A 57,671-nucleotide genomic window follows, 5' to 3' on the forward strand; every position below is an offset into this window, starting at 1 on the left:
GAAGATGGGCCGCAAGGTCGTCGATTCCAACGAGCTGTTCTTCGAGGATTTCGAGATCCCCATGGAAGACCGGATCGGCGAAGAAGGCAAAGGCTTCCAGTACATCCTCGAAGGCATGAACCCGGAGCGCATCCTGATCGCAGCGGAAGCAGTCGGCCTCGGCAAGCTCGCACTGTCGCGCGCGACCGAATACGCCAAGACCCGCGTGGTGTTCAACCGGCCCATCGGTAAGAACCAGGGCATTCAGCTTCCGCTGGCCGTAAACTGGGTCGAGCTCGAGGCGGCCTGGTTGATGGTGATGTCGGCGGCTTGGCAATACGACAAGGGCATGCCTTGTGGCGGCGCCGCCAATGCGGCGAAATACATTGCGGGTGAGGCCGGCTATCATGCCTGCGAGCAGGCGGTGATGACCCATGGCGGCTTCGGCTATGCCAAGGAATTCCATGTCGAGCGTTACTTGCGCGAAGTTCTGATCCCGCGCATCGCGCCGGTCAGCCCGCAGCTTGCGCTCAGCTTCATTGCGGAAAAGGTGCTTGGACTGGCCAAGTCATACTAGCTAACGCGCGACCTTTTGGCCTAGACGAGTTCGCGCGCTGGCCCAGTGGCCGTGCTTATTCAGCAGCGATCCGCTCCATCGCCATGGCCCGAAGCCGGGCGCGCTGGATCTTGACGCCATTCGCGCTGTCGGTGACGGGGAAGGCCTCCACGACATAGATCCGCGCCGGGACCTTGTAGCCGGCGAGCCGCTCGCGCAAGCGCGTGATCAACGCGTCCTGCCGCGGCGGCTCGTGGTGGGGGTCCTGGATGGGGATCACGAAGGCAACGCAGCGGGCGTTTCCCTTCAGATCGACCGCGACGACCTGGGCGTCGGCCACGCCAGCGCACGATTTGAGCTCGTCCTCGATCTCGCCGGGCGCAACCAGGAAGCCGCCGAGCCGCATGGCATCGCCCGCGCGGGTTTCGTAGACGAAGGAGCCGTCGCCGCGCAGCCGGCCGATATCCCCGGTGCGGAAGAAGCCGTCCGCGGTGATGGCGTCGCGCGTCGCGTCGGGATTGTTGTAGTAGCCGAGGAAGCGTGACGGCGCACGGATCTCGATCTCGCCGGAGACACCTGGAGCGGCGAGTTCGCCGGTCTCGGTGTCGCGCACACGGACCTTGGCCTCCGGCGACATCGGCCAGCCGCCGCCCTCGATGCGATCGGTGAAGGCGTCACTCGCGCGTGCGATCGAGAACAGCGCCTGCACCTCGCTCGAACCGTAGAGGCCGAACAGGGGCATGCCGCGCGCCTCGGCCTCCGCGGCGAGTTCGCGCCAGCCGGGCTGGAACGCGGCAAAGCCGCAGATTTCGAGCTGCGGAAACGGATGCAGCGCGTCGGCGAGGGTGAGGATGCGGCGGAACATCTCGTCCGAGCCAAAGGCGTGGGTGATCCCGTACTCGCGGAGAATCTTCAGCGCCGGCGCGCCCTCGAAGGCGTCGAGCGCATGGACGGTCGCGCCCGCTGCGATGAAGCCGAGCAGGCTCGTCATGCCGAAGGTGCCGCAGAACGGCAGCATGGCCAGCAGCGCATGGCGCTGCGGCGAGAGTTTTAGCGCCTTGGCAACGGAGGCGGCGTGCGTGGCCAGCGTGCGCTGCGAATGCGCGACAAGCTTCGGTCCCTTGGTGGTGCCCGATGTCGTGTAGAGCAGCAAAGGCAGATCGACGTCCTCATCCGCTGGGGGAGCCGGCGGATAGGGCTTGTCGAAGGCATCGAAGCGCACGCACGGCCAATGTGCGGGGATCGCATCCCCGCCAACTACCGCGAGTTCTCGCAGCGCAGGCACCTCGTCCTTGGCGACGTCAGCGAGAATAGCGGCAAAGTCGATCGAGCGGAACGCGGCTTCGATCACCATCAGCCTGGCGTCGGACAGCTTCAGGAGATGAGCGACCTCCGCGCTGCGGTAGCGTGTATTGACGGCGGCGACGATTGCCCCGAGCCGGGCGGCGGCGAACAGCAGCGCGATCCATTCGATCCGGTTGACCAGCCAGACCGCGACGACGTCGCCCTTGCCGATACCGCGCGCGGCAAGCCAGGCGGCGGCCTGCTCGATCTTTTCCGAGAATTCCGCGCGCGAGACCGGCGTGCCGTCGAACACAAAGGCCGGATCGGCGGCTTCGGTCCTGATCAGCGATTGCAGCGAAAATTCATTGGCGCTCATGGCAACCGGACTAACCCGACCGCGCGAACCTGTCTACTTGGTGCCGAACATCCGGTCGCCGGCGTCGCCCAGCCCCGGCACGATGTAGCCGTGGTCGTTCAGCCGCTCATCGATCGCGGCGGTCCAGACCGGCACGTCGGGATGTTCGCTCTGGAACTGCGCGACGCCTTCAGGCGCGGCCAGAAGGCAGACGAAGCGGATGTCGCGGGCGCCGCGCGCCTTCAGCAGCGAGGCGCCGGCGCAGGCCGAGTTGCCGGTCGCCAGCATCGGGTCCATCAGGATCACGGTGCGGTCCGACAGGTCCTGCGGCGCCTTGAAGTAATATTCCACGGCCTGCAACGTCTGGGGATCGCGGTAGAGTCCGATATGGGCGATGCGCGCCGAGGGCATCAGCGCCAGCATGCCGTCGAGGAAGCCGACGCCGGCGCGCAGGATCGGCGCCAGCGTGAGCTTCTTGCCGGCGATCTTGGGCGCCCGCATCGGCGCAATCGGCGTCTCGATCTCGACCAGCTCCAGCGGCAGGTCGCGCGTCACCTCGTAGCCGAGCAGCATCCCGATCTCGTTCAGGATCTCGCGAAAGCTCTTGGTCGAGCGGTCCTTCTCCCGCATCAGGGAGAGCTTGTGCTGGACCAGGGGATGGGCGACGACGTTGACGTTGCTGGTGCTCATGAACCCGATCTACACGGTTCCGCGAAATTTCGCCAGATCGGCCGGGTGTTTTTGGCCACGCCCTCTCCGAGGGGATACGCACCCTCAACCGGGCATCGTGACCGCGCTGCGGAGCCGGTTGCTCGCCTCCTAGGCAGCCATGGTCAATTCGCGGTCGATGGCGTGAGGGCTTATGCTCCGAGCCCGCGCGCCACGAGTGTGATGACGAGCGTCAGGACCGCGCCCCACTAGCCGAAATTCTCGCAGCCGACCGGCTCATAGAGCGGGTCAGGCGCGGAACGAACAGTGGGAACGCTCGGACGCGAGACGGCCAGGATCGATGCCTCGACCTCGACGAAGGCCGACAGCAGCGCGAGCGCGAGATCGGCGTGGTGGGCTTCGACCGCGGCGTCGAGCCAGTCCGGCAATTCGCGCTCGCGCGAGAGAGCACAGTGCCATTCGCCCTCGTCATAGGCGATGCGGCGGACCTGCCAGAGTGGCAGCTCCAGCTCCATCAGTGCCAGCGCGGCATCGGCCCAGGCCTCGACATCGACCAGGCGCATGATGCGTGCGGTGCGTTCGCTTTGTCCAAGCGAAGGGAAGCGACGGCAGGCGTGCGCGATGATGTCGAGCATCAAGGGCCGCGTCATCGCCTGCGTGCTGCGCAAGCGGTCGCTGAGTGACGGCGGTTCGTGGTGTCGGCGGGCGGCGGTCATGTCAGGCCTCCTGGGATTGGCGTCGGTCAGTCGGCCGGCCTCTCCAAGATGGCCAAAACGGCATTTGAAAACGAGATGGGGACGGGGCGGGAGATATAGCGATTTCATAAGTGTGGGCATCGGACCGCCGCCGGCCTTTATGAGATTCCTATAACTTCGCCACGGCCCTCGTCTCGAAAACCTATCCCCGCGGTGGCACTTCAGCCCGGTCAAAAGTCCCGGTAGGCCCCGTGGAAATGCACCGGCATTTCCTTTCACGCGCCGACCGGGTCTCCCAAGAAAACGGTTGCACCGAAATCAAGGGCGCAACGAGGAGTATCTCCATGATGGACATTCTGATGCTGGCGCTGGGCTTCGGCTTCTTCGCGCTCGCGATCGGTTACACCTACGCCTGCGAACGGCTTTGAGGGAGCGGACCATGATCTTCGATTATTCGCTCGCCGGTGCCGTCTCGCTCGGTCTCCTGTTCTACCTCACTTACGCGCTGCTGCGGCCCGAGCGGTTCTGATCGTGCTTACGAAGCCTGAAGGGTTAATTCCATGACTGTGATCGGTTGGCTCCAGATCATTCTTTTCTGCGTCATTATCGTTGCGCTGACAAAACCGCTCGGCTGGTACATGACGCGCGTGTTCAACGGCGAGCGGACCTTCCTGTCGCCGGTGCTGCGTCCGATCGAGGCCGGTATCTACTGGTTCTCCGGCGTCGACGAGAAGCGCGAGCAGCATTGGCTGACCTATACGGTCGCCATGCTTTTGTTCCACGTCGGCGGCTTCCTCATCATCTATGGCGTGATGCGGCTGCAGGATGTACTGCCGTTCAATCCGGCCGGGCAGTCGGCGGTCGCCGCGGATTTGTCCTTCAACACCGCGATCTCCTTTATCACCAACACCAATTGGCAGAACTACGGCGGCGAGAGCACGATCTCCTATCTCGTGCAGATGCTTGGCCTGACGCACCAGAACTTCCTGTCGGCGGCGACCGGCATCGCCCTCGCGGTGGCGCTGATCCGCGGCTTCTCGCGCGCCTCAATGCGCACGATCGGAAATTTCTGGGTCGACGTCACGCGCTGTACGCTCTACGTACTGCTGCCGATCTGTATCGTCTACACGCTATTCCTGGTCTGGCAGGGCATGCCACAGACGCTTGGTGACTATGTCGAGGCCACCACGCTCGAAGGCGCCAAGCAGACCATTGCGGTCGGGCCGGTCGCCTCGCAGGTCGCGATCAAGATGCTTGGCACCAATGGCGGCGGCTTCTTCAATGCCAACGCGGCGCACCCGTTCGAGAACCCGACCGCGCTGTCCAACTTCATTCAGATGCTGTCGATCTTCACGCTTGGCGCCGCGCTCACAAACGTGTTCGGTCGTATGGTCGGCAACCAGCGCCAGGGCTGGGCAATCCTGTCCGTGATGGGCGTGCTGTTCCTCGCTGGGGTCGCCATCACCTATTGGGCGGAGGCCAACGGTACTTCGACCATGCACGCGCTCGGCCTGACCGGCGGCAACATGGAAGGCAAGGAGGTTCGCTTCGGCATCGTGGCGTCCTCCCTGTTCGCCGTGATCACGACGGCCGCCTCCTGCGGCGCTGTCAACGCCATGCATGACAGCTTCACCGCACTCGGCGGCATGATTCCGCTGATCAACATCAAGCTCGGCGAGATCGTCGTCGGCGGCGTCGGCGCCGGCATGTACGGCATGCTGCTGTTCGTCATCCTCGCGATCTTCGTGGCGGGCCTGATGGTCGGTCGCACGCCGGAATATGTCGGCAAGAAGATCGAGGCGCGCGAGGTCAAGATGGCAATGCTGGCCATCCTGGTGCTGCCGCTGATGATCCTCGGCTGGACCGCGGTCGGCGTGGTCTATCCGGCGGCGGTCGCCTCGATGGCGAATGCCGGCCCGCATGGCTTTACCGAGGTGCTCTATGCCTTCACCTCGGCGACCGGCAACAACGGCTCGGCCTTCGCAGGCCTCACCGGCAACACCTTCTTCTACAACCTCACGCTGGCAAGCGCGATGTTCGTCGGCCGCTTCTTCATGATCATCCCGGCGATGGCGATTGCGGGCTCGCTGGCCGCCAAGAAATCCATCCCGCCGTCCGCGGGTACCCTCCCGACCACCGGCGGGCTGTTCGTTGGCCTCGTCGTCGGCGTGATCCTGATCATCGGCGGCCTGACCTTCTTCCCTGCCCTCGCTCTCGGTCCCATCGTCGAGCATCTCGCGATGAACGCCGGCCAAATCTTCTGAACAACAAGTGTTCTGAACAGCAAATCTTCTGAACAGCAAGTGTTCTGATCGACAGCCTTCTGATTGTTTTGGAGTGACCTCCATGGATACCATGAAACTGCAAAAACGCGCGTCCGTCTCGGCGATGCCCGATCCCAAGATCGTCGTGCCTGCGATCCGCGCGTCCTTCACCAAGCTCGATCCGCGCTTGATGATCAAGAACCCCGTGATGTTTGTGGTCGAGATCGTGGCCGCGCTCACCACTGTGATCTTCCTGCGCGATCTCGTCACGGGCGGCGCGAATCTCGGCTTTACCTTCCAGATCATCGTCTGGCTCTGGTTCACGGTGCTGTTTGCCAATCTTGCCGAGGCCGTGGCCGAAGGCCGCGGCAAGGCGCAGGCGGAATCGCTGCGCAAGACCCGCACCGAGAGCCAGGCCAAGCTGCTGGCCGGCGCCGGCCAGGCCTTCAATCTCGTGCCGGGCACCAGCCTCAAGGTGGGGGACGTTGTGCTGGTCGAGGCCGGCGATACCATTCCCTCCGATGGCGAGGTGATCGAGGGCGTCGCGTCCGTCAACGAGGCCGCCATCACCGGCGAGTCCGCACCCGTGATCCGCGAATCCGGCGGTGACCGTTCGGCAGTGACCGGCGGCACCCAGGTGCTGTCCGACTGGATCCGCGTGCGGATCACCGCAGCACAGGGCTCGACCTTCATCGACCGCATGATCAAGCTGGTCGAGGGCGCCGAGCGGGCGAAGACCCCGAACGAGATCGCACTCAACATCCTGCTGGCCGGCCTCACCATCATCTTCGTGTTCGCCACCGTCACCATCCCGAGCTACGCGGCCTATGCCGGCGGCTCGATCTCGGTGGTCGTGCTGGTCGCGCTGTTCGTCACGCTGATCCCGACCACGATCGGCGCGCTGCTGTCGGCGATCGGCATCGCCGGCATGGACCGCCTGGTCCGCTTCAACGTGCTGGCGATGTCCGGCCGTGCCGTCGAGGCCGCCGGAGACGTCGACACGCTGCTGCTCGACAAGACCGGAACGATTACACTCGGCAACCGCCAGGCGACCTCCTTCCGCCCGGTGCGCGGCGTCACCGAGCAGGAGCTCGCGGACGCGGCCCAGCTCGCCTCGCTCGCCGACGAGACCCCGGAGGGCCGCTCGATCGTGGTGCTGGCCAAGGAGAAATACGGCATCCGCGGCCGCGACATGGCCGAGTTGGGAGCCACCTTCATCCCATTCACGGCGCAGACTCGCATGAGCGGTGTCGCTGCCGGCGGCTCGTCGGTGCGCAAGGGCGCGGTCGATGCGATCCTCAACTATGTCGGTGGCGGTGCACCGCTGGCGGTCGCCTCAGGCAACACGGCTCGTTCCATCCAGCCCGCCGGGTTCTCGGACATCGGCCGCGAGATCCAGACCATCGCCGACGACATATCGAAGGCCGGCGGTACGCCGCTGGCGGTCGCCAGGGACGGCAAGCTGCTCGGCGTCATCCAGCTCAAGGACATCGTCAAGGGCGGCATCCGCGAGCGCTTTGCCGAGCTGCGACGCATGGGTATCCGCACCGTCATGATTACCGGTGACAATCCGATGACGGCCGCCGCGATCGCAGCGGAAGCCGGCGTCGACGACTTCCTGGCGCAAGCGACCCCCGAGGACAAGCTCAAGCTGATCCGCGACGAGCAGGCCAAGGGCAAGCTGGTGGCGATGTGCGGCGACGGCACCAACGACGCGCCGGCGCTCGCGCAGGCGGACGTCGGTGTCGCCATGAACACGGGCACGCAGGCGGCTCGCGAGGCCGGCAACATGGTCGACCTCGACTCCAATCCGACCAAGCTGATCGAGGTGGTCGAGATCGGCAAGCAGCTGCTGATGACGCGCGGCGCGCTGACCACGTTCTCGATCGCCAACGACGTCGCGAAGTATTTCGCGATCATCCCGGCGATGTTCCTGGCGTTCTACCCCCAGCTCAACGTGCTCAACGTCATGAACCTGTCGAGCCCGCAGAGCGCCATCCTGTCGGCGATCATCTTCAACGCGCTGATCATTATCGCCCTGATCCCGCTGGCGCTGAAGGGCGTCGTCTATCGTGCGGTCGGCGCGGGCGCACTGCTCCGGCGCAATCTGCTGATCTACGGCCTCGGCGGCATCGTCATTCCCTTCATCGGTATCAAGGCGATCGATCTCGTCGTCGTTGCCTTGCACCTGGCTTAACGTCATTGCGAGGAGCGAATCTCTCTGTCATTCCGGGGCGCCTCGGAGAGGCGAACCCGGAATCTCGAGGTTCCGGGTTCGATGCTTCGCATCGCCCCGGAACGACGGCAGGGATGCTCCGCTCGAGATGGCGAAATAACTGGAGACCTAACATGCTCAGAGAAATCCGCCCCGCCATTGTCCTGCTGCTGGTGCTCACCGCCATCACTGGCTTGGCCTATCCGCTCGCGATGACCGCTATTGCCGGCGCAATCTTCCCGGTGCAGGCGCAGGGCAGCCTGATCGAGAAGGACGGCAAGGTGATCGGCTCCGCCCTGATCGGGCAGGAGTTCAAGGACGACAAATATTTCCACGGCCGCCTCTCGGCGACGGTAGCCCCTGATCCGAGCGATTCGACCAAGACCGTGCTGGCGCCCTACAACGCCGCCAATTCGGGCGGCTCCAATCTCGGCCCGACCAGCAAGGCGCTGGCCGACCGGCTGAAGGATGATGTGGACAAGCTCAAGGGCGAGAATCCGAATGCCGCCGTGCCGGTCGACCTCGTGACGACCTCAGCCAGTGGCCTCGATCCGGATATCTCGCCGGAAGCGGCGCAATTCCAGGTGCTGCGGGTAGCAAAGGCGCGAAACGTGCCGGAGGATCAGGTCAGGCAAATGGTGGCTTCCAACATCCAAGGCCGTCTGCTCGGCCTGATCGGCGAGCCCCGCGTCAACGTGCTGGCTCTGAATCTCGCGCTCGATCGTGCCACGAAGTAGTCTAGGCTAGGCCCGCGCGGATGTTATATTGACTTGATGGTCCGAGAGCGCCGCGATCCCGAACAACGTCCTTCGCCCGAGGCGCTGCTGGAAGCTGCGCGCCGGGAGGAAGGCGTGAGCGGCAAGCTGAAGATCTTCGTCGGCGCCGCTCCCGGCGTCGGCAAGACCTACGAGATGCTGCAAAGCGCCCACGCCAAGCGCAAGGCCGGCATCGACGTCGTGGTCGGCTTCGTCGAGACCCATGGCCGGGCCGAGACCGAGGCGCTGGTGCGCGGGCTGGAAGTGATCCCGCGCAAGAAGCTCGATTACCGCGGCCAGATTGTCGAGGAACTGGATCTCGACGCCGTGATCGCGCGCCGGCCGAAAATCGCGCTGGTCGACGAACTCGCTCACACCAATGCCGCCGGCAGCCGCCATCCAAAGCGTTATCTCGATGTCGAAGAACTGCTGTCCCACGGCATCGACGTCTACACCGCCGTCAATATCCAGCACATCGAGAGCCTGAACGACGTCGTCGCCCAGATCACCCATGTGCGGGTACGCGAGACCGTGCCGGATTCGGTGTTCGACCGCGCAGACGCCATCGAGCTGATCGACCTCACGCCTGACGACCTGATCCAGCGGCTGAAAGAGGGCAAGGTCTATGTCCCCAGGCAGGCCGAGCGGGCGCTGGAGCATTATTTCTCGCCCGGCAACCTGACCGCGCTGCGCGAACTCGCGCTGCGGCGCACGGCCGAACGGGTCGACGAGCAGCTGCTCACTCACATGCAGGCGAACGCGATCGCCGGTCCTTGGGCCGCGGGCGAGCGCATCCTCGTCTGCATCAGCGAAGATCCGCGCGCGGCCAGCCTCGTTCGCTACACCAAGCGGCTGGCCGACCGGCTGCACGCGCCGTTCATTGCGGTGTCGATCGAGACGCGGCGCTCCCTGCAAATGTCCGATGAGGAGCGCGACCGGCTGGCCGATACGCTGCGGCTCGCAGAATCGCTCGGCGGCGAGGCGCTGACGATTCCGGGCGTCGGCCGCCGCATCGCCGACGACGTCGTCAACTTCGCGCAAGGCAACAACGTCACCCAGATCGTGATCGGCAAGTCGACGCGCTCGCTCTGGTTCGAGATGACGCGCGGCTCCGTCGTGCACGATCTGGTGCGCCGCGCCGGGAATATCAGCGTACATGTCATTCCTGGCGACGAACTCACGAGCGAGCCGGCGCCGAAGACGGCGGTGCAGACCGCAACGCGATCGGACCCGTTCGATGCGCGACCCTACCTGAAGGCACTCGGGATCACCGCGCTTGGCCTCGCTGCCGCCGTGGCCATCAAGCCCTATTTCGGCATTGAGAACGTCGACCTGATGTTTCTGACCGCCGTGGTGACGGTTGCCGTGCGCTACGGATTGTGGCCGTCGTTGCTTGCGAGTGTCGCAGCGTCGCTCGCCTACAATTTCTTCTTTCTGCCGCCGGTCTATACCTTCACCATCACCGATCCGACCAACGTCGCGGCATTCTTTTTCTTCATGCTGATTGCGTTCGTGGTGTCGAATGTTGCGGGGCGGGTCCGCACCCAGGCCGATGCTGCGATCGGCCGCATCCGGACCACCGAGCAGCTCTATGCTTTCAGCCGCAAGCTCGCCGGCACCGGCACGCTCGACGACGTGCTGTGGGCGACCGCCTACCAGATCGCGCTGATGCTGAAAGTCCGCGTGGTGCTGCTGTTGCCGGACGAAGGCCTGCTCACGGTGAAGTCGGGCTATCCGCCCGAGGACGATCTCGATCAGGCCGACCTTGCCGCTGCCAACTGGGCCTGGAGCAACGATCGGCCTGCAGGCCGCGGGTCGGACACGCTGCCGGGCGCAAAGCGGCTGTTCCTGCCGATGCGCACCGGGCGCGGACCGATCGGCGTGATCGGCATTGACGACGATCGCACCGGTCCCTTGCTGACGCCGGACCAGCGCCGGCTGCTCGACGCGCTGGTCGACCAGGGCGCGCTGGCGATCGAGCGCGTGCTGCTGGTCGAGGACGTCGATCGCGTCAAGCGCTCCGTCGAATCCGAGCGGCTGCGTTCCGCATTGCTCACCTCGATTTCACACGACCTGAAGACGCCGCTCGCATCCGTGCTGGGTGCGGCCTCGACCATGCGCGATCTCGCCAGCGCGCTCTCCGACACTGAGAAGCGCGACCTGCTCGCGACCGTGATCGACGAATCCGAACGGCTCAACCGCTTCATCGCCAATCTGCTCGACATGACCAAGCTCGAATCCGGCGCCATCGTGCCCAACGCTGCGTTGCACGATCTCGGAGAGATCGTCGGCAGCGCGCTCCGGCGTGCAGCCAAGATCCTCGCCGCTCACAAGGTGGAGTTGGAGTTGGCCGCAGACCTTCCTATGCTCCAGCTCGATGCGGTGCTGTTCGAGCAGGTGCTGTTCAACCTGCTCGACAACGCCGCCAAATATTCGCCGCCCCACGCGACCGTCTCTATTCGCAGCCGGCGCGACAGCGATCATGTGGTGCTCCAGATTGCCGACGAGGGCGACGGCATTCCGTCCGAGGAGCTCGAGAGCGTGTTCGACAAGTTTTATCGCGTGCAGAAGGGTGACCATGTCCGGCCCGGCACCGGGCTCGGGCTCGCCATTTCCCGCGGCTTCGTCGAGGCGATGCATGGCACGATCTCGGCCGCGAATCGCGGCGACCGGAGCGGTGCGGTTCTGACCATCCGTCTGCCCATTCCGGCCCGGACCCGCGCATTGGATACCGCCGCATGAGCGCTGCCCCGATCAAAGTGCTGGTCATCGACGACGAGCCGCCGATCCGCAAATTGCTGCGGATGGGGCTCTCGACGCAGGGCTATGAGATCCTGGAGGCGTCGAGCGGCAAGACCGCGCTGGAGAAGCTCAGCGAGGATCCGGCGCTGATCATCCTCGATCTCGGCCTGCCCGACATCCAGGGCCACGACTTGTTGCGTACCATCCGCGCCCGCAATGAAGCTGTGCCGATCGTGGTGTTGTCGAGCCGTGGCGACGAGGGCGGCAAGGTGCAGGCGCTCGATCTCGGTGCCGACGATTACCTGACAAAGCCGTTCGGCATGGACGAACTGCTGGCGCGCCTGCGCGCCGCGCTGAGGCACCAGCTTCAGATCCAGGGCGAGCGCCCGGTGTTTCGTGCCGGCGGTCTCTCGGTCGATCTGGTGCGCCGGATCGTCAAGGTCGGCGAGCGCGACGTCAAACTGTCGCCGAAGGAATATGACCTCCTGCGTGTGCTGGTGCAGCACGCCGGCAAGGTGCTTACCCACCGCTTCCTGCTGAGGGAGCTCTGGGATGAACTGACGGATGCGCAATATCTGCGCGTCTATGTCCGCCAACTCCGGCAGAAGATCGAAGCCGATCCGGAACGGCCGCAATTTGTGCTGACGGAGACGGGGATTGGGTATCGGCTGAGGGCGGGGGATTAGGCTGCCCACGTGCGACGATCCGTCATGGCCGGGCTTGTCCCAGCCATCCACGTCCTGACGCGGCATCGAGAACGTGGATGCCCGGGACAAGCCCGGGCATGACGACCGAAATGGCGGCGCAAGCCTGCATCAACATCGTCATTGCGAGCGCAGCGAAGCAATCCAGAATCCCTCCGCGGAAAGATACTGGATTGCTTCGCTGCGCTCGCAATGACGGAGCAGGTCAGCTCGCCTTCCTCTGCCGCGCCGTCGATCGATGCGTCTTCTTCGCGGCGCGCGTTCGCCCCGACGCCCGGCGCGCATGGGACTTGGCCGCGGTCTTCTTCCCGCCGCGGCCCTTCAGGCTCTGCTTCAGCGCATCCATCAGGCTGACGACATTGCTCGGCTTCTCCTCGGGCTCCGGCAGTTCGATCGTCTTGCCGCTGGCCTTGCGCTTCACCAGGGCCTTCAGCGCGTTCTCGTAGTCGTCCTTGAACTTGCTGGGATCGAAATGGGAAGCCTTGGTCTGGAGGATGTGGCCCGCGAGCTCGACCATGTCCTTGGTGATCTTCGGGCTCTTGATATCGTCGAAGAACTGGTCTTCGTCGCGCAGTTCGTAGGGGAAGCGCAGCGTGGTGCCGAGCAGACCTTTGCCGAGCGGCTCGATCGCGATGATGTGCTCGCGATTGGTGAGCACGATCTTGGCGAGCGCGACGCGATCCTGGTCCTTCATGGCGTCGCGGATCACGGCAAAGGCATCGACTGCGGCCTTGCCGTCGGGCGCGATGTAGTAGGGATGGTTGAGATAGCGCTGGTCGATCTCGTCGCTCGGCACAAAACTCTCGATGTCGATGGTGTGGTTGCTCTCGATCTGGACCGCTTCGAGCTCCTCCGGCTCGATCTCGACGTATTTACCCTTGCGCAGCTCGTAGCCGCGTCCCTTCTGGTCGCTTTCGACGACGTCGCCGGTCTCGGCGTCGATCATCTGCTGCTTCAATCGGTTGCCGGTCTCGCGGTTGATCATGTGAAACCGCGTCTTCTCGGCCGCGGTGGTCGCCGGATAAAGCACAACGGGGCAACTGACCAGCGAGAGCTTCAACGTTCCCTTCCAATAGGCGCGCGGTGCCATTCCGTTCTCCAGCGTCTTCGAGTTAGTTTGGAACCCCAACCGTCCCGCGGGGTTTTGGTTCCGGGTGGGGTGCGGGGCGTGATAGGCTTCCACGCCGAAAGAGAATCCGGGACCAGTCGTGCTGCAAAAGCTCTCCAAGTATCGACAGAAACGTGATTTCGAGAAGACGCCGGAGCCGTCGGGAAAGACCGCGGTGGCGCAATCGAAGCAGCGGCGCTTCGTGATCCAGAAACATGACGCCTCGCGGCTGCACTACGATCTGCGGCTCGAGTTCGACGGCGTCTTCAAGTCCTGGGCGGTGACGAAAGGGCCCTCGCTCGATCCGCACGACAAGCGGCTGGCCGTCGAGGTCGAGGACCACCCGCTCGACTATGGCGACTTCGAGGGTACGATTCCGGAGGGCCAATACGGCGGCGGCACGGTCATGCTGTGGGACCGCGGCACCTGGGAATCCGAAGATCCCGAACGCGGTTTCAAGAAGGGCGATTTGAAATTCACCCTGCATGGCGAGAAGCTGCACGGTAGCTGGGTCCTGGTGCGCATGCGCAACGACCGCACCGGCGGCAAGCGGACCAATTGGCTCTTGATCAAGCATCGCGACGAACATGTCCGCGAGGGCGCAGACAACGACATTCTCGAGGAGGACAAGTCGGTCGCCTCCGGCCGTGCGATGGAGCAGATCGCCGGAGGCAAAGGCCGGGCGCCAAAACCGTTCATGCTGGCGAAGGGCACCAAGGCCAAGGCCGACGCGGTCTGGCAGTCCAACCGGGCGGACGAGGCGAAAGAGCGCACGGTCAAGCCGGCACCCCGCGCGGCGTTGAAGACCGGCAAGACGGCAAAGAAGAAAGCCACAACCGCGACGACCGCGAAGAAGGCGGAGATGCCGGATTTCGTCGCGCCGCAGCTCTGCACCTCGGTCGAGCGCCCGCCGGGTGGCGATGGCTGGTGCCACGAGATCAAGTTCGACGGCTACCGCGTGCAGCTGCGGGTCGAGGGCGGCAAGGCGACGTTGAAGACGCGCAAAGGCCTCGACTGGACCGAAAAATTCGCAAGCATCGCGAAGGAAGCGGGCGCGTTGCCGGATTTGATGATCGACGGCGAGATCGTCGCGCTCGACCACAATGGGGCACCGAACTTTTCGTCGCTTCAGGCCGCGCTCTCGGACGGCAAGACCGACGAGCTCATCTTCTTCGCTTTCGACCTCCTGTTCGTCGAACGCCTCGATTTGCGGCGGCTGCCGCTCGGGGAGCGCAAGGACCGCCTCAAGGAGCTCCTGGAGGCACGCAAGAAAAAATCGAGCCAGATTCGCTATGTCGAGCATTTCGAAAGCGGCGGCGACGCCGTGCTGCAATCGGCCTGTAAGCTCGAGCTCGAGGGCGTGGTGTCGAAGAAGCTGGACGCACCTTATCGTTCGGGGCGGACAGAAAGCTGGACCAAGGCCAAATGCCGTGCCGGCCATGAGGTCGTGATCGGCGGCTACAAGACCACCAATGGTAAATTCCGTTCGCTGATGGCCGGCGTGCACCGCGGCGATCATCTCGCCTTCGTCGGGATGGTCGGAACCGGCTTCGGCGCCGACAAGGTCAAGCGCATCATGCCGTCCTTGAAGGCTATGGAGGCCAAGCAAAGCCCCTTTGGCGGCAAGAACGCACCGAAAAAAGCGCGCGAGGTGCACTGGCTGAAGCCGGAGCTTGTGGCGGAGATCGAGTTCGCCGGCTTCACTGCCGACGGCAACATCCGCCAGGCCGCCTTCAAGGGTCTGCGGCAGGACAAGCCGGCGGAGGAGGTCGAGGCCGAGACACCGGTCGATACCGAGCTTGCCGAGCCCTCGACCAAGCGGCGTGCCAAGCCGCGCGCGCAAGCGAAGACCGGCGCACGAACGGCGCAAGGTGGCAGTGCCGAAGTGATGGGTGTCGTCATCTCCAAGCCGGACAAGGAGCTCTGGCCGGACGACGGCAATGGCGATCCCGTCACCAAGCTGGATCTCGCGCGCTATCTCGAAGCCGTCGGCGAGTGGATGATCGTGCACCTGAAGGGCCGGCCATGTTCGCTGATCCGCGCCCCTGACGGCATCAAGGGCGAATGCTTCTTCCAGCGCCACGCCATGCAGGGCACGTCGAACCTCCTGGAGCTCGCGCGGGTCTCCGGCGACCGCAAGCCTTATTTGCAGATCGATCGCATCGAGGGGCTCGCGGCCGTGGCGCAGATCGGCGGCGTCGAGTTGCATCCCTGGAATTGCGCGCCTTACGCCTACGATACTCCGGGCCGGCTGGTGTTCGATCTCGATCCCGCGCCCGACGTCGTCTTCGCCGACGTCGTCGAGGCCGCCAAGGAGATGCGGCAGCGGCTGACCGACATCGGCATGGAGAGCTTCTGCAAGACCACCGGCGGCAAGGGCCTGCACGTCGTGGTACCGCTGCGACATGGCGCGCGCGACCAGGTGAGCTGGAAAGAAGCCAAGGCCTTCGCGCAAGGTGTCTGCCAGTGGATGGCGGACGACAATCCCGAGCGCTATCTGCTCAACATGTCGAAGAAGCTGCGAATGGGAAAGATCTTCCTGGACTATTTGCGCAACGATCGCATGTCGACGGCGGTGGCCCCGCTGTCGCCGCGTGCGCGCGCCGGTGCCACTGTGTCGATGCCGCTCACCTGGGCGCAGGTGAAGACCGATCTCGATCCGAAGCGCTACACGCTGCGTAGCGTGCCCGGCCTGCTGTCGCGGTCGAAGGCGTGGGATGGTTATGACGATGCAGCCGTGTCGATCAAGGCAGCGATCAAGAAGCTGGCGGATAAAAAGAAGTAGGGTGGGTTAGCGAAGCGTAACCCACCACTTTTGTCGACGCGGAAAGAAAGAGGTGGGTTACGCCTTGCGGCTAACCCACCCTACCGAACCCGGCTAGATCCGTCCCAGCAGCAGCAGGATCAGCAGGATCACGATGACGAGCCCGAGACCGCCGCCGCCGTAATAGCCGGTGCCGTAGAACGGGCCGCCGCCGATGCCGCTGAAGCCGCCGAGCAGCGCGATGACCAAAATGATCAGAATGATCGTACCGATAGACATGCGAAATCTCCTCCAGCCCTTCGTTGGAAGGGTCGTTGCAACCTGTCCCGTTGTGCGAGGGCAACTTGCCGCAGGTTTTAAAGTTCCCCATATGAAACACCGGTTGCACGCTCCACTTGCATGGAACCTTTGTGGCACTGGGGGGCATGATTATGTGAGGTTCAATCACTAACCGGGCAGAGCCATGTCAGCACCGCTTGTCGTCTCCATTCCCCACCGTCTCGGCCGCGAGGAGGCGGTGCGCCGTCTCAAGACCGGGCTCGGCCGCGCTGCCGCCAGCATTCCGGTGGTGCAGGTCGAGGAGGAGCGCTGGAACGGCGACAGCATGAACTTCCGCATCCGCGCGCTCGGGCAGATAGCAACGGGGCAGGTCGACGTCGGCGACGACCATGTCAAGGTACAGGTGGTGCTGCCTTGGCTGCTGCAGCGCTTTGCGGAGATGGCTCAGGCCACGATCCGCAAGCGCGGCCAGTTGCTGTTGGGCAAAGACGCGAAAAGCTAGCGTTCAAGCGCGGGTGCGCTGTCGCACCGGCTTCGCCGCATCCGCGGGGCGCGCCGGGATGACCGAAGCTGGAAAGCCGCGAAGCGCCTGCGCGAGCGGCAGATCGTTGCCTGCAAAACCCGGCACGCTATAGCCCGTGACGTCGATGGTGGCGTCGACCCCATCGAACGCCGGCCATTCGCGTCCCGCTTGCGTGAAAGGAGCGAAGTGGCGCCCGACAACGACGATCGCAGCAGTGCGGCCGTGGCGGCGGGCAAAGGCCACGACATGGTCGGCATGTGCGCCCCGCACCTGAAGCGGCTGGTAGTCGCCTCGCGCGAAAACGTCGGGCAGCTCATTGCGCAGCTTGAGCAGGTGCCGCGTCCAGGCCAGCTTGAGCTGGCCGTCCGGCCAGCTCTTGATCAGATCATTCCAATCCGGATTGTCCAGCGTGCCCAGCGCCGCGTGTCGCGCGGAAAAATCCACCGGGCGCCGGTTGTCGGGATCGACCAGCGACAGATCCCAGAATTCGGTGCCCTGGTAGAAGTCGGGGACGCCCGGCAGTGTCGCCTTGAGCGTGAGCTGGCTCAGCGCGTTCAGCGCCCCGAGCAGCGCGACGCGGCGTGCCAGGGTTTGCAGCGCCTCCAGGAGTTCGCCTGAGAGCGCGGGATCGAGGATCTTCGCGATAAAGCTCTTGACGCCGTTCTCATAAGCCTCGTGCGGGTTGAGCCAGCTAGTCTCCTCCTTGCCCTCGCGCGCGGCCTTGAGCGCGTAGGCCTGGATACGCTCGACGAAACCGGCATCGGCCGGCGCCGGGAGGGACCAGGCGCCGAGCAGCGTCTGGTAGAGCATGTATTCGAACGTTGCCGACGGAGCGCGCAGATTGCCGTCGAGCGCGAGGTGCGGCGCGTTCAGGACTTTCCAGCGCGCCACGGCGCTGGTCCATTCGCCGGGAATTTCACTTAAGGCCGCGATCCGCGCGCGGGCGTCCTCGCCACGTTTGGTGTCGTGCGTGGCGGTCGCCGTCATCCCTTGCGGCCATTCCCTGGCGCGGGTCTGCATGATCTCGTGGAAAGCGGGAATGGTGAGGCCCTTGCTCGCGGGATCGCCACCGACTTCGTTCAGGGCGAGCAGCCGGTGGAATTGATAGAAAGCGGTGTCCTCCAGCGACTTCGCCATCATCGGCCCGGTGAATTGCTGCACCTTCAGCGCAAACCGACGCACGCGCGGGGCGCTGTGCGGGGGACGGCCAGGCTTGAGCAAATCCATGGTGAGCGCATCGCGCAGGAAGTCGAAAATGCCTTCGTCCGCGGCGAACCATTCCCGGCGAGCGGCATCGATGGTGTCGTCGATCAGCTTGCGATCGTTCGCCGTTGGCGCGCTTGTCGTCAGGTAGGTCCGGTACACCGGGAAATGCAGCACGTAGAGTTCGAGCGCCTGCCGCAGGCTGTCGGCTGAAAAGTCGCGGGTCGAATAGTGCCCGTTGGCGATGCGCGCAAGCAGGCGCGTCAGAACCGTGAATTCGCTGGTCAGCAACGTCTCCAGCACGCGCCGTTTGGCGTCCTTGACGTAAGGCGCGAGCCGTGGCGACCGGTTGCTGATCTGCCGCCAGGTCTCGTCCAGAGCCTCCAGCCCCTTGGCATCGACCAGAACGTGAGTGATGGCATTCATCCACTCATAGCCGGTGGTGCCCTGGACACCGGCGAAATGCGGCAGGCGCTCGTGCTCGCAGAGGATTTTCTCGATCACCGTATAGAACGGCTTTGTGGTGCCCTGCGCGTCGCGCACCAGACGGCGCAGCCGCTGGCAATATTGCGCGGGATCGCGCAGGCCGTCGATATGATCGAGCCGGATGCCTTGCAGTTTGCCGTCGGCAATGAGTTGCTTCACCAACCGGTGCGTGGCGGCGAACGTGCCGGGATCCTCGACGCGCATGCCGGCGAGCCCGTTGACGTCGAAGAAGCGGCGATAGTTGATGTCGCTGGAGGCAAGCCGCCAGTGGCCGAGCTTGTAGTGCTGGCGCTCCAGCAAGTGATGCAGCGCCAGCGTCTGCGCGGGACGGTCCTTGGCGGCGCGATAGGCGCCGAGGCCGCGCGCGATGATATCGGCACTGCCTGCGATCTCCCTAAGCTCCGCCTTGAAGCCGGGCGCTTCCTTGCGGTTTGGACGGCGCAGTCCCGTGTAGCGGGCCGCGAGCGACAGCAGGCGCTTGCCGGCCTCGGTCTCGGCCGCGTCGGCTTCCTTCACGATCATCCGCAGCATCTCGCCATAGCGCTCCGGCGCGATCGGCAATCGATGCTCGAAATACCAGGCGGAAAAACTACCTTCGTTGGCATCGTAGCGCAGCTCGATGTCGCCGCTCTCGAGCGCTTCGCCATAGGACGCGCCGAGGATGGGCAGCAGCACGCCGCCACGGGCGCGGAAAGCCAGTTGATCCCAGTCGATATCGAAGGAGACGGCGTGCGGCGAGGCCTGGCCCCATTCGAGCACGTCCAGCCACCAGGGATTGTCGGCAAAGTGGACGCCGACGTGGTTCGGTACGAAATCGATGATGAGGCCGAGGTCGTGTCGCGTCAGCGCCTCGCTCAGCCGCGCGAATCCGGCCTCGCCGCCGAGCTCCGGATTGAACTGGCTGTGATCGACGGTGTCATAGCCGTGGGTCGAGCCCTTCCGGGCCTTCATCACCGGCGAGGTGTAGAGATGCGTGATCCCCAGCGCCTTCAGATACGGCACCACCGCGGCGGCGTTGTCGAAGTCGAACTCCGCGGTGAGCTGAAGCCGGTAGGTTGCGAGAGGAATGGCTGAAGGCATGTCAAGCTCCGAGGCGCCAGACCACCGACCAGGGCGCAAGCCGGTCGCCGGTCGTGCCTCCCCAGATCAGGGTCCCCACACCGCTGTCGGAATCCGCGACGTCCTTGTCGGAGAGATTGGCCACGAGGCGCAGCGTCGTGCCATCTCCCATGTGCCAATGTGCGGTGAGCAGGCCGTTATCGGCCACGGCGCCATCGCCGAACCGCGCGCCTTTCAGTCGTGGCGCGATCTCTTTGTGGCGGAGTGCGAGCAGCTCGCGCACCAGCGCGAGACGTGCATCCTGCTCCGGCGTGTGGCCGGTCCAGTCGAGCACGGCCGATTGCAGCGTTGCCGGATCGAGCGGGTCGGGCACCTCCTCGCCGTACGTCTCATAGGCCCAGGCGTATTCGTGCCTGCGCCCCTTGCGGACGGCATCAGCCAGTCCGCCCTGGAAGTCGCAGAAGAACGGGAAGGGCGCGGTCGAGCCCCATTCCTCGCCCTGAAATAGCATCGGTATCATCGGCGCCAGCAGGGTCACCGCAAGCGCGGCTTCGATCTGCTTGGGCGACGCCAGGCTTTCGAGCCGGTCACCGAGCGGCCGGTTGCCGATCTGGTCGTGGTTTTGCAGGAAGTTGACGAAGGTTGCCGGCGGCAGCTCATCGCTTTTCTCGCCGCGCGGCTTCTTGCCCCAGAATTCCGAGATCTCGCCCTGATAGACAAAGCCGGAGGCGAGCGCGCGTGCGAGATCGAGCCGCGGCGTTTGATAGTCCGCGTAATAGCCGGCGAGCTCGCCAGTCAGCATCACGTGCCAGACGTGATGGTAGTCGTCGTTCCACTGTCCGCGATATTTGCCGTTCGGAGGCTCCTGCGCGGCGTCGAGCATGCTCGCGCGGTTGTCGCCGTTCTCCAGCACGAGATGGATATGCCGCCCCGTCGCCTTGGCAAGCTCGCCGGCGGCGACGCTAAGATCTTGCAGCATCGATTGCTCGCCGGGGATCGCCATGATGTGATTGGCGGCATCAAGCCTCAGGCCGTCGAAGCGATAGTCGCTGAGCCACGACAGCGCGTTCTCGACAGCAAAAGCGCGAACCTGCGGCACGCGATAATCGATCGCACTGCCCCATGGCGTGTGCGCGTCGGTGAAGAAGGCCTGCGCGTAGCGGCCAAGGTAATTTCCCTCGGGGCCGAAATGATTGTAGACGACGTCGAGGAACACCATCAGCCCGCGCAGATGGGCTTCGTCGATCAGCGTCTTCAAATCCTCGGGACGACCATAGGCGCTGTCGGGCGCGTACCACAGCACGCCATCATAACCCCAGCCGCGGCGACCGGCGAAGTCAGCCAGCGGCATCAACTCGACCGCGGTGATGCCGGTCGCGACGAGATGATCGAGCTTGTCGATCATGGCGCGATAGGTGCCTTCCGCAGTGAAGGTGCCGACATGCGTCTCGATCAGCACCGTCTCTTCCCAGGGACGGCCGCGCCAATCGGATGCGCGCCAGGCGAAGGCGTCATGATCGATCACCTCGCTCGGGCCGAACACGTCGTCGGGTTGGAATGCAGACGCCGGATCGGGCACGTCGATCTCGTCGTCGATCCTGAATTTGTAGTTGCTGCCGACCGGCAGATTGGCAATGTCGGCGACATACCAGCCATCCTGCCGGCGCTGCATGGCGTGTCGTCGGTCGAGCAGGAGATCGACACGGCGCGCGGCAGGCGCCCACAGCCTAAACGACACGCCGTCCTTCGTCGGCCTCGCCCCGAAGGATGGCCTCATAGCGCCCCCGCGAAAGCGAGCACGGAGCGCGGCGGCGCCTTGCTGTCGCTTCCGGGCAGGAAGTCGACCGTGTTCAGCTTGGCGTCGGTCGTGTTCAGGATTTGCTGCCAGCTCTTGTATTCGGTCAATTTTGGCAATTTGAATGCGATCTCTTCGGGGGCTGCGTTGAGTACGATAAAGATCGCAGCGCTGCCCGGTTCCATCGGCCCCATCACATAGGAGAGGAACCGCCCTTCCGGGAATTTCCAGTCGCTTTCCGTCATTTCGTCGCCCGCCGGCGTCAGCCACAGCGCGCCATAGGAGATGCCGTCCTTGGGGCGGCCGTCGAGCCAGCGATGGCTGCGAAGCTGCGAGAACCGGCGGCGGATATCGGCGAGCTCGGCGACGAAATCGACCATGTCGTCGCCGTCCTTGCCGAGATTGTCCCAGCCGACCCAGCCAACCTCGTTGTCCTGGCAATAGGCGTTGTTGTTGCCCGATTGCGAATTCCCGACCTCGTCACCGGCGAGGATCAGCGGGATGCCCTGCGCCAGCATGAGGCAGGCCAGCACGTTCTTGCGAAGCTGCCGGCGCAAGCTGACGATTTGGGGATCGTCGGTCGGGCCCTCGACACCGCAATTGTTGCTGTGGTTGTCGTTGGAGCCGTCGCGATTGTCCTCGCCATTGGCCTCGTTGTGCTTCTCGTTGTAGCTGAAGAGATCGGCGAGAGTGAAACCGTCATGCACGGTGATGTGGTTGACGCTGGCGCGCGGCCGCCGTCCATCGTGGTTGAACAGGTCGGAGGACGCCGTCATGCGGCTGGAGATGTCGCCGATCAGGCTGCCTTCGCCGCTCCAGTAGCGGCGCATGGCGCTGCGGTAACGGTCATTCCATTCCGACCATTGCGAGGGAAATGCGCCGACCTGGTAGCCGCCGAGCCCGAGGTCCCAGGGTTCGGCGACGAGCTTGACGCTCGCCAGCACAGGGTCCTGGCGGATCGCGGTCAGGAACGAGCTGCCGCGATCATACCCGTTCGGCCCGCGCGCCAGCGTGGTGGCGAGGTCGAAACGGAAGCCGTCGACATGGCAGACCTCGACCCAGTAGCGCAGGGAATCCATCACCATCTGCAGCACGCGCGGGTGGGTGAGGTTCACCGACGAGCCGCAGCCGGTGAAGTCGTCGTAATAGCGCGGGTTCTCGCGGTTCAGCCAGTAATAGGAGGCGTTGTCGATGCCGCGGTAGCACAGCGTCGGGCCGAGGTGATTGCCCTCGGCGGTGTGGTTGTAGACGACGTCGAGCATCACCTCGATGCCGGCATCGTGCAGGCGTGCGACCGTGGTGCGGAAGGAATCGAGGGCGTTGTCCTGGGCGTAGCGCTGCTCGGGCGCGAAGAAGGACAAAGTGTTGTAGCCCCAGTAATTGGCGAGCTTCTTCTCGACCAAGATGCGGTCATCGACAAAGCTGTGCACCGGCAGAAGCTCCACCGTGGTGACGCCGAGCTTCCTCAGGTGCTCGATCATCGCGGGCGAGGACAGGCCGCCATAGGTGCCGCGCAAATTCGGCGGCACGTCGTCGCGCTTCTGTGTCAGTCCCTTGACGTGAGCCTCGTAGATGATGGTGTCTTCCCAGGGAATGTTGGGCCGGATCTCGCGGCGGCCCCAGTTGAAAGTCTCGTCGACGACGACGGCCTTGGGCATGCCGCGCGCGTTGTCGCGCCGGTCGAACGACAGATCCTCGCGCGGACTTCCGGTGCGATAGGCGAAATGCGCGTCACTCCAGACCAACCGCCCGGAAAGCCGCTTGGCATAGGGGTCGAGCAGCAGCTTGTTGGCGTTGAAGCGGTGGCCCTGTTCGGGCTCGTAGGGGCCATGCACGCGGTAGCCGTAGAGCTGGCCGGGCGAGACGTCGTTGAGATAGCCGTGCCAGACATCCTCGGTGCGCTCCGGCAGCTCGACGCGCTCGAGTTCGCGGCGGCCCTGCATGTCGAACAGGCACAGCTCGACCTTCTGCGCGTTGGCGGAGAACAGCGCGAAATTGGTGCCGCGTCCGTCCCAGCTTGCGCCGAGGCGTGCGGGCGATCCAGCAGTCAGGCGCATCGTTCAGCTTTCCGGAACGAGGAAGATCGCGGCGAGCGGCGGAATGGTGAGCCGTAGCTCGCCATTGACGGCGTGGACTTCGCCGATGTTGCCGACATTGCTGCCGCCGTAATGGGCGGAGTCCGAGTTGAACACTTCCTTCCACTTGCCACCGAAGGGCGCCCGAACGCGGTAGTTGCGATAGACGTTGGGTGAGAAGTTGACGATCACCATGCACCGAGCGTGCTCGTCAAACCCCTTGCGCAGCCAGGCGAACACGTTGCGGTTGGCGTCGTCGGTGATCAGCCATTCGAAGCCGGCCGGCTCGCAGTCCATCTGGTGCAGGGCGGGCACCGCGCGATAGAGCCGGTTGAGATCGCGGATCAGCGCCTGGATGCCTGAATGGGGCTTGTACTCGAGCAAGTGCCAGTCGAGCGACTGGTCGTGATTCCATTCGCGGCTTTGCGCGATCTCGGCGCCCATGAACAGCAGCTTCTTGCCGGGATGGCCGAACATGAAGCTGTAATAGGCGCGCAAATTCGCGAAACGCTGCCATTCGTCGCCGGGCATGCGCCCCAGGATCGAGCGCTTGCCGTGCACGACCTCGTCATGCGACAGCGGCAGGACGAAGTTTTCCGAAAAGGCGTAGTGCAGGCCGAACAGGATGTCGCCGTGATGATGCTTGCGGTGGATCGGGTCCTTGCTGATGTAGTTCAGCGTGTCATGCATCCAGCCCATGTTCCACTTGTAGCCGAAGCCGAGCCCGCCGAATTCGACCGGACGCGAGACCTGCGGCCAGGCGGTGGACTCTTCGGCGGCCGTGGTCGCCTGTGGGAAACGCGCGAACAGCTCGGTGTTGAAGCGGCGCAGGAACGCGATCGCCTCGATGTTCTCCCGGCCGCCATGCTGGTTCGGAATCCACGCGCCGGGCGGACGGCTGTAGTCGAGGTAGAGCATGGACGCGACCGCATCGACGCGCAGTCCGTCGATCGCGTAGCGCTCGAGCCAGAACAGCGCGTTCGACACCAGGAAGTTCGTCACTTCGGTGCGGCCGTAATTGTAGATCAACGTGCCCCAATCGAGATGGCGGCCCTGGAGCGGATTGGCGTGTTCGTACAGCGCTGTGCCGTCGAAGCTGCCGAGCCCGTGCGGGTCGTCCGGGAAGTGGCCGGGCACCCAGTCGAGCAGCACGCCGACGCCCTCGCGGTGGCAGGCATCGACCAGCGCGGCAAAATCCTCCGGCGTGCCGAAGCGGCTGGTTGGCGCATACAGGCCGGTCGGCTGATAGCCCCATGAGCCGTCGAAGGGATGCTCGCTGACGGGGAGGAATTCGAGATGGGTGAAGCCCATGTCGCGGGCGTAGGCCGGCAGCTGCTCTGCCAGCTCGCGATAGGTCAGCCATTCATCGCCGTTCTTGCGCCGCCACGAGCCGAGATGCACCTCGTAGATCGACATCGGTGCGGACAGCGCGTTGATGCCGTCGGGCGCCGGTCGCGGCCGCGGCAGATGCGCTTCGTCGAACACGATGGAAGCGGTCTTCGGCCGCACCTCACTCGCAAACGCCATCGGATCGGACTTCAGCGGAAGCAGATGGCCATGCGGTCCGATGATTTCGAACTTGTAGTGGTCGCCGGCCTTGGCGTGCGGGATGAACAATTCCCAATAGCCCGCGCCGCGCACCCGCATCGGATGGCGCCGCCCGTCCCAGAAGTTGAAGTCGCCGACCACGGAGACACGTCGGGCGTTAGGCGCCAGCACCACGAAGCCGATGCCATCGATGCCTTCGAGCCGCATCGGATGTGCGCCGAGCTTGTCGTAAAGGCGTTGGTGGGTGCCTTCGCCGAGCAGATAGAGGTCGAAATCGGTCAGGATCGGCGGAAAGCGATAAGTGTCCTCGAATTCGATGACGTTGTCGCCGAACTTCGCGCGGAGCTGGTAGTGCTTCGCGCCGTTCGGCAGAGCGCCGATGAACAGGCCGGAATCATGGACGCGATCGAGCTTCGCCACCTCGCCGTGCTCGCCCACCGCTTCGACGTTGGAAGCATCGGGAAGAAACGCGCGCACCACGCTCTTGTCGCCCTCGGGATGCAGCCCGAGATAGTGGAAGGGATCGGAGTGGCGACCCTCGATGATCGCATAGGCCTCGGCAGGGAGTTTAGGCATGGGCTTCGCTCTCGATACTGGACAGAATGCGAAGCAGTCCGGACAGCGGCGCATGGAGCCCCTCAGGCCGGTTGGACAGCTCGTACTCTACTTCCTCGAATGCATGATCAAGCAGGAAAAAGCTTAACAGGCCTGCCGCGGATTGCGGATCTTCCGGCCACAGCCGCCGATCGGTCATAGCGTCGCGGTAGGCGGTGAGGAACGTCGCGGTGGTGCGCTCGCGCCATTCGTCGAGCGCAGCCGTAAGCCGGCCCTGTTCGTCGGAGGCGCCCGTGAGCGCGCGATGGAGCGCCGCGTTAACCGAAAGATCAATCGAGCGGATCAGGCCGGCAACGTCGCGCGCCGCAGGCAGCTTGCGCCGCTTGTCGGCCTGCGGCAAACGCGGATCTCCGTCGAAGTCGATGATGAAGATATCGTCCTTCACGATCAGAGTTTGCCCGAGGCGGAAGTCGCCATGATGACGGATGTTCAACCCGCCGATCTCGGAAGGTAATAGCGCGTTGAGCCGGCCGGACAGGGACGCGCGCTCCGCGACGAGCTGATTGATCAGCGGTCGATCCGCCTCCCGCAGGCCGTCGGTGCTGGCGGCCAGCCGCTCGAAGACCCGTTCGGCCCGTGCCTTGAGCTCGGATGACCAGCGCTTGATTTGTACGGAGCCAATCGGCTCCGGCGCGAGATCGCCAGGCTTTGCGGCGGCCAGAGCCACATGCAGCTCGGCGAGCCGCCGGCCGATCTGCGTAATGAAGTGCAGATAGGGCGCTTGCTCCTGGGTCTCGCGGGGCATCTCGCCCGGAGGCAGCACCCGCTGCTCGTCGATATAGCGGTCGAGATAGCCCGCGGTGACGCCCCAGCCGTCGCCCTGGTTCTCGACATAGGCGTGCAGCACGCCGACCGCGCTGCGGCGGTCGTCTTCGACCAGCTCGACGCTGCCGAGCAGTGCCGGCGTATTGGCAAAGCGGGCGATTTCGGTGAGATAGGAGCCGATCTCGATCTCGGGATGGATACCGGCTTCGAGCTGGCGATAGATCTTGGCGACATACTGGTTGTCGACCAGCGCGGTGCTGTTCGACTGTTCGATCGCGCGGATGCGTTCGGGCTCCTTGATGGTGTACTCGGCAAACCGGCTGGTCGCCTTGAACTCCAGCCGCAGATTGTTTTCCTCCACCACTAGGTTCTGCGACAGATTGCGCAGGAACAGGCCAATGAAGATCTGCTCGGTTGCCACATCCAGCAGCGTGCCTTCGCGGGCACCCTGGCGTACGGCGGCGAGCGCCCTGGGATTGAAGCGTTCGCGGTCGAAGCGAACCCATTCGATCTGCATCGGCAGCACGTAGCGCGTGGTGACGTCGCCCTGCGCCGCCTCGAAGAACGCGATCCAGGGCCTGTTGTCGCCGATGTCGCAGAACGGCACCGCCGAGGTCAGCGTCGGTTTGATGTGCTTGGGATTGTGCTCCGGATACCAGCGTGTGCGCGACAGGAAGCCCGGCAGCACCTCATGCTCGAACACGCCGCGCTCGCGCGCCAGCGACACCCAGGTCGAGTTCACCGGCACCACCAGCGTCTCGAATTCCGGCACAGCGCGCGGTGTCACCGGCTCGGACTTGTCGCGCTCGGCGAGCTGGAACCAGTAGAAGCCATAGGGCCCCAGCGTGACCATGTAGGGCAGTTCGCCGATCGCCGGAAAACGCGTGCGGCCGAGCATCTCCTGCGGGATGCGGTCCTTCCAGGGCGACAGATCGAGCTCGGTCGCCTGGGCTGCGCGCGACAGATTGGCGACGCAGAGGATTACCTCGTCGCGGTACTGCCGGACATAGGCCAGCACGGCGCGGTTGGCCGGACGGATGAAGGTCATGGTGCCGCGGCCGAAGGCGAGCGTCGATTTGCGCACCGAGATCAGGCGCTTGGTGGCGCTGAGCAGCGAGGACAGGCTGCGCGACTGCGCCTCCACGTTCACTGATTCATAGCCGTAGACGGGATCCATGATCAGCGGCGCATAGAGGCGGGCAGGGTCGCAGCGCGAGAAGCCGCCGTTGCGGTCCGGGCTCCACTGCATCGGCGTGCGCACGCCGTTGCGGTCGCCGAGATAGATGTTGTCGCCCATGCCGATCTCGTCGCCGTAATAGATGATCGGCGTTCCCGGGAAGGACAGCAGCAGCGAGTTCATCAGCTCGATCTTGCGCCGGTCGTTGTCCATCAGCGGCGCGAGGCGCCGGCGGATGCCGACATTGATGCGGGCGCGCGGATCGTTGGCGTAGGTGGTCCACAGATAGTCGCGCTCGACGTCGGTCACCATCTCCAGCGTCAGCTCGTCATGGTTGCGCAGGAACAGCGCCCATTGGCAGCTCGCCGGAATGTCCGGCGTCTGGCGCAGGATGTCGGTGATCGGAAAGCGGTCCTCCTGGGCGATCGCCATGTAAATGCGCGGCATCAGCGGGAAGTGATAGGCCATGTGGCACTCGTCGCCGCGGCCGAAATATTCCTGCACGTCCTCGGGCCATTGATTGGCCTCGGCCAGCAGCAGCTTGCCCTTGGAGTAGGAATCGAGCTCATGGCGGAGCCGCTTGATGATGGCGTGCGTCTCCGGGAGGTTCTCGTTCGAGGTGCCTTCGCGCTCGCAGAGATAGGGAATCGCGTCCAGACGGAAGCCGTCGACGCCGGCGTCCAGCCAGCGCTTCATCACCTGGATGAGGGCGCTGACGACGCGGGGATTGTCGAAATTGAGATCCGGCTGGTGCGAGAAGAAGCGGTGCCAATAGAACGCGCCGGCCTCGTGGTCCCAGGTCCAGTTCGACTTCTCGGTGTCGGTGAAGATGATGCGGGTGCCTTGGTATTTCTGGTCGGTGTCGCTCCAGACATACCAGTTGCGGGCGCTCGAGCCCGGAGGGCTGCGGCGCGCGCGCTTGAACCAATTGTGCTGGTCCGAGGTGTGGTTGACGACGAGCTCGGTGATGACGCGCAAGCTGCGCTTCTGCGCCTCCTGGATGAAGCGCTTGAAATCCTTCATCGTCCCGAAATCGGGATTGACCGCGCCGTAGTCGGCGATGTCGTAGCCATCGTCGCGGCCGGGCGAAGGATAGAACGGCAGCAGCCACAGCGCGGTGACGCCGAGCTCCTGCAGATAAGGCAGCTTCTCGGTCAGGCCTGCGAAGTCGCCGATACCGTCCTGATTGCTATCGGCAAACGCCTTGACGTGGAGCTGATAGATAATGGCGTCCTTGTACCAGAGCTCATCCACGATCTCGGCAGCCTCGGCTTTCTTGGTGTCGACGGAAGACAATACGTTCATGGCGTGCGCCCTTACGCCAGGCAACGGAACAGCAGCGCCGGATCGCGCTCGGGATCGATACGCAACCTGATCCCGCCCCATTCGATGCGGGCCTGTTCGCCGGTGAGGAGGTTTTCGAGTGCCGACACATGGTGTCGCTGCCCGCCGGCGTCAACCGTGACGTCGCCGAGCGGCAACCAGAATTCGCGCGCGTGGCGCGAGAGCGCAACAACGGCCACGACGATGTTGGCCGGGCCGGTCGCTTCCTTGACGAAGGCGATCGTCTCGCCGTCTTCGATGCCGAGGAAGCGCAGGTTCGCCGTCTGCTGAAGCGCAGCATTCTCATTGCGGATGCGATTGAGCTCCGTGATGTAGGCCTTGATGTTGCCGGGCTTGTTCCAGTCGCGCTGCTTGATCTGGTATTTCTCGGAGTCGAGATATTCCTCGCGGCCGGGGACCGCGTCGTGCTCCAGCAACTCGAATCCGCTGTAGACGCCGTAACTGCCGGACAAGGTCGCCGCCAGCGCGACGCGGGATTTGAACGCCCATGTCTCGCCGCCCTGGAGATGATAGGGCAAAAGATCGGGCGTGTTCACGAACAGGTTCGGCCGATAGAATTCACGTTCGGGGTAGCGCGTCAGCTCGCCGAGATATTGCTCCAGCTCCCACTTTGCCGTGCGCCAGGGGAAATAGCTGAACGATTGTGCAAAGCCGAGCTTGGCGAGCCCCTTCATCAGCTTCGGGCGCGCGAACGTCTTGGAGAACAGGATCACCTCGGGATGCCGGCGGCGGATGTCACGGATCAGCCACTCCCAGAAAGCGAGCGGCGCGGTGTCGTGATTGTCGATGGCGAAGATGGTGACGCCGTGGTCGATCCAGAACAGCATGGCGTCGCGAAACGCATTCCACAGTCCAGCCCGGTCGAGGGACGTGAAATCGGGGATGACGATATCGGAATAGGGGCCGTCAGCCGTCCGCACCGAGCGGTCCGGCCGCCATTTGAACCATTCCGGATGCTGCGTCAGCCACGGGTGGTCCGGCGAGCATTGCACGGCGAAGTCGAGCGCGAGTTCGAGGCCGTATTCCAGGCAGGTCGCGACCAGCGCGCGAAAATCCTCGATCGTGCCGAGTTCGGGGTGCAGCGCATCGTGCCCGCCCTCGATGGCGCCGATCGCATAAGGCGAGCCGGAATCGCCGTCGCCCGCTACCGGAGCATTATTGCGGCCCTTGCGCCGGCTGCGGCCAATGGGATGGATCGGCGTGAAGTAGAGCACGTCAAAGCCCATCGCGGCGATGTCGGGCACGCGCGCTATGCAGTCGCGGAGTGTGCCGTGCTGTCCCGGCACCGCGCTCTGGCTGCGCGGCATCATCTGATACCAGGCGCCGAAGCGTGCCTTGTCGCGGTCGACGAACAGTGGGAATAGCGCCGAGCGCGTGAGGTCGGGCCGCAACTGGCTCTCCGCCATGGCTGCGCCGAGCTCGGTTGCCAGCAGCGGGGCAACGTCGCCGGTCTGAAGATAGTCCTCGCATTGCCTGACGATGAGAGCGGCGGCGTCCTGCTGCGCGCCATGCGCCTTGGTCAGGAGGCCGGCGCCCTCGATCGCATCGAGCGTGACGTCGGCGCCGGAGCGCTGCTTGCGCGCGACCGCGTGCGACCACGTCGCGAACTCGTCGGTCCAGGCTTCGATCGCATAGACATATTTGCCGGGCTCGACGGGTGTGAACGCGCCGGACCAGCGGTCATTGCCGTGAGGGATCATCGGCTCGCTCTGCCATTCGCGGTCCTGCTCCTGTCGCCAGATCAGCGCTGCGCCGATCACGGCGTCGCCGTCGCGGTAGATGTCGGCCCAGACCTCGACCGGTTCGCGCGCAATCCGCTTCACGGGGAAGCGCCCGCCGTCGATCAGGGGATAGACGTCTTCGATGAGGAAAGTGCTGCCCGCTGCGGCACTCTCGACAGTTTGAATTGTCTTGTTCACGGTGATGCCATTGACAAGAAAGCAGGAGCCCGTTTCCCTTGCCGGGAACCTACGCTTGATACCACTATAGAAAGCCGCTTGTGTGTCATTGGTTCCGTTGGGAACGGCAGGCGCGGCTCGCGAGTTAACCCTGAATAACCTCTTCCGCGACCTCGTTAAAATCGATGCCCCCGGCCAAAAAATGGCCTGCAAGCTGCGTGCCGAATGGATCTTTTAGCTCAAGCCCGGATCAAGGGCGTTCAATCCGAATTCGTCGATGCCCTCGGAAAGCTGCGGGTCACCGATCCCGTGGCCCTCAAATCCATCCTCGACGCCCTGCCGGAGAAGCGGGTTTACCGCTTCGTCAGCGGGCCCGTGGTGGTACGCGCCTTGGGACATCCGCGCACCGAATTGACGACGATCGGTGCGCCGCCACTCAAATGGAAGATCACGGGCAACGGCAATTTGATCGCGCAAGGCGAGACGCGCGAGCCCGTGATTGCCTGGCCCGCCGGCCTGCCGCTCGGCTATCACCGCCTGACGCTGACCGATGCCGAAGGCGTGACCGAAGAAGTGCCGATGATCGTGGCGCCGGAGCGGGCCTTTGGCGGCGATTTCGACCGCGGCTGGCTGCTTGCCGTGCAGCTCTACAGCGTCCGCTCGGACCGCAATTGGGGCATCGGCGATTTCACCGACCTCGCCGGTCTCGTCCGGCTCGCCAAGCAGTTGGGGGCCGACGGCGTCGGGCTCAATCCCCTACATGTGTTGTTCGACGACCATCCGGCGGACTGCAGCCCCTATTCGCCGAACAGCCGGCTGTTTCTCAATCCGCTCTATATCGACGTCGAGGCGATCCCGGAATTTTCTCCCGACCTCGTCCCCGACGCGGCCGCGACCGCCGCGCGGCTCCGTAAAGGCGATCGTGTGCCCTATCCGGATATGGCGGCCTTGAAATGGTTGGCCTTGCGCGCCGCCTTCGACAGCTTCGTGAAAACCGCGAGCGGCGTCCGCCGCAACCAGTTCGACGCCTTCCGCGCGGCTCGCGCGCCGCTGTTGTCCCGCTTTGCCTGTTTCGAGGTGCTCCGTCATCGCTTCGCGGCGCCGTGGTGGGAATGGCCGATGGAATGGCAGCAGCCGGACGAGGCGAAATGCGCCGAGCTGCGCAGCGGGCCCGACAAGCACGAGGTCGAGTTCGTCGAATTCGTGCAATGGACCGCCGATAGCCAGTTGCATGCCGCCAAGGAGCTGGCCGGCCAGCTCGGCATGCGGGTCGGGCTTTATCTCGACGTTGCCGTCGGCGTGCAGTCGAACGGCTTCGATGCCTGGAACGAGCAGGGGGCGATTTCCCGTCATCTCGCCGTCGGCGCGCCGCCGGACGTGCTCAACACCGTCGGCCAGGATTGGGGCCTCGCCGGCTTCAATGCCGGCGGCCTGGAGGCGCAATCCTTCGTGCCGTTCGCCGATATGCTCGCGGCTTCGATGCGCCATTCCGGGGCCATCCGTCTCGATCACGTGCTGGGCCTGAAGCGGCTTTATCTGGTGCCGCGCGGCTTCAAGCCCGACAACGGCGCCTATGTGCAGATGCCGTTCGATGCGCTGCTGGCGACCGTGGCGCGCGAGAGCGCGGCCCATAAGTGCATCGTGATCGGCGAGGACCTCGGCACGGTGCCGGAAGGTTTTCGCGAGACCATGCAGGATTTCGGCATCTGGTCCTATCTCGTCATGATGTTCGAGCGCGACGATGCCGGTCACTTCCGGCCCGTCGATCACTACCGGCCCAACGCGCTGGTGACGCTGAACACGCATGATTTGTCGACCTATGCCGGCTGGCGCTCCTTCAGCGATCTCAAGATGAAGCGCTCGCTCGGGCTCGATCCCGGCGAGAACGATCAGGCCCGCTGGGATGCGCTCGGCCTGCTCGACGAGATCCTGCGTGCCAACGGCATCCGTGCCAATGATGTCTATTCGGTGCTCGCCTTCCTGTCGCGCACGCCGTCGCGGCTGCTTGCGGTGTCGCTGGAGGATCTGCTCGGCGTGATCGACCAGCCCAACATTCCCGGCACGATCGATGAGCATCCGAACTGGCGCCAGCGCCTGCCAGTGACGCTCGACAAGATCGCCTCGAAGGTCGATCTCGCGGCTTTGAAGGCCGCCACACGGGAACGCTCGTTGCCCGGCGGGCGTTGATCGCCGGGTCGTCCAGGACGCCGTTTTCGAGGCTCGCACGACATTGTCTCAGAAAATCGAGGACTATGCGCTGATCGGCGACTGCGAGACCGCGGCGCTGGTCGGCCGCAACGGCTCGATCGACTGGCTGTGCTGGCCGGCCTTCGATTCCGACGCCTGCTTTGCCGCGCTCCTCGGCACCCACAAGAACGGCCGCTGGCTGATCGCGCCGGGCGAGGACGTCACCGCGACGTCGCGCCGCTATCTCGGCGACACCCTCATCCTCGAAACGCGCTTTGAGACGAAAAGCGGCACCGTTGCGCTGATCGACTTCATGCCGCCGCGCGGCAAAGCCTCCGACATCGTGCGGCTGGTCCGCGGCGTCAGCGGCACGGTGAAGATGCGGATGGAGCTCGTGATCCGCTTCGGCTTCGGCGTCGACATCCCGTGGGTGCGGAGGATCGACCATTCCCTGCTGGCGGTCGCCGGGCAGGACATGACCGTGCTGCGGACGCCGGCGAAGACCCGCGGCGAGGATCTGACCACGGTTTCGGATTTCGAGGTGAGGGCCGGCGAGACCGTGCCGTTCGTGCTGACCTACGGCCCCTCGCATCTCGCGCCGCCCCCGCCGATCGACCCGGAACTCGCGCTCCAGGAGACCGAGAAATTCTGGCAGGAGTGGTGCAGCCACTGCAATCGCGATGGCGACTATCGCGACCTGATCGTGCGCTCGCTGATCACGCTCAAGGCGCTGACCTTCGGTCCGACCGGCGGCATCGTCGCGGCGCCGACCACCTCGTTGCCGGAGAAGCTCGGCGGCGCCAGGAATTGGGACTACCGCTTCTGCTGGCTGCGCGATGCCACCTTCACGCTGCTGGCTCTGATGAACTCAGGCTATACCGAGGAAGCCTCGGCCTGGCACAATTGGCTGTTGCGTGCGGCAGCCGGCTCGCCGTCGAACATGCAGATCATGTACGGCATCTGGGGCCAGCGGCGGCTGCTGGAATGGGAAGCCGGTTGGCTCGACGGTTACGAGGGCGCGCAGCCGGTGCGCGTCGGCAACGCCGCGCATGCGCAGCTCCAGCTCGACGTCTACGGCGAACTGATCGATGCCTTCCACCAGTCGCGCATGGCCAAGCTCAAGCTCGACGACGAGAGCTGGGCGTTGGAATGCGCCGTGCTCAAGCATCTCGCCGAAGTCTGGGACCAGCCCGATCATGGCATCTGGGAGCGGCGCGGACAGCCGAAGCATTATGTCTTCTCCAAGGTGATGACCTGGGTCGCCTTCGACCGCGGCATCAAGAGCGCCGAGACCTTCGGCTTCAAGGCGCCGCTGCTGCACTGGCGTACCTTGCGCGATGCCATTCATCGCGACGTCTGCAACCGGGGCTTCGACGCGGAGGAGAATGCCTTCGTGGAGTCCTACGGCTCGAAGCTGCTCGATGCCAGCGTGCTACTGCTGCCGGGCGTCGGCTTCCTGGAAGCGTCGGATCCGCGCATGCGCGGCACCATCGCGGCGGTGGAAAAGCACATGCTGCGCGACGGCTTCGTGCTGCGGCACGATCCCCGCGAGGTGCCTGCGGGGCAACCCCCGCTCGAAGGCGCCTTCCTCGCCTGCAGCTTGTGGTTGGCCGATGCCCATGTGCTGTCGGGCGATCTCGACAAGGCGCAGGTCTTGTTCGATCGCGTGGTCGGTATCGCAAATGACGTCGGGCTGCTGGCCGAGGAATATGATTCAGGCGCCAGGCGTCAGACCGGCAATTTCCCGCAGGCGCTGACCCATATCGCGCTGGTCAACACCGCGCATAATCTGTCGGCGGCAAGGCAGGGCAGCCAGAAGCCGGCGATGCAGCGGTCGAAGCAGTGACCTAGGCGACCTCGTTCCGCTTCAAGATCATCTCCATCGCTTCCGCAAAACCGTCCTGCTCGTTGGTCGCGGTGACGTGGGTCGCCTGGTCCTTGACGTTGTCGGCGGCGTTGCCCATGGCGATCGAGGTGCCGCTGACGCGGAACATCGCGAGGTCGTTCTGCATGTCGCCGATGGTGGCGACCGCGTCCGTTGAAATGCCGAGGCGCCTGGCCATGGCTTGCACGAATGTGCCCTTGTCGAAGCCGGGCGGGGTGATGTCGAGGTAATAGGTCTGCGAGCGCACCGCCATCGCCTCGCTGCCGAGCGCCTTCTGCATCGCCTTTTCGCAAGCTTCGAGGCCGGCTGCATCGGCGCTGGCTCCGACGATCTTGCAGGCGCTCGCGAGATAGGGTGAAAAGTCCGTGACGATGGTGGGATCGGAGCGGATGGTGTGCTGCTCGTGAGCGACGTATTGGCCATCAGGCCTGTCGATCAGCCACTTGTCGGTGGTGAATAGCCAGATGTCGGCGCCGAAGGCCCGGAGAATCTGCAAGCTTCGCTCGGCCGCGCCGGCCGGGATGAGATGCTGTTCGACCGGATTCATCTCGGGATCGACGATCGAGGAGCCGTTGAACGGGCCGACCGGCAGCCAGAGCGCCAGCGGCTCGATCAGGAAGCGCATGCCGATCGCGGGGCGGCTCGACGTAATCGTGAAACCGATGCCGGCCTGGTGCAGCCGCTGCACCGCGGACCTCGCGCGGTCGGTCAGCGTCTTGTCCTTGGTCAGCAGCGTACCGTCGACGTCCGAGACGACGAGCGAGATTTTTGTCATGGCGGTCCCTTGGGTATTTGGCCTCAGCGTTTCGCGCCGCCCAGTTTCAACTGCCGCACCGCGCCGTCCACGATCGCTTCCACGGATTCGTCGATCGAGACGGTGATCACGTGCTCGCCAGCCTCCGGCGGCTCCAGCGTGTTGAACTGGCTCGTCAGCAGGCCGGGCGGCATGAAGTGCCCCTTGCGTTGCGCGAGGCGAGCGGCGATCAGCTCCTTCGTGCCCCTCAGGAAGACGAAGCGGACGTCGTCGCGTCCGCGCAGGAGCACGTCCCGATAAGTATGCTTCAGCGCCGAGCAGGCGATGATCACGTGCTCGCCCTTGTCGCAGACCCGCGCGATCTCGTCGGCGATGGCGTTGAGCCAGGGCCAGCGGTCCTCGTCGGTGAGGGGATGGCCGGCCCGCATCTTCTCGACATTGCTGGCGGGGTGAAAGCTGTCGCCGTCCTCGAATCGCCAGCCGAGGCGCTCGCCGAGGGCTTTTGCAACCGTGCTCTTGCCCGAGCCCGACACGCCCATCACGATCAATGCACAAGGTGCTTCAACGCCCGCCACGAATTCCCTCCGGAAGCGCGGCCTGGTCGACCAGCCAGACGGTCTCGCCATTCGAGCGCGCGCGTACAGCCGGCAGAGTCTCGCCATTGAGCAGGCGCGTCAAGATCGGCTGCTTGTCGTGCCCCGCTATCTCGAACAGCATTTCGCGGCAGGACGCCAGCGCGGGCAGGGTGAGCGAGACCCGCGGCACGAAGGGCGCAACATTGGCCTTGGGGACGCCGACCACCCAGCGTCCCGTCTCCTCGATGGCGGGGTAGCCGGGGAAGAGCGAAGCCGTGTGGCCGTCCGGGCCCGCACCCATCAAGACCATGTCGAACAGCGGCCGTGCCGGATCCAGGCTTTCTGCGCCGTAGAAAGCCTGCAACTCGCGCGCATAGGCTTCGGCGCTCTGATCGGGGGTGTCTGCCGTCGTCGGGATCGGGTGAACATGGCCGGAGGGCGCGTTGTGATCGAGGAAGGTCGCGCGCGCCACCGCCATGTTGTGGAGGGGATCGCTTTCGGGCACGAAGCGCTCGTCACCGATGAACCAGTGCACGCGCTCCCACGGGATCTTTTCGCGCCAGGCGTCGCTGCCCAGCAGCTGATAGAGCTTCTTTGGGCTGGAGCCGCCGGTCAGGCAGATCGCGATGCGCCCGGGATTGGCCGCGATTCGCGCCATCACCCGTTCGGCCGCGGCTTGGGCGAGAGCCACGGCGTCGGGCTCGACGATCAGCTTCGGCTGTCCGGCCGTCGCCATCACGAAAACTTACGCCAGCTTCGGCCGTCGCGGCGGAGCAATTCATCGGCGCAGGCGGGGCCGTCGCTGCCGGCTTGATAGGTCTCGATGCCGTTGCTGCCCGCGTTCTTCCAGGCGTCCAGGAATGGCTGCACCGCCTGCCATCCGGCTTCGATGCCGTCGGCGCGCTGGAACAGGATGTTGTCGCCGATCATGCAGTCGTAGATCAGCGTCTCATAGCCGGTCGAGGGATCGGCCCGGAAATAGTCGCCGTAGCGGAACTTCATCTCGACGCCGTCGATGGTGACGCTCGGCCCCGGGATCTTGGCGTTGAACTGGAGCTCGATGGTCTCGGTCGGTGCGATGCCGATGGTGAGGAAGTTCTGCGAGAGGCGATCGACAGCCGTGCCTGAGAACATCGACAGCGGCGCCTGCTTGAACTTGATCGCGACCTCGGTGCGCTTGTGGCCGAGTGCCTTGCCGGTACGCAAATAGAACGGTACGCCGGCCCAGCGCCAATTGTCGATCATCAGCTTCAGCGCGACATAGGTCTCGGTGGTGCTGCCGGGCTTGACGTCCTCGGTCTTGCGATAGTCCGGGATCTCATCGTCGCCGATGCGCCCCGAGAGATACTGGGCGCGCACCGAGCTCTTCAGCGCTTCCTCTTCGCTCGGGCGCTGGATCGAGGTCAGAATCTCGGCCTTCTCGGAGCGCACGGAATGGGCGTCGAAACGCGCCGGCGGCTCCATCGCGACCAGCGACATCAGCTGAAACAGGTGGTTCGGCACCATGTCGCGCAGCGCGCCGGTCGCGTCGTAGAAGCCGCCGCGATGGCCGACGCCGAGTTTTTCCTCCACCGTGATCTGGATGTGGTCGATATGGTTGCGATTCCAGATCGGCTCGAACATGCCGTTGGCAAAGCGTAGCACCAGGATGTTCTGCACCGTCTCCTTGCCGAGATAGTGATCGATCCGGTAGATCTGGTGCTCGTCCATGATCTTCAGCAGCTCGCCATTCAGCGCGCGCGCGGAGGCGAGGTCGGTGCCGAACGGCTTTTCGATCACCAGCCGCCGCCACGCGCCGTTCTCCTTCATCATGCCGGTGCGGCCGAGCTCGCGCGCGGTCGGCGCGAACGCCGCCGGCGGCGTCGCGAGATAAAACAGCCGGTTGCCGCCGGTGTCCTGGGCGCATTCCAGGGAATCCAGATGCTCGCGCAGGCGATCAAAGGATGGCGGATCCTTTGCGTCGGCTTCGACGAAGGTCACGCATTCCAGCAGCTTCTTGGCAATGTCGTCGTCCACCGGACGGGTCGCGAACTGGCGCAAGCCCTTCAACAGGCTGTCGCGCAGCTCGTCGTCCGACTGGCCCCGGCGGGCGACGCCGACCACGCAGAACTTTTCCGGTAACAGATGCTCGGCCGCCAGATTGTAGAGCGAGGGCATCACCAGCCGATGGGTGAGATCTCCGGTCACGCCAAAGATGACGAAGGCGCAATTTTCCGGCTTGCGCTTTGGCTGCGGGTCTTTTGTCACGAACTGTTGGCCTTCGCTTGATTACGTTCTACTTCAGCTTCGAGCTATTTGGGCTTCGAAGCAGCCGACTGCTTCGGCTCCTTATGGCCGCCGAAGCCGGCTCGCATCGCTGAGAGAATTTTCTCGGCGAAGGTGTGTTCCTTGCGGGAACGGAAACGTGCGAACAGCGCCGCGGTCAGGACTTCGGCCGGCACGGCCTCGTCGATTGCGGCGTTCACGGTCCAGCGGCCTTCGCCGGAATCCTCGACGAAGCCGGAGTATTCCGTCAACGCCGGGCTGTCGGCGAGTGCGGTCGAGGTGAGGTCGAGCAGCCAGGACGGGATCACGCTGCCGCGCCGCCACACTTCGGCGATATCGGCGAGATCGAAATCGTAACGATGATCCGCCGGCAAGGCGTCGATGTTGGCGTTCTTGAGGATATCAAAACCTTCGGCGTAGGCCTGCATCAGGCCGTATTCGATGCCGTTGTGGATCATCTTGACGAAATGACCGGCGCCGACAGGGCCGGCATGGATGTAGCCCTGTTCGATGCGGGGATCGCGCCCCTCACGTCCCTCCGTGCGTGGAATGTCGCCGGCGCCGGGCGCGAGCGCGGCGAAGATCGGATCGAGCCGATCGACCACCTGTTTCTCGCCGCCGATCATCATGCAATAGCCACGGTCGAGGCCCCAGACTCCGCCGGAGGTGCCGACGTCGACATAGTGGATGCCGCGCTCCTTCAGCGCCTTGCCGCGGCGCACGTCGTCCTGCCAGAACGTGTTGCCGCCGTCGATGATGACGTCGCCGTCCTGCATCGCGCCCGCGATCGTGTTGATCGTGGTCTCGGTGATGTGGCCGGCCGGCAGCATCACCCAGGCCGTGCGCGGCCGCTCCAGTTTCGCAATGAACTCTTCGAGCGTCGCCGACCCGACAGCGCCGTCTGCGGCAAGGCCCGCGACGGCCTTGGCGTCCTTGTCGTAGACCACGGTCGAATGTCCCTGGCGCATCAGCCGGCGAACGATGTTGCCGCCCATCCGGCCGAGGCCGATCATGCCGAGTTGCATTTGAGAAATTCCCTTAGTTCAGTGCGTCGTTGAGCGCCGCATTGAGCGCCGCGAGACCCTTCTTGAGCCCGCCCTTCAGGTGGACCCGCAGCGCGCGCCGGCCGCGCTCGGTGAGCACGTCGAAGTCGCCGCGCGCCTGCGCGGCCTTGATGACGCCGAAGCTGGCCTTCTGACCCGGCACCGGCAAGTCCTTGGCATCGTCGGCAGTGATCTGGAGGAACACGCCGCTGTCGGGGCCGCCCTTGTAGGCCTGTCCTGTCGAGTGCAGGAAGCGCGGTCCGAACTCGGCGCAGGTTGCGACATGTCGCTTCTCGCGGACTTCGAGCCGCATGGCCTGGAGTGCGTCGATCGTCGCCTTGTCGCGGGCGATGTAGCCGAGCAGGGCGACGTAATCGCCATGGTTGGAGCGCGACAGATGCGCTTTCAGCCATGAGGTGAGGTCGCCGTTGGCGCCGGCGGCGCGTAGGGCCGCGGCATTGGTCTCGTCGGTGTAGAGATCAGCCTCGGTGGTGCTGACCACCGGCCGTTCGGCCGGCAGCGAGCCGGTCTTCTCGAACGACGCCGTGAGCTCCCGGGTCTTCATCTTGGCCGCTTCCACGTCCGGCTGGTCGAACGGGTTGATGCCGAGGATGCTGCCCGCCACCGCCGTTGCCATTTCGAAGCGGAAGAACTCCTGGCCGAGATGGTCGATCGACTTCATCACGATGCGCACGACGGGATGGCCGGCCGCTTCGATCGCAGCAAGCTGTGAGTCATGGGCGGCGTCCGCTTCGCCCTCGATACGGATGTCGATGAAGAGCCGGTCATTGCCGTAGACCGCGGGCTCGCCCAGCGGCTCGCCGTCGATCGGGATCAGGCCCTTGCCGTCCTTGCCGGTCGATTCCGCGATGAGCTGCTCGGCCCAGGCGCCGAAATCGGCGATCTTCTTCGACGACAGGATCGTCACCTTGTCGCGGCCTTCGAGGGCTGCATGGCCCATGGCAAGGCCGAGCTGCACGCCGGGGTTCTCGGCTGGCGGCACGTCCGGTCCGCAGGAGCGGGCCATCGCAAGCGCATGCTTGACGAAGGTCTTGATATCGATGCCCGCGGTTGCCGCCGGCACCAGGCCGAACGGCGAGAGCACCGAGTAGCGTCCACCGATGGAGGGCTCGCCGTGGAAGATGCGCGCATAGTTCAGCGTCTTCGCCGCCTTTTCCAGCGACGATCCGGGATCGGTGACCGCAATGAAGCGATGGCCGGTCTTGACCTTCGGCCCGACCGCCTGCGCGACGCGCTCGTGGAAATAATCCTTCATCGCATTCGGTTCGGTGGTGCCGCCGGATTTGCTGGAGACGATGAACACGGTGTTGGCGATGTCGATCCTGGCCTCCATTGCCCGCACCTGCGCCGGATCGGTGGAATCCAGCACGTGCAGCTTCGGGAACCCGGGCTTCTTGCCGAAGGTCTCGGCCAGCACCTCCGGCCCGAGGCTTGACCCGCCCATGCCGAGCACGACGGCGTCGGAAAATTTCTGGCCTTTCACGCGGCTGGCATAATCCTCATAGTCGGCGACGTCGGCCTTGGCGGCGCTGTCGAGCCAGCCGAGCCATTTGTCCTCGTCGGTGCCGGTCCAGACCGATTTGTCGCGTTGCCACAGCCGGCGGATCTTTGCCGACGCACGCCATTCCTCGGTGCTCTTGGCCACGGCCTTGCCGAGACCGTCGCCGAGCGAGAGCAGCTGGCGGTCGATCGCGGGCCCGAGCACGGTGGCGCGCTTGTGGGCGACCGCGCCATAGAGCTTGTCGGCGGCATCGGCAAACTGCCTGACGCCGTCCTTGACGAGCTCCTCGGTGATGGCGTCGAGCGAGACGCCGGAGCGCTCCAGTTCTTCCAGCACGCGCCTGGCGTCGTCGACATTCTCTTCCAGGCTGTCGCGCGGCGTGCCGTGGTCGCGGAACGCATCCAGTGTCGCCGGCGGCACGGTGTTGATGGTGTCGGGACCGATCAATTCCTCGACATAGAGGACGTCGCTGTAGTCCTTGTTTTTGGTGCCGGTCGAGGCCCACAGCATGCGCTGCGGTTTGGCGCCTTTGGCCGCGAGCTTGTCCCAGCGGGGACCCGAGAAAAGCCGCTTGTAATCCTGGTAGGCGACCTTCGCATTGGCGATCGCGACCTTGCCTTTCAGCGCAGCGAGCCGTTCCTTTTCGCTCGGATCGTTGGCGCGGGCGATCTTGTCGTCGAGCTGCTTGTCGACCACCGAGTCGATACGGCTGACGAAGAAGCTCGCCACGCTCGCCACGTGCGAGGGGTCGCCGCCACCTGCGACGTATTTCTCCAGACCGGCGAGATAGGCCTCGGCGACCTGCAGATAGACGTCCCTGGAGAACAACAGCGTGATGTTGATGCTGATGCCGTCGCCGATCAGGGTCTCGATTGCCGGCAGGCCCTCCGGCGTTGCCGGCACCTTCACCATCAGGTTCTTGCGATTGACGTCCTTCCAGAGCCGCCGCGCCTCGGTGACCGTGCCGCTGGTGTCCATCGCCAGATAGGGCGAGACTTCCAGGCTGACATAGCCGTCGCCGCCCTTGAGGCGGTCGTAGACCGGGCGCAGCACGTCGGCGGCGTTCTGGATGTCCTCGACCGCGACGGCCTCGAACAGGTCGGCGACCGACCGGTCGCCGCGCTTCAACGCCTTGCCGATCGGCGCGTCGTACTCGTCGGAGCTGCCGATCGCTTTCTCGAAGATCGAGGGGTTGGAGGTGATGCCCTTGACGCCGTCGGTGTCGATCAGCCGCTTCAGGTCGCCCTTGGCGATGAAGCCACGGGCCAGGAAGTCCAGCCAGACGGCTTGTCCGTGCTTTTCCAGTTCTTTGACGGGATTCATGATGCTAATTTATCTCCAAGCCTGCGGGCGAGGGGTTTCCGCGCCGGTCCTGACGCGCTATCCTCTAGCTTACATGCTGCCTTGAGGGAACCAATCAAGGGTATGGGCGTCATATCCTCCAGTGTAACTCCGTCGCGATCATGGCGATCGGCGTAGAGGTGGCGCAAGTTGCGTAAAGGGTTGTCGGCCGTGAGGAATCGGCCGGGCCTCGTTGTGTAACGTCAGCAGCCTCGCCTCGCCGCTAATGGCTGCGCGGAGTACTCATCAGCGGATTCCGGTCCGCCTGATGCATTGTGGCTCGGTCGCGAATGGCCATGCTGGGGGAAGGCATGCAAGCACATCATGACCGTCCGGCGCTCGCTGTCACGGACAGACCCCGATCGGTCACGTCGACCGGATGCGTCGATGCGTCCCACGATCTCGAAATCGGTCCATGTACGACCCGACTGCGGCTGCTGGTCGTAACGGGCTTCGCCATGACGCTGCTCAGCGCAACGCTCGCCTTGGGCTGGTGGAATGCTTTTGGCCATTACGACACGATGGTCGGCTATGCCGGCGTGGTGGTGTTCGCCCTGATGACGGGTGGGCTGATCTGGGTGCTCCCCGCCGAACGGGGATCGGTGGTGATCGTCACCCCCTACGGCATTCGCGATCTCCGCATCGGCAATGAATTTCTGCTGTGGGACTCGATCGCCGAGATTTCAGCTGAAGAACGCCACGGGCGCAAGGTAATCGTGCTGACCCCGACGCCGGCCTTGCAGCGGCAGCTCAGCAGCATCCGCGGCTTGGCCCGCTGCGTGAGGGACGACCGCATCGTCATCCGGTCAGAAGGTCTGGCGACCGATTTTGATACACTGCTGCGCGCTTGCCGCGACTGTCACGCCGCCAGCGGTCCACGCACCGCATTGCAGCAGGAAGATGAACGCGGCACCCAAGGCTTCGCCGTACAAGCGTCATAAGATCGCCGTTCGCAGACGGCTATGATGCAGCGCCGGATGAACGCATCCCCGGTAATGCCCGGATGGTGCGAGCGAGTGACATTTTCTGGAAATGAGCCAATATAGACAAAGATTCGCTCAAATATCAGGCAGGTGCCTGTTCGTAACTCACCCTGTGCCTACGTTGTGCGTTGCGCCGAGAAGGCGCCCGGGTGTCGAATGATCGTCATGTGCTCACGCTGATTCGAGAGTGGCGCTAAGGAACGGTCCGGTCGCTGCTTTCGTTCAATTGTGTAGCGGAACTCACGCGGAGAGGGATCATGTATAACGATTCTCTATTCAACGCTTTCGCTAAGTCGTTCGAGGCGAGAAGCCAACACGACATGTCGATGGCGGAATATCTGGAATCGTGTCGAAGCGATCCCATGAAATACGCGAACGCGGCCGAACGACTGCTAGCAGCGATCGGTGAGCCCCAGACGATTGACACGGCCAAGGACCCACGCCTTGGCCGTATTTTTTTGAACCGCACGATCCGCACCTACCCGGCGTTCGCCGGCTTCTACGGCATGGAAGAAACCATCGAGCGCATCGTCGGTTTCTTCCGTCACGCGGCGCAGGGCCTCGAAGAGCGCAAGCAGATCCTGTATCTGCTCGGTCCGGTCGGCGGCGGCAAGTCCTCGCTCGCCGAGCGGCTCAAGTCGCTGATGGAAGTGCATCCAATCTACGTGCTCAAGGCCGGCGACGAGCTCTCGCCCGTGTTCGAAAGCCCGCTCAGCCTGTTCGATCCGGATCAGCTCGGCCCGATGCTGGAAGAGAAATACGGCATTCCGCGCCGCCGTCTCACCGGCCTGATGAGCCCGTGGTGCTACAAGCGGCTGGAAGCCTTCGGCGGCGACATTTCCCAGTTTCGGGTCGCAAAGATCCAGCCGTCGCGGTTGCGCCAGATCGGGATCGCCAAGACCGAGCCGGGTGACGAGAACAACCAGGACATCTCCTCGCTGGTCGGCAAGGTCGACATCCGCAAGCTCGAAACCTACGCGCAGAACGATCCCGACGCCTACAGCTATTCCGGCGGCCTTAATCGCGCCAACCAGGGCGTGCTCGAGTTCGTCGAGATGTTCAAGGCGCCGATCAAGATGCTGCATCCGCTGCTCACCGCGACGCAGGAAGGCAACTACATCGGCACCGAGAATATCGGCGCGATCCCGTTCACCGGCGTCATCCTCGCGCACTCCAACGAGGCCGAGTGGTCGAGCTTCAAGGCCAACAAGAACAACGAGGCCTTCATCGACCGCATCTGCGTGATCAAGGTGCCTTATTGCCTGCGGATCACGGAAGAGCAGAAGATCTACGAGAAGCTGATCCAGGGCTCCGAGCTCGCGGCCGCGCCTTGCGCGCCCGCGACGCTGGAGACATTGGCGCGGTTCTCGGTGATGTCGCGCCTGCGCAAGCACGAAAATTCCACGACCTACGCCAAGATGAGGGTCTACGACGGCGAGAGCCTGAAGGAGACCGATCCGAAGGCGCGCAGCGTCCAGGAATATCGCGATGCCGCCGGCGTCGACGAGGGCATGGACGGTGTCTCCACCCGCTTTGCCTTCAAGATCCTGGCTGCGACCTTCAACCACGATCCGCAGGAAGTCGCCGCCGACGCCGTGCATCTGATGTACGCGCTGGAGCAATCGATCAAGCGCGAGCAGCTGCCCGAGGAAGTCGAGAAGCGCTACCTCGAATTCATCAAGGCCGACCTTGCACCGCGTTATGCCGAGTTCATCGGGAACGAGATCCAGAAGGCTTATCTCGAATCCTACTCGGATTACGGCCAGAACCTGTTCGACCGCTATGTCGACTACGCCGATGCCTGGATCGAGGACCAGGATTTCAAGGATGCCGACACCGGCCAGCTGCTTGATCGCGAACTCTTGAACCAGGAGCTGACCAAGATCGAGAAGCCGGCGGGCATCGCCAACCCGAAGGATTTCCGCAACGAGGTGGTCAAATTCTCGTTACGGTCGCGCGCCCAGAACGGTGGCAAGAATCCGACCTGGATCTCCTACGAGAAGATTCGCGATGTGATCGAAAAGCGGATATTCTCTCAGGTCGAGGACCTGCTTCCGGTCATCTCCTTCGGGTCGAAGAAGGACGGCGAGACGGAGAAGAAGCACGGCGAGTTCGTCGCACGCATGGTGGAGCGCGGCTACACCGAGCGTCAGGTTCGCCGGCTCGTCGAATGGTACATGCGCGTGAAGCAGGCCGGTTGAGGCGGATGGAAAAGTGCCGATTCACATTATTGACAGGCGCCTGAATCCAGGCGGCAAGAGTCTCGAGAACCGGCAGCGGTTCTTGCGTCGGGCCAAATCCCTGGTGCAGGGCGCCGTCAAGAAGACCTCGCAGGAACGCGACATCAAGGACGTCCTGGAGGGTGGCGAGGTCACCATTCCGCTCGACGGCATGCACGAGCCGCGTTTCCGCCGCGACGGCGGAACGCGCGACATGGTGTTGCCCGGCAACAAGAAGTTCATCGAGGGCGACTATCTCCAGCGCTCCGGCCAGGGCAGCGCCAAGGATTCCGGTCCGGGCGAAGGCGACAGCGAGGACGCCTTCCGCTTCGTGCTCAGCCGCGACGAATTCGTCGATCTCTTCCTCGATGATCTCGAACTTCCCGATCTCGCCAAGCGCAAGATCGCGCAGACCGAGAGCGAGGGCATCCAGCGCGCCGGCTACACCACGTCGGGCTCGCCATCCAACATCTCGGTGAGCCGCACGGTTCGGCGCGCAATGGCGCGCCGTATCGCGCTCAAGCGTCCCAGCAAGGAGGAGATCGAGGAGCTGGAATCCGCCATCGCCGCATGCGCGGATGAGGACGAGCGTCTGGTGCTGATGGCCCAGCTCGAAAAACTGAAGGCGAAGTCCAAGCGCATTCCCTTCATCGATCCGCTCGACATCCGCTATCGCCGCTTCGAGACGGTGCCCAAGCCCGTTGCCCAGGCCGTGATGTTCTGCCTGATGGACGTGTCGGGCTCGATGTCCGAGCACATGAAGGATCTCGCCAAGCGTTTCTACATGCTGCTCTACGTGTTCCTGAAGCGCCGCTACAAGCATGTCGACATCGTCTTCATCCGCCACACCGATCGCGCCGAGGAGGTGGACGAGCAGACCTTCTTCTACGGCCCGGCTTCCGGCGGCACGCTGGTCTCAAGCGCGCTGCAGGCCATGCACGAGATCGTGCGCGAACGCTTCAGCCCGTCGGACTGGAATATCTACGCCGCGCAGGCCTCCGACGGCGACAATTCCTATTCCGACGGCGAGCTCGCGGGCATGCTGCTGACCGACAAGATCCTGCCGGTCTGCCAGTTCTTCGCCTACCTCGAGGTCGGCGAGTCCGGCGGCAGCGCCTTCGATCTGTCCGATTCCTCGCTCTGGACCCTCTACGAGCGCCTGCGCAACAGCGGCGCGCCGCTCTCGATGCGCAAGGTCAGCGAGCGCAGCGAGATCTTTCCGGTTTTCCACGATCTGTTCCAGCGCCGCGACACTGCCCAGGAGAAAGCCGCTCCATGACGGAACGCTTGTTCGAAGGCGCCGATTGGGATTTCCACACCTTGCAGCGCATCACGGATGCCTGCGAGGAGGTGGCGACGAAAGATCTCGGGCTCAACGTCTATCCGAACCAGATCGAGGTGATCACCGCCGAGCAGATGCTGGACGCCTATTCGTCCGTCGGCATGCCGCTGTTCTACAAACACTGGTCGTTCGGAAAGCACTTTGCGTATCACGAGGCCTCATACCGCAAGGGCCTGATGGGGCTCGCCTATGAGATCGTGATCAACTCCTCGCCCTGCATCTCCTACCTGATGGAGGAGAACACGGCGACGATGCAGACCCTGGTGATCGCGCACGCCGCCTTCGGCCACAATCATTTCTTCAAGAACAACTATCTGTTCAAGCAATGGACCGACGCCGACGGCATCCTGGACTATCTGGATTTCGCCAAGAACTACGTCATGCAATGCGAGGATCGCTACGGCCGCGTCGAGGTCGAGCGCACCCTCGATGCCGCGCATGCGCTGATGTCGCACGGGATCGACCGCTATCCCGGCAAGAAGAAGCTCGATCTCCGCGCCGAAGAGAAGCGGGCAGGGCGCCGCCGCCAGCATGAGGAGGAGGTCTTCAACGACCTCTGGCGCACCGTGCCGGCGGGAAAGAGCAAGACCCGGTCGGCGCTCAGCATCGAACGCCGCCGCAAGCTGCTCGGCCTGCCGCAGGAAAACCTGCTGTATTTCCTCGAGAAGAGTGCGCCGCGGCTGGCGCCCTGGCAGCGCGAGTTGTTGCGCGTCGTCCGACACATCGCGCAATATTTCTATCCGCAGAGCCAGACCAAGGTGATGAACGAGGGGACGGCGACCTACGTCCACTATCGCATCATGACCAAGCTGCATCAGCAGGACCGCATCAGCGACGGCAATTTTCTCGAATTCCTGCAGTCGCACACCAACGTCGTGTTCCAGCCCGAATTCGACGACCAGCGCTTTTCAGGCTTCAATCCCTATGCGCTCGGCTTCGCCATGATGCAGGACATCGAGCGCATCGTCACCCGGCCGGAAGACGAAGACCGCGAGTGGTTCCCGGACATCGCCGGCAAGAACGACGTGATGGGCGTGCTGCGCGACGTCTGGGCCAACTACCGCGACGAGAGTTTTATCGCCCAGTTCCTGAGTCCGAAGCTGATGCGGCACCTCCGCATGTTCCACTTGCATGACGATCCCGAGGAACGCGCCGGCATCCGGGTCGACGCCATTCACGACGAGCGCGGCTTCCGCCGCGTCCGGCGCGAGCTGGCACGGCAGCACGATGTCGGCTACATCGACGCCAACATCGAGGTGGTCGATGTCGATCTCTCCGGCGACCGGCGGCTGATCCTGCATCACCATGTCATCAAGGGCGCGCAGCTCAACGAGACCGATGCCAAGCGCGTGCTCCAGCATCTGGCCGATCTCTGGACCTACGATGTTGCGCTGATCGAGGTCGACGCCAACGACAAGGTGCTGCGCGAATATGTCGTGAGCCCGCGCCCGATCTCGGCGGTGGCCTGACGCGGCTGATTACGCGGAGCAATACGCGAGATGCGCGTTGATGTGCCCTCGCCCCTTGTGGGAGAGGGCGGCGACGCCGGGAGACACAAGCTCACTGCGGTGAGGGGTATCTCTCCACATTTCCTGTGCCGATAGAGACCCCTCATCCGGCGCTTCGCGCCACCTTCTCCCACAAGGGGAGAAGGAAAGCGTTCTGGCTCTACAACGGCTGTTCTATCCGGAACGTTTCGCTGGCTTCTTCTTGGCTTTCGACGCGTTCAATGCCACGGCTGCGCGGATCAGCGCCTTCAACGCCTTCTCGTTGATCTTTTCACCTTCGCGAATATCGATCGCGCGGCGCACGTTGCCGTCGAGGCTCGAGTTGAACAGGCCGGCGGGATCCTCCAGCGCGGCGCCCTTGGCAAACGTCATCTTCACCACGGCCTTGTAGGTCTCGCCGGTGCAGATGATGCCGTCGTGCTCCCACACCGGCACGCCGCGCCACTTCCATTCCTCGACGATTTCAGGGTCGGCCTCCTTGATCAGGGCACGGATTCGCCCGAGCATGTCGCCGCGCCAGTCGCCGAGCTCCTTGATCCTGCCGTCGATCAGCTTGGAGGGCGACGATCCATTCGCGTCCTTCTTTGTCGCGGTCGCGGCCTTTGTCACGATCACGCCTCCTGTCGCGTGCCGTCGCGCCGGCCGAAATAGGGCTGCGCGAACAAATAGAGCCCGGTCGCGAGCAACGGGATCAACGGGACCAGCGCGAGGAAGCCGATCCAGATGGCCTGGAGCTGCATGGTCACGGCGACGATGTTGGCGGTGACGGCCAGCGTGAAAGCGATCGACAGCCAGCGATGGATCTGCCGAACCCACATGTTTCCGGTCAATGAAACCTCCTCTTGAGATGATCGAATGAAGGCCGGTGGCCGAGCTAGTCTGCCCTTGCCAGCAGCTCGTCCAGCTTGGCGAGAAACTGCTTCCAGCCGGCATGCGCGCCGCCAAAAGCCTGCTTCTGCGTCGGGCTGAAGCCCGCTTGCTCGACGCGCAGATGCGTGCCTGCGTCCGTCGGGGTCAGCGTGAAGGTCACGACGCTCTTGAGATCGAACGCCGCGTCGTCATGCGAGAAATTCCAGGTGTAGGCGAGCCTCTTCTGCGGCTCGATGGTGAGGACCTCGCAGTCCAGCACGCCGCCCCACTCGCCGCGAAGATTGAAGCGGTGGCCCACGTTCGGCTTGAAGTCGTTCTTCATCAGCCATTCCTCGATCAGATACGGCTGCGTCAGCGCGCGCCAGATCCGCTCTGCCGGAAAGGCAAATTCGCGCTCGACGACGACAGATCGGGTTTCGCTCGCGGATTCGTTCATTGGTCCATCCTCTTCAGGAGATCGTCGAGCGCATCGAGCCGGTTTTGCCAGAATCCGGCCATCTGGCTGGTCCAGTCGATCAGCGGATTGAGCGCGCCGGGCTGGGCGCTGTAATGCGTCTGCCGCCCTTGATGCCGGTCACGCACGAGGCCAGCCTGCTTCAGCGCACCGAGATGTTTTGAGACCGCTGGCTGGGAAACGCCCGACAGTGCCGTCAGGGCCCCGACCGTCTGTTCGCCCTCGCGGCACAATCGCTCGAAGATCGCCCGACGGGTGGGGTCGGCGAGCGTCCTGAACAGAAGGTCGTGGGCGGCAGCGGGCATAATATCCATAACCTGTAAGTTATGGATATTCATAACCGTGGAGTTATAGATGTGTCAAGGGGAAGCGGATTGGTGTGGGAAGTGATCCCGCAAACTCCTCTTACCTCTCCCGCATGCGCGAGAGGTCGGCGCGCAGCGCCGGGTGAGGGCTCTCTCCACTTGGGGTTCTCGATTGCTGAGACACCCTCTCCCCGACCCTCCCCCGCAAGCGGGGGAGGGAGCGTACCACTTTCGCTGCTACCTACGGCCGCAGATAGAGATAGCCCTGCGACTGGAGCTCGGCCAAGCGGACCACGCCGCCCTTCTCCGCGCTGACGAAGCCCGGCAAGAGTTCCGTGAGCGTGACGTTCTGCGCCTTCATGGTGTTGCCGCAGGCGGCAAGCTCGACGCCGTCCTTGGTGAAATCGCCGACGCGCTTGCTGATGTCAGGATTGGCCTGCGCCGAGTGAAACGCCTTCAGCGCCGGCCCGTGAATCACCAGCGCGATCGTCACATGGTCCGGACCGCCGACGCCGTCGATGTGGTTCTGGATATTGCCGAGCACGAAATTGACCTTCTCGGCATCGCTCAAATGATAGACCACCTTCAGCCTGTTGCCCGTGCCGGCGTCCGCCGCGGCCTTCGCGCTGGAGGCGCCAAGCGCCGCGCCCAGGCCCGAGACGGCGCTCCACAACATGTTCCGGCGGTTCATGATGATCTCCCTCGATTGCGCCGGACACATATCATTTGTGGCGGAGCGCGGCGAGTTCCTTGCGGTCGGTCACGAGTGAGGCGCATTCCTTGTTGTCCGTTCGATCTAGGCGGAAAATCCCGTCGTCGGCCCCGGCGACCAGTGACAGTTCGGCATCCTCATCCGGCTTGTTGTTCTGCCAGACCCTGACCTGCGCCAGCCGCACGATCGCCGATTTGTCGTCCTTTGAGAGCGCGACGCCGATCCCGCCGCCCTCGCAGTCGACGCCGCAACCGAGGCGGATTTCGGTGCCGTTCTTGGTGAACACGGCGTGATGACAGGAGCCGCTGGAATCGAAATCGCCGGAGCGGTGACGATATCTGAATCCCAGGCGGAAGGAGTTGTGGAGCTGCTTGTCCTCCGTGTCCAATTCCGCCGAGATCAGCAACTTCATCGAGGCGACCTTCTGCTTCGGATGGCGCGCCAGATGCTCGGCATCGTAGCGCCGCACGAAGCAGGCATAGGCCTTGTTGCCGGGTGCACCCGCATACATGCGCGCGTTGAAGGTCTCGGCTTCGGCCTTGCTGGCCTCACCGATATCGTCGGCCTCTTCGCCGTAAGCAGCGCCGCCAAGCGCGGCAAGGAAGACGGCAGCAAAAAGAGAAAGCTTCATGATGGCCTCGCGTGCAGCAGCTGAGCTGTACGCTGTAGACGCGGCCCGGGTGCGACGCGTTCAACGTCCGCACATCTGACAGGATCATCGCTGGGCGGAGCCAGGTGATCAGTTCCACGCCGGGCTTTAGTCATCGGTGGGGTCATGAAGGTTCATTCGACGTGACCCCTTCGCCTTTTGGAACCTGACGCCCTGCGGTTCTTACGACATTACCCGACGTCATCGATGTGATAGCCTTCACAGACGATCGCCTCTGGCGGTCGTAGGCTGGGGCTTGCCTTGTAAGTTTGTGGAGTCCCCCCGCGATGGGCGAAATTCGCAACTTCAGATCCGGGAATGACGAGCCGCCTTCGCACGGCCCTATGCCTCGTCGCCTCGCGGCCATCATTGTCGGTGACATCGCTTCCTACAGCCGCCTGATGCAGGCCGACGAGGAGGGCACGCACGTCCGCGTCAAGCGGATCGAGCGGGATCTCATCCGGCCCAGCATCGTCGAGCACAATGGAAGTCTGGTGAAGACGACGGGCGATGGCTTCATCGCGATTTTCGACAGTCCGGTCGAAGCCGTCCGATGCAGCATCGTCATCCAGCAGAATCTCATCGGCCGCAACGCCTCGCTTCCGAAGGAGACCCGGATCGAGTACCGGATTGGCGTCAATCTCGGTGACGTCATCGTGGAGCCGGACGACGTCTACGGCGACGGCGTCAACATCGCAACGCGCATCGAGGGCATCGCCGAACCAGGCCAGGTCTTTATCTCCGGCGCGATCTACGAGCAGATCAAGCACAAGGTCGTGTGCGGTTACGAGTCGCTCGGGGACCGCAAGGTCAAGAACATCACCGATCCCGTGCGCGTCTATAAAGTGCTGCCGGATGCAGACGCGGTCGGCAGGACGCGGGGGCGGCGCGAGAATACTCTGATCTTTCTCCTGGGTATCACGCTGTCGGTGATTGCCGCCGGTGTGCTGTGGTATCTGCTGGCTCAGACACCGGGCAGGGTGAGCGAGCAGGCCGCCGTCACTACCGTTTCTCCTGCCGCATCGCCAAGCCCGCAGCCTCCGCCGCGCGAAGCCGCGCCGCAGACGCCGCAGCCTTCTCCCTCGTCGGCTTCGTCATCCCCGTCGCCCGCTCCGGCGCCAACTCCATCGCCAATTCCCGTCCGCGAACCCGAGATGGTGGCTATTCGCGGCGGCAGCTTTGCGATGGGAAGCAATGACGACCCGACCGAGCGTCCTGTCCATCAGGTGACGGTCAAGCCGTTCTCGATCGGCAAATATCCGGTGACCGTGCAGGAATGGAACGAGTGCGCCGCTGCAAAGGCGTGCGGCTTCACGGCCATCGGCAAGGACGACGCGCCGGTCAGCAATGTGAGCTGGACCGACGCGCAGCAATATGCGGCCTACCTCGCTCAGGCGACGAAGAAGACTTATCGGCTTCCGAGCGAGGCCGAATGGGAATATGCCGCGCGGGGCGGAACGCAGACCAAATATTGGTGGGGCGACAAGCTGCAGCCGGGCATGGCCGGTTGCAAGGATTGCGGTGACCTCGCGGCCGAGCAGCCGGCGAAGGTCGGCAGCTTCAGGCCTAATCCGTTCGGGCTCCACGATATGGGCGGCGGTGTTGATCAGTGGGTCGAGGACTGCTGGCACAAGACCTATCAGGGTGCGCCCGGCGACGGCTCGGCATGGAGCAGTGGGGACTGCAGCGCTCATGTCCTGCGCTCGGGCTCCTGGAAGAACGATTCGAGATATGTGCGGCCGTCCAACCGCGATGGCTACGACACCCATGTTCGTTATCCCACGCACGGATTTCGCGTGGCGCTCGGTCCCTAAGTGGTGGAGTTGCTTTGATGCAGATCCTTCGTTGCGTCGCGCTGGCGGCGGCGCTCGCATTGCTTCCGGCGACGGCCTTTTCGCAAGGCAAGGCAGCTCCCAAGGACGCAAAGCTCTATTTCATCACCCCGCATGACGGGCAGAAGGTCCGCGGCGGATTCTGGGTCCGGTTCGGCTTGCGCAACATGGGTGTGACCCATGCCGGCGATGAGTATCAGAACGCTGGTCATCATCATCTGCTGATCGACGTCAACGACCCCATCGATCCCAAGGAGCCGATCCTGCAGGACAAGTCGCATCTGCATTTCGGGGCAGGGCAGACCGAAACGCTTCTCGAGCTTCCACCCGGGACGCATACGCTGCAACTCGTGCTGGGCGATGCCAAGCACTATCCGTTCGAGCCGCCCATCGTGTCGGAGAAGATCACCGTACGCGTCCGGCAGCCCGCAACGGCGCGGTAGCAATCACCGCAGGCTGGCGTTGAACTTGTCAAGCATCGCCGAGCCCGGGCAGAGCGTGTCCGCTTCCAGCGTATTGAGCGGCGTTTCGACCGTGTTGAGATGCTCGTGCAGATCTTCCGCGTCGGGATCGACATAGAGCAGGCCGGTGACGATCTGTCCCTTTGCGGCGTGCTTTTGCAGGAAGGTCTGGGCGCCGAGCCGGTCGTGCGGATCGTAGTCGGCGTCGATCTTGCGCAGCGCGATCCTGCTGCCGTCATGCTGCTCGACCATTTGCACCGTGCCCGGTGCGTAATCCACCGCAATCGGATCGCGGCCGACCAGCACGTCGAGCCGGTTCACCGCGTCATTGTGCTCGCGGACATAGTCGAAGCTCTTGGTCGAGCCGGCGTGGTTGTTGAAGGCGATGCAGGGGCTGATGACGTCGATGAACGACGCGCCCTTGTGGCCGATCGCGGCCGCGATCAGCGGCACGAGCTGGGTCTTGTCGCCGGAGAACGAGCGCGCGACGAAGGTGGCGCCCAGCTGCAGCGCGATGGCGACGAGGTCGATGGCGTTGTCCGTGTTGGTGACGCCCTTCTTGGACTTCGAGCCGCGGTCGGCCGTCGCCGAGAACTGGCCCTTGGTCAGACCGTAAACGCCGTTGTTCTCGACGATGTAGGTCATGTTGACGCCGCGCCGGATCGAATGCGCGAACTGGCCGAAGCCGATCGAGGCGGAATCGCCGTCGCCGGAGACGCCGAGATAGATCAGGTCGCGATTGGCGAGGTTGGCGCCGGTCAGCACGCTGGGCATGCGGCCGTGCACGGAGTTGAAGCCGTGCGAATTGCCGAGGAAATAATCGGGTGTCTTCGACGAGCAGCCGATGCCCGAGATCTTGGCGACCCGGTGCGGCTCGATCGAAAGCTCGTAGCAGGCCTCGATGATCGATGCCGTGATCGAGTCATGGCCGCAGCCGGCGCACAGCGTCGAGATCTTGCCTTCGTAGTCGCGATGGGTGTAGCCGAGCTCGTTCTTCTTCAGCCCGGGATGGTGGAATTTCGGCTTTGCGATGTAGGTCATGACACGGCCTTGCGGAGCGGGGTCACCTTGAGGTGATCCTGGTGGTCGCCAATGGCTTTTGCGATGAAGCGGGCGGTGATCGGCGAGCCGTCGTAGTGTACGATCGGCACCAGCCGTACCGGGTCGATGCCGTTCTCGTTGACGATGAGCTGGCGCAGCTGACTGTCGCGGTTCTGCTCGACGACGTAGACGAAATCGTGCTCGGCGAGGAAGCTCGCCACGCTGGAGTGGAACGGGAAGGCGCGGATGCGCAGGCGATCGAGCTGATGCCCGCGCGCTTCCAGCAATCCGATCGCCTCGTCCATTGCCGGCGTGGTCGAGCCGAAATAGATCACGCCGTATTTGGTCGGCCGTTCCGCATTGGCCTGGAGCGGCCGCGGCACCAGATCCTGCGCGGTCTCGAACTTGCGCATGAGCCGCTGCATGTTGTCGGCGTAGACCGAGCCTTCCTCGGAGTAGCGCGCATAGCGATCACGCGAGGTGCCGCGGGTGAAATAGGAGCCCTTGGTCGGATGCGTGCCGGGATAGGTTCGGTAGGGAATGCCGTCGCCGTCGACGTCGAGGTAGCGGCCGAAGTCGCGGCCTTCCTCCAGCATCTCCGCGGTCATCACCTTGCCGCGGTCATATTGCTTGGAATCGTCCCATTTCAGCGGACGGCAGAGCCGGTGGTTCATGCCGATGTCGAGGTCGAGCATCAGGAAGATGGTGGTCTGGAGCCGCTCGGCGAGATCGAAGGCCGCGGCCGCGAACTCGAACGCCTCGGCGGGATCCTCAGGGAACAGCAGCACATGCTTGGTGTCGCCATGCGAAGCATAGGCGCAGGCGATGATGTCGCATTGCTGGGTGCGGGTCGGCATGCCGGTCGAGGGACCGGCGCGCTGGATGTTCATGATCACGGCCGGGATTTCGGCGAAATATGACAGGCCGATGAACTCGGTCATCAACGAGATGCCAGGGCCGGAGGTCGCGGTGAAGGCGCGCGCGCCGTTCCAGGAGGCGCCGATCACGATGCCGATCGAAGCCAGCTCGTCCTCGCCCTGCACGATGGCGTATTTCGCCTTGCCGGTCTCGGGATCGTGCCGGTACTTCTTGCAGTGAGCGGTGAAAGCCTCCGCCACGGACGAGGACGGCGTAATAGGATACCAGGCGCACACCGTGGCGCCGCCATAGACGGCACCGAGCGCGGCGGCGCTGTTGCCCTCGATGAAGATGCGGTCGCCGACCTTGTCGGACTTCTTCACCCGCAGCCCGGTCGGGCATTTCAGGTTTTGCAGCGCCCAGTCGCGGCCGAGATGCAGCGCGTGGACGTTGGACGACAGGAGCTTCTCCTTGCCCTTGTATTGCTCGCCGATCAGCTGCTCGATCAGCTTCGGGTCCATGTCGAGCAAAGCCGAGAGCGCGCCGAGATAGATGATGTTCTTGAACAGCTGGCGCTGGCGCGGATCGGTGTAAGTCGAGTTGGTGATCGCGGTCAGGGGGACGCCGATCACGGTGATGTCGTCGCGGAATTTCGTCGACGGCATCGGCTTGGTGGAATCGTAGAACAGATAGCCACCGGGCTCGATGCCGGCGACGTCCTTGTCCCAGGTCTGCGGGTTCATGGCGACCATCATGTCGACGCCGCCGCGCGCGCCGAGATGGCCGTCTTCGGTCACCCGCACCTCGTACCAGGTCGGCAGTCCCTGGATATTGGAGGGGAAGATGTTGCGCGGGCTCACCGGAACGCCATGGCGCAGGATCGCGCGCGCAAACATCTCGTTGGCGCTGGCCGAGCCCGATCCGTTGACGTTGGCGAAGCGGACGACGAAGTCGTTTACGCTGCTGATCGGCTTTTTGTCGGACATGCTGAACCTGCGTGAGTCATCTCGATCAAATATTTTTGCATGTCCCAGGCGCCGGTGGGACAGCGCTCGGCACACAGCCCGCAATGCAGGCAGACATCCTCGTCCTTGATCATCACGCGCCCGGTCTTGAGATCGCTGGACACATAGAGATCCTGGTCCGGATGCAGCGAGGGCGCTTTCAGGCGCTGACGGAGATCGCCTTCCTCGCCATTGTCCGTGAAGGTGATGCAATCCATCGGACAAATGTCGACGCAGGCGTCGCACTCGATGCAGAGCGAGGTCGAGAACACGGTCTGGACATCGCAGTTCAGGCAGCGATGGGCTTCGCCAAGCGCGAGCTTGACGTCGTAGCCCAGCTCGACCTCGGTGCGGATGTCCTTCAGCGCGATCACCTTGTCGCGATGCGGCACCTTGTAGCGCTTGTCGTTGGAGATGTCGTTGTCATAGCTCCATTCGTGGATGCCCATCTTCTGCGAGGAGACGTGCACCTCCGGCAATGGCCGCTCGGTGACGTCCTCGCCCGAGAGCATTTTGTGGATCGACAGCGCGGCATCATGGCCCTGCGCCACCGCCCAGATGATGTTCTTCGGCCCGAACGCGGCGTCGCCGCCGAAGAACACTTTCGGATTGGTCGAGACGAAGGTTTGCGGATCGACCTTGGGCATGTGCCATTTGTCGAACTCGATGCCGCAGTCCTGCTCAATCCAGGGGAAGGCGTTCTCCTGGCCGACCGCGACCAGCACGTCGTCGCATTCGATGGTCTGGTCCGGCTCGCCCGAGGGCACGAGGTTGCGGCGGCCCTTGGCGTCGTATTCGGCCTTCACCTTCTGGAAGGTGATGCCGGTGAGCTTGCCGTTGTCGTGGACGAAGGCTGTGGGCACGAGGAAGTTGAGGATCGGGATGTCCTCGTGGAGCGCGTCTTCCTTCTCCCAGGGCGAGGCCTTCATCTCCTCGAAGCCGGAGCGCACGACGACCTTCACCTCTTCGCCGCCGAGGCGGCGCGCGGTGCGGCAGCAATCCAT

At 64.0% G+C, this 57,671-nt stretch carries 44 protein-coding genes (2 of these 44 cut by a window edge); 18 read left to right on the forward strand and 26 right to left on the reverse strand.

Annotation, left to right across the window (positions count from 1 at the left end):
* Positions 1-556: the final stretch of an acyl-CoA dehydrogenase family protein gene (locus AC0L3P_RS14305; RefSeq protein WP_473302280.1), read on the forward strand. It extends 611 nt beyond the left edge of the window; only the last 556 of its 1,167 coding nucleotides appear in the window; its start codon lies off the left edge, out of view; its stop codon occupies positions 554-556.
* Between the two features lie 55 nt (positions 557-611).
* Here AC0L3P_RS14305 and AC0L3P_RS14310 read toward each other — a convergent pair whose 3' ends face one another.
* From AC0L3P_RS14310 to AC0L3P_RS14320, 3 genes are all read right to left on the reverse strand, one after another.
* The gene (locus tag AC0L3P_RS14310; RefSeq protein WP_275169299.1) at positions 612-2,195 is read right to left on the reverse strand and encodes an AMP-binding protein; all 1,584 of its coding nucleotides are present in this window, start codon (positions 2,193-2,195) and stop codon (positions 612-614) included.
* 33 nt (positions 2,196-2,228) lie between these two features.
* Positions 2,229-2,864 (reverse strand): uracil phosphoribosyltransferase, encoded by a 636-nt coding sequence (gene upp / locus AC0L3P_RS14315; protein ID WP_275169298.1) that lies wholly within the window; start codon positions 2,862-2,864, stop codon positions 2,229-2,231.
* A 227-nt stretch (positions 2,865-3,091) separates the two neighbouring features.
* Positions 3,092-3,559 carry a hypothetical protein gene (locus AC0L3P_RS14320; protein ID WP_354060235.1) on the reverse strand — a complete coding sequence of 156 codons (468 nt, stop codon included), beginning with the start codon at positions 3,557-3,559 and terminating at the stop codon, positions 3,092-3,094.
* A 230-nt stretch (positions 3,560-3,789) separates the two neighbouring features.
* Between AC0L3P_RS14320 and AC0L3P_RS14325 the strand changes: the two genes are divergently transcribed.
* From AC0L3P_RS14325 to AC0L3P_RS14355, 7 genes are all read left to right on the forward strand, one after another.
* Positions 3,790-3,966 (forward strand): hypothetical protein, encoded by a 177-nt coding sequence (locus AC0L3P_RS14325; RefSeq protein ID WP_275169296.1) that lies wholly within the window; start codon positions 3,790-3,792, stop codon positions 3,964-3,966.
* A gap of 11 nt (positions 3,967-3,977) precedes the next feature.
* Entirely contained in the window at positions 3,978-4,067 is a 90-nt protein-coding gene (locus tag AC0L3P_RS14330; RefSeq protein WP_018454042.1) for a K(+)-transporting ATPase subunit F, read from the forward strand.
* 31 nt (positions 4,068-4,098) lie between these two features.
* On the forward strand, positions 4,099-5,802 hold the full coding sequence (kdpA, locus tag AC0L3P_RS14335) for a potassium-transporting ATPase subunit KdpA (protein WP_473302281.1): 1,704 nt from the start codon (positions 4,099-4,101) through the stop codon (positions 5,800-5,802).
* Positions 5,803-5,884: 82 nt separating this feature from the next.
* Positions 5,885-7,999 (forward strand): potassium-transporting ATPase subunit KdpB, encoded by a 2,115-nt coding sequence (kdpB, locus tag AC0L3P_RS14340; RefSeq protein ID WP_473302282.1) that lies wholly within the window; start codon positions 5,885-5,887, stop codon positions 7,997-7,999.
* A gap of 152 nt (positions 8,000-8,151) precedes the next feature.
* The gene (locus AC0L3P_RS14345) at positions 8,152-8,754 is read left to right on the forward strand and encodes a K(+)-transporting ATPase subunit C (protein WP_275169293.1); all 603 of its coding nucleotides are present in this window, start codon (positions 8,152-8,154) and stop codon (positions 8,752-8,754) included.
* Positions 8,755-8,790: 36 nt separating this feature from the next.
* Positions 8,791-11,514 (forward strand): sensor histidine kinase, encoded by a 2,724-nt coding sequence (locus AC0L3P_RS14350; protein WP_275169292.1) that lies wholly within the window; start codon positions 8,791-8,793, stop codon positions 11,512-11,514.
* A complete protein-coding gene (locus AC0L3P_RS14355; protein WP_275169291.1) occupies positions 11,511-12,200 on the forward strand; it encodes a response regulator in 690 nt (229 codons plus the stop codon). Before AC0L3P_RS14350 ends, AC0L3P_RS14355 begins: the two co-directional genes overlap by 4 nt.
* Positions 12,201-12,423: 223 nt before the next feature.
* Here AC0L3P_RS14355 and ku read toward each other — a convergent pair whose 3' ends face one another.
* A complete protein-coding gene (gene ku / locus AC0L3P_RS14360; RefSeq protein ID WP_275169290.1) occupies positions 12,424-13,308 on the reverse strand; it encodes a non-homologous end joining protein Ku in 885 nt (294 codons plus the stop codon).
* A gap of 118 nt (positions 13,309-13,426) precedes the next feature.
* Here ku and ligD point away from each other — a divergent pair, with 118 nt between their 5' ends.
* Positions 13,427-16,111 carry a DNA ligase D gene (ligD, locus tag AC0L3P_RS14365; protein ID WP_275169289.1) on the forward strand — a complete coding sequence of 895 codons (2,685 nt, stop codon included), beginning with the start codon at positions 13,427-13,429 and terminating at the stop codon, positions 16,109-16,111.
* Positions 16,112-16,204: 93 nt separating this feature from the next.
* On the opposite strand, the gene AC0L3P_RS14370 is transcribed toward ligD, so the two are convergent.
* A complete protein-coding gene (locus AC0L3P_RS14370; RefSeq protein ID WP_007595743.1) occupies positions 16,205-16,369 on the reverse strand; it encodes a DUF3309 family protein in 165 nt (54 codons plus the stop codon).
* 184 nt (positions 16,370-16,553) lie between these two features.
* Between AC0L3P_RS14370 and AC0L3P_RS14375 the strand changes: the two genes are divergently transcribed.
* Positions 16,554-16,871: a polyhydroxyalkanoic acid system family protein gene (locus tag AC0L3P_RS14375; RefSeq protein WP_275169288.1), complete on the forward strand. Its 318-nt coding sequence runs from the start codon at positions 16,554-16,556 to the stop codon at positions 16,869-16,871.
* 3 nt (positions 16,872-16,874) lie between these two features.
* On the opposite strand, the gene treY is transcribed toward AC0L3P_RS14375, so the two are convergent.
* The 6 genes from treY to AC0L3P_RS14405 are packed head-to-tail and all read right to left on the reverse strand — an operon-like array spanning position 16,875 to position 30,878.
* Positions 16,875-19,661 (reverse strand): malto-oligosyltrehalose synthase, encoded by a 2,787-nt coding sequence (gene treY / locus AC0L3P_RS14380; protein WP_473302283.1) that lies wholly within the window; start codon positions 19,659-19,661, stop codon positions 16,875-16,877.
* Position 19,662: 1 nt separating this feature from the next.
* On the reverse strand, positions 19,663-21,417 hold the full coding sequence (treZ, locus tag AC0L3P_RS14385; RefSeq protein WP_275169286.1) for a malto-oligosyltrehalose trehalohydrolase: 1,755 nt from the start codon (positions 21,415-21,417) through the stop codon (positions 19,663-19,665).
* Complete coding sequence (glgX, locus tag AC0L3P_RS14390) at positions 21,414-23,492, reverse strand: glycogen debranching protein GlgX (protein WP_275169285.1); 2,079 nt, start codon at positions 23,490-23,492, stop codon at positions 21,414-21,416. The genes treZ and glgX overlap by 4 nt, the downstream gene beginning before the upstream one ends.
* A 3-nt stretch (positions 23,493-23,495) precedes the next feature.
* The gene (gene glgB, locus AC0L3P_RS14395) at positions 23,496-25,634 is read right to left on the reverse strand and encodes a 1,4-alpha-glucan branching protein GlgB (protein WP_275169284.1); all 2,139 of its coding nucleotides are present in this window, start codon (positions 25,632-25,634) and stop codon (positions 23,496-23,498) included.
* Positions 25,627-28,920: a maltose alpha-D-glucosyltransferase gene (gene treS / locus AC0L3P_RS14400; RefSeq protein ID WP_275169283.1), complete on the reverse strand. Its 3,294-nt coding sequence runs from the start codon at positions 28,918-28,920 to the stop codon at positions 25,627-25,629. Before treS ends, glgB begins: the two co-directional genes overlap by 8 nt.
* Positions 28,921-28,931: 11 nt before the next feature.
* A complete protein-coding gene (locus AC0L3P_RS14405; RefSeq protein ID WP_275169282.1) occupies positions 28,932-30,878 on the reverse strand; it encodes a maltotransferase domain-containing protein in 1,947 nt (648 codons plus the stop codon).
* A gap of 204 nt (positions 30,879-31,082) precedes the next feature.
* On the opposite strand from AC0L3P_RS14405, the gene malQ reads away from it, so the two are divergent.
* On the forward strand, positions 31,083-33,044 hold the full coding sequence (malQ, locus tag AC0L3P_RS14410; protein WP_275169281.1) for a 4-alpha-glucanotransferase: 1,962 nt from the start codon (positions 31,083-31,085) through the stop codon (positions 33,042-33,044).
* 43 nt (positions 33,045-33,087) lie between these two features.
* Positions 33,088-34,890, forward strand: a complete 1,803-nt coding sequence (locus AC0L3P_RS14415) for a glycoside hydrolase family 15 protein (protein WP_275169280.1) — start codon at positions 33,088-33,090, stop codon at positions 34,888-34,890.
* 1 nt (position 34,891) lies between these two features.
* On the opposite strand, the gene AC0L3P_RS14420 is transcribed toward AC0L3P_RS14415, so the two are convergent.
* Genes AC0L3P_RS14420 through AC0L3P_RS14445 form a run of 6 tightly spaced genes read right to left on the reverse strand, consistent with a single transcriptional unit; the run spans position 34,892 to position 42,411 of the window.
* Positions 34,892-35,704 carry an HAD family hydrolase gene (locus AC0L3P_RS14420; protein WP_275169279.1) on the reverse strand — a complete coding sequence of 271 codons (813 nt, stop codon included), beginning with the start codon at positions 35,702-35,704 and terminating at the stop codon, positions 34,892-34,894.
* Between the two features lie 23 nt (positions 35,705-35,727).
* On the reverse strand, positions 35,728-36,258 hold the full coding sequence (locus AC0L3P_RS14425) for a gluconokinase (RefSeq protein WP_106945853.1): 531 nt from the start codon (positions 36,256-36,258) through the stop codon (positions 35,728-35,730).
* Entirely contained in the window at positions 36,245-36,994 is a 750-nt protein-coding gene (gene pgl / locus AC0L3P_RS14430) for a 6-phosphogluconolactonase (protein ID WP_275169278.1), read from the reverse strand. Before pgl ends, AC0L3P_RS14425 begins: the two co-directional genes overlap by 14 nt.
* Positions 36,994-38,505: a glucose-6-phosphate dehydrogenase gene (zwf, locus tag AC0L3P_RS14435; RefSeq protein ID WP_275169277.1), complete on the reverse strand. Its 1,512-nt coding sequence runs from the start codon at positions 38,503-38,505 to the stop codon at positions 36,994-36,996. The genes pgl and zwf overlap by 1 nt, the downstream gene beginning before the upstream one ends.
* Positions 38,506-38,549: 44 nt before the next feature.
* On the reverse strand, positions 38,550-39,548 hold the full coding sequence (gene gnd, locus AC0L3P_RS14440; RefSeq protein ID WP_275169276.1) for a phosphogluconate dehydrogenase (NAD(+)-dependent, decarboxylating): 999 nt from the start codon (positions 39,546-39,548) through the stop codon (positions 38,550-38,552).
* Positions 39,549-39,561: 13 nt separating this feature from the next.
* Entirely contained in the window at positions 39,562-42,411 is a 2,850-nt protein-coding gene (locus tag AC0L3P_RS14445; RefSeq protein ID WP_275169275.1) for a bifunctional transaldolase/phosoglucose isomerase, read from the reverse strand.
* Between the two features lie 308 nt (positions 42,412-42,719).
* On the opposite strand from AC0L3P_RS14445, the gene AC0L3P_RS14450 reads away from it, so the two are divergent.
* The 4 genes from AC0L3P_RS14450 (at position 42,720) to AC0L3P_RS14465 (ending at position 48,442) form a co-directional block, all read left to right on the forward strand.
* Complete coding sequence (locus tag AC0L3P_RS14450; RefSeq protein WP_473302284.1) at positions 42,720-43,370, forward strand: hypothetical protein; 651 nt, start codon at positions 42,720-42,722, stop codon at positions 43,368-43,370.
* A gap of 299 nt (positions 43,371-43,669) precedes the next feature.
* Complete coding sequence (locus AC0L3P_RS14455) at positions 43,670-45,613, forward strand: PrkA family serine protein kinase (protein ID WP_007595704.1); 1,944 nt, start codon at positions 43,670-43,672, stop codon at positions 45,611-45,613.
* Positions 45,614-45,632: 19 nt separating this feature from the next.
* Positions 45,633-46,910: a YeaH/YhbH family protein gene (locus tag AC0L3P_RS14460; protein WP_179950138.1), complete on the forward strand. Its 1,278-nt coding sequence runs from the start codon at positions 45,633-45,635 to the stop codon at positions 46,908-46,910.
* Positions 46,907-48,442 (forward strand): SpoVR family protein, encoded by a 1,536-nt coding sequence (locus AC0L3P_RS14465; protein ID WP_473302285.1) that lies wholly within the window; start codon positions 46,907-46,909, stop codon positions 48,440-48,442. The genes AC0L3P_RS14460 and AC0L3P_RS14465 overlap by 4 nt, the downstream gene beginning before the upstream one ends.
* 213 nt (positions 48,443-48,655) lie before the next feature.
* Here the strand turns inward: AC0L3P_RS14465 and AC0L3P_RS14470 are convergent, their stop codons facing one another.
* The 6 genes from AC0L3P_RS14470 to AC0L3P_RS14495 all read right to left on the reverse strand — a co-directional run bounded on the left by AC0L3P_RS14470 (position 48,656) and on the right by AC0L3P_RS14495 (position 51,453).
* Positions 48,656-49,090: a DUF1801 domain-containing protein gene (locus AC0L3P_RS14470; RefSeq protein WP_473302286.1), complete on the reverse strand. Its 435-nt coding sequence runs from the start codon at positions 49,088-49,090 to the stop codon at positions 48,656-48,658.
* 2 nt (positions 49,091-49,092) lie between these two features.
* Positions 49,093-49,311 carry a hypothetical protein gene (locus AC0L3P_RS14475; protein ID WP_473302287.1) on the reverse strand — a complete coding sequence of 73 codons (219 nt, stop codon included), beginning with the start codon at positions 49,309-49,311 and terminating at the stop codon, positions 49,093-49,095.
* Between the two features lie 44 nt (positions 49,312-49,355).
* The gene (locus tag AC0L3P_RS14480) at positions 49,356-49,787 is read right to left on the reverse strand and encodes an SRPBCC family protein (protein ID WP_473302288.1); all 432 of its coding nucleotides are present in this window, start codon (positions 49,785-49,787) and stop codon (positions 49,356-49,358) included.
* Entirely contained in the window at positions 49,784-50,110 is a 327-nt protein-coding gene (locus AC0L3P_RS14485; protein ID WP_007595691.1) for an ArsR/SmtB family transcription factor, read from the reverse strand. Before AC0L3P_RS14485 ends, AC0L3P_RS14480 begins: the two co-directional genes overlap by 4 nt.
* 241 nt (positions 50,111-50,351) lie before the next feature.
* On the reverse strand, positions 50,352-50,801 hold the full coding sequence (locus AC0L3P_RS14490; protein WP_275169268.1) for a DsrE family protein: 450 nt from the start codon (positions 50,799-50,801) through the stop codon (positions 50,352-50,354).
* Positions 50,802-50,832: 31 nt separating this feature from the next.
* On the reverse strand, positions 50,833-51,453 hold the full coding sequence (locus AC0L3P_RS14495) for a hypothetical protein (RefSeq protein ID WP_473302289.1): 621 nt from the start codon (positions 51,451-51,453) through the stop codon (positions 50,833-50,835).
* A gap of 305 nt (positions 51,454-51,758) precedes the next feature.
* Here AC0L3P_RS14495 and AC0L3P_RS14500 point away from each other — a divergent pair, with 305 nt between their 5' ends.
* Together AC0L3P_RS14500 and AC0L3P_RS14505 are read left to right on the forward strand one after the other, a co-directional pair.
* Positions 51,759-53,285, forward strand: coding sequence for an SUMF1/EgtB/PvdO family nonheme iron enzyme (locus tag AC0L3P_RS14500; protein WP_473302290.1), 1,527 nt, complete (start codon positions 51,759-51,761; stop codon positions 53,283-53,285).
* A gap of 17 nt (positions 53,286-53,302) precedes the next feature.
* Positions 53,303-53,746, forward strand: coding sequence for a DUF4399 domain-containing protein (locus AC0L3P_RS14505; protein ID WP_473302291.1), 444 nt, complete (start codon positions 53,303-53,305; stop codon positions 53,744-53,746).
* A gap of 3 nt (positions 53,747-53,749) precedes the next feature.
* Here the strand turns inward: AC0L3P_RS14505 and AC0L3P_RS14510 are convergent, their stop codons facing one another.
* The 3 genes in view from AC0L3P_RS14510 to AC0L3P_RS14520 are tightly spaced (each overlapping or abutting the next) and all read right to left on the reverse strand, a layout consistent with a single transcriptional unit that may run on beyond the window.
* On the reverse strand, positions 53,750-54,805 hold the full coding sequence (locus tag AC0L3P_RS14510) for a 2-oxoacid:ferredoxin oxidoreductase subunit beta (RefSeq protein WP_275169264.1): 1,056 nt from the start codon (positions 54,803-54,805) through the stop codon (positions 53,750-53,752).
* The gene (locus AC0L3P_RS14515) at positions 54,802-56,649 is read right to left on the reverse strand and encodes a 2-oxoacid:acceptor oxidoreductase subunit alpha (RefSeq protein ID WP_473302292.1); all 1,848 of its coding nucleotides are present in this window, start codon (positions 56,647-56,649) and stop codon (positions 54,802-54,804) included. The genes AC0L3P_RS14510 and AC0L3P_RS14515 overlap by 4 nt, the downstream gene beginning before the upstream one ends.
* Positions 56,619-57,671, reverse strand: the 3' portion of a protein-coding gene (locus AC0L3P_RS14520; protein ID WP_473302293.1) for an FAD-dependent oxidoreductase. It continues 747 nt past the right edge of the window; 1,053 of the gene's 1,800 nt are visible here — the last part of the coding sequence; the start codon falls outside the window, past its right edge; its stop codon occupies positions 56,619-56,621. Before AC0L3P_RS14520 ends, AC0L3P_RS14515 begins: the two co-directional genes overlap by 31 nt.

This window comes from Bradyrhizobium sp. WSM4874, from assembly GCF_055811835.1.

Bases quoted from the DNA above. Each gene is read 5' to 3' on its own strand.
- AC0L3P_RS14310 (WP_275169299.1), bottom strand. From the start codon at position 2,195: ATGAGCGCCAATGAATTTTCGCTGCAATCGCTGATCAGGACCGAAGCC.
- upp (WP_275169298.1), bottom strand. From the start codon at position 2,864: ATGAGCACCAGCAACGTCAACGTCGTCGCCCATCCCCTGGTCCAGCAC.
- AC0L3P_RS14320 (WP_354060235.1), bottom strand. From the start codon at position 3,559: ATGACCGCCGCCCGCCGACACCACGAACCGCCGTCACTCAGCGACCGC.
- AC0L3P_RS14330 (WP_018454042.1), top strand. From the start codon at position 3,978: ATGATCTTCGATTATTCGCTCGCCGGTGCCGTCTCGCTCGGTCTCCTG.
- kdpA (WP_473302281.1), top strand. From the start codon at position 4,099: ATGACTGTGATCGGTTGGCTCCAGATCATTCTTTTCTGCGTCATTATC.
- kdpB (WP_473302282.1), top strand. From the start codon at position 5,885: ATGGATACCATGAAACTGCAAAAACGCGCGTCCGTCTCGGCGATGCCC.
- AC0L3P_RS14345 (WP_275169293.1), top strand. From the start codon at position 8,152: ATGCTCAGAGAAATCCGCCCCGCCATTGTCCTGCTGCTGGTGCTCACC.
- AC0L3P_RS14350 (WP_275169292.1), top strand. From the start codon at position 8,791: ATGGTCCGAGAGCGCCGCGATCCCGAACAACGTCCTTCGCCCGAGGCG.
- AC0L3P_RS14355 (WP_275169291.1), top strand. From the start codon at position 11,511: ATGAGCGCTGCCCCGATCAAAGTGCTGGTCATCGACGACGAGCCGCCG.
- ku (WP_275169290.1), bottom strand. From the start codon at position 13,308: ATGGCACCGCGCGCCTATTGGAAGGGAACGTTGAAGCTCTCGCTGGTC.
- AC0L3P_RS14370 (WP_007595743.1), bottom strand. From the start codon at position 16,369: ATGTCTATCGGTACGATCATTCTGATCATTTTGGTCATCGCGCTGCTC.
- AC0L3P_RS14375 (WP_275169288.1), top strand. From the start codon at position 16,554: ATGTCAGCACCGCTTGTCGTCTCCATTCCCCACCGTCTCGGCCGCGAG.
- treY (WP_473302283.1), bottom strand. From the start codon at position 19,661: ATGCCTTCAGCCATTCCTCTCGCAACCTACCGGCTTCAGCTCACCGCG.
- treZ (WP_275169286.1), bottom strand. From the start codon at position 21,417: ATGAGGCCATCCTTCGGGGCGAGGCCGACGAAGGACGGCGTGTCGTTT.
- glgX (WP_275169285.1), bottom strand. From the start codon at position 23,492: ATGCGCCTGACTGCTGGATCGCCCGCACGCCTCGGCGCAAGCTGGGAC.
- glgB (WP_275169284.1), bottom strand. From the start codon at position 25,634: ATGCCTAAACTCCCTGCCGAGGCCTATGCGATCATCGAGGGTCGCCAC.
- treS (WP_275169283.1), bottom strand. From the start codon at position 28,920: ATGAACGTATTGTCTTCCGTCGACACCAAGAAAGCCGAGGCTGCCGAG.
- malQ (WP_275169281.1), top strand. From the start codon at position 31,083: ATGGATCTTTTAGCTCAAGCCCGGATCAAGGGCGTTCAATCCGAATTC.
- AC0L3P_RS14420 (WP_275169279.1), bottom strand. From the start codon at position 35,704: ATGACAAAAATCTCGCTCGTCGTCTCGGACGTCGACGGTACGCTGCTG.
- pgl (WP_275169278.1), bottom strand. From the start codon at position 36,994: ATGGCGACGGCCGGACAGCCGAAGCTGATCGTCGAGCCCGACGCCGTG.
- gnd (WP_275169276.1), bottom strand. From the start codon at position 39,548: ATGCAACTCGGCATGATCGGCCTCGGCCGGATGGGCGGCAACATCGTT.
- AC0L3P_RS14445 (WP_275169275.1), bottom strand. From the start codon at position 42,411: ATGAATCCCGTCAAAGAACTGGAAAAGCACGGACAAGCCGTCTGGCTG.
- AC0L3P_RS14450 (WP_473302284.1), top strand. From the start codon at position 42,720: ATGGCCATGCTGGGGGAAGGCATGCAAGCACATCATGACCGTCCGGCG.
- AC0L3P_RS14455 (WP_007595704.1), top strand. From the start codon at position 43,670: ATGTATAACGATTCTCTATTCAACGCTTTCGCTAAGTCGTTCGAGGCG.
- AC0L3P_RS14465 (WP_473302285.1), top strand. From the start codon at position 46,907: ATGACGGAACGCTTGTTCGAAGGCGCCGATTGGGATTTCCACACCTTG.
- AC0L3P_RS14480 (WP_473302288.1), bottom strand. From the start codon at position 49,787: ATGAACGAATCCGCGAGCGAAACCCGATCTGTCGTCGTCGAGCGCGAA.
- AC0L3P_RS14485 (WP_007595691.1), bottom strand. From the start codon at position 50,110: ATGCCCGCTGCCGCCCACGACCTTCTGTTCAGGACGCTCGCCGACCCC.
- AC0L3P_RS14490 (WP_275169268.1), bottom strand. From the start codon at position 50,801: ATGAACCGCCGGAACATGTTGTGGAGCGCCGTCTCGGGCCTGGGCGCG.
- AC0L3P_RS14495 (WP_473302289.1), bottom strand. From the start codon at position 51,453: ATGAAGCTTTCTCTTTTTGCTGCCGTCTTCCTTGCCGCGCTTGGCGGC.
- AC0L3P_RS14500 (WP_473302290.1), top strand. From the start codon at position 51,759: ATGGGCGAAATTCGCAACTTCAGATCCGGGAATGACGAGCCGCCTTCG.
- AC0L3P_RS14505 (WP_473302291.1), top strand. From the start codon at position 53,303: ATGCAGATCCTTCGTTGCGTCGCGCTGGCGGCGGCGCTCGCATTGCTT.
- AC0L3P_RS14510 (WP_275169264.1), bottom strand. From the start codon at position 54,805: ATGACCTACATCGCAAAGCCGAAATTCCACCATCCCGGGCTGAAGAAG.
- AC0L3P_RS14515 (WP_473302292.1), bottom strand. From the start codon at position 56,649: ATGTCCGACAAAAAGCCGATCAGCAGCGTAAACGACTTCGTCGTCCGC.